Source organism: Acinetobacter sp. NBRC 110496, from assembly GCF_000876115.1.
Classification (GTDB): Bacteria; Pseudomonadota; Gammaproteobacteria; order Pseudomonadales; family Moraxellaceae; genus Acinetobacter.
In genome coordinates this window covers 1-57671 of sequence record NZ_BBTF01000011.1, presented here as the reverse complement: position 1 = coordinate 57671, position 57671 = coordinate 1, and the positions used below count along the sequence as shown (strand labels likewise).

57 protein-coding genes and 1 pseudogene (1 of these 58 running past the window's edge) are annotated in these 57671 nt (G+C 42.6%); 21 read left to right on the top strand and 37 right to left on the bottom strand.

From position 1 onward, the window contains the following. Nucleotides 1-1170, top strand: partial view of an acyl-CoA synthetase gene (locus Aba26S_RS07835; protein WP_005239646.1) — the 3' portion only. Its footprint begins 474 nt before the window's first position; only the last 1170 of its 1644 coding nucleotides appear in the window; its start codon lies beyond the left edge, outside the window; the stop codon is at nucleotides 1168-1170. 53 nt (nucleotides 1171-1223) lie between these two features. Here the strand turns inward: Aba26S_RS07835 and yjgA are convergent, their stop codons facing one another. From yjgA to mazG, 9 genes are all read right to left on the bottom strand, one after another. Continuing rightward, a complete protein-coding gene (gene yjgA / locus Aba26S_RS07830) occupies nucleotides 1224-1757 on the bottom strand; it encodes a ribosome biogenesis factor YjgA (RefSeq protein ID WP_005239647.1) in 534 nt (177 codons plus the stop codon). A 2-nt stretch (nucleotides 1758-1759) separates the two neighbouring features. Next, complete coding sequence (locus Aba26S_RS07825) at nucleotides 1760-2029, bottom strand: HPr family phosphocarrier protein (RefSeq protein WP_004655677.1); 270 nt, start codon at nucleotides 2027-2029, stop codon at nucleotides 1760-1762. After that, nucleotides 2026-2877 carry an RNase adapter RapZ gene (rapZ, locus tag Aba26S_RS07820; protein ID WP_005239648.1) on the bottom strand — a complete coding sequence of 284 codons (852 nt, stop codon included), beginning with the start codon at nucleotides 2875-2877 and terminating at the stop codon, nucleotides 2026-2028. The genes Aba26S_RS07825 and rapZ overlap by 4 nt, the downstream gene beginning before the upstream one ends. Nucleotides 2878-2896: 19 nt before the next feature. Beyond that, nucleotides 2897-3742: a pantoate--beta-alanine ligase gene (panC, locus tag Aba26S_RS07815; protein WP_005239649.1), complete on the bottom strand. Its 846-nt coding sequence runs from the start codon at nucleotides 3740-3742 to the stop codon at nucleotides 2897-2899. A gap of 3 nt (nucleotides 3743-3745) precedes the next feature. Beyond that, nucleotides 3746-4555: a 3-methyl-2-oxobutanoate hydroxymethyltransferase gene (panB, locus tag Aba26S_RS07810; RefSeq protein WP_004655682.1), complete on the bottom strand. Its 810-nt coding sequence runs from the start codon at nucleotides 4553-4555 to the stop codon at nucleotides 3746-3748. Nucleotides 4556-4594: 39 nt separating this feature from the next. Continuing rightward, nucleotides 4595-5083, bottom strand: coding sequence for a 2-amino-4-hydroxy-6-hydroxymethyldihydropteridine diphosphokinase (folK, locus tag Aba26S_RS07805; protein WP_043971180.1), 489 nt, complete (start codon nucleotides 5081-5083; stop codon nucleotides 4595-4597). Beyond that, nucleotides 5080-6534, bottom strand: a complete 1455-nt coding sequence (gene pcnB, locus Aba26S_RS07800; protein ID WP_005239651.1) for a polynucleotide adenylyltransferase PcnB — start codon at nucleotides 6532-6534, stop codon at nucleotides 5080-5082. Before pcnB ends, folK begins: the two co-directional genes overlap by 4 nt. 138 nt (nucleotides 6535-6672) lie before the next feature. Beyond that, nucleotides 6673-7053, bottom strand: coding sequence for a ComEA family DNA-binding protein (locus tag Aba26S_RS07795; RefSeq protein WP_043971178.1), 381 nt, complete (start codon nucleotides 7051-7053; stop codon nucleotides 6673-6675). A 12-nt stretch (nucleotides 7054-7065) separates the two neighbouring features. After that, nucleotides 7066-7872 carry a nucleoside triphosphate pyrophosphohydrolase gene (mazG, locus tag Aba26S_RS07790; protein ID WP_005239653.1) on the bottom strand — a complete coding sequence of 269 codons (807 nt, stop codon included), beginning with the start codon at nucleotides 7870-7872 and terminating at the stop codon, nucleotides 7066-7068. Nucleotides 7873-7974: 102 nt separating this feature from the next. Between mazG and Aba26S_RS07785 the strand changes: the two genes are divergently transcribed. Next, entirely contained in the window at nucleotides 7975-8748 is a 774-nt protein-coding gene (locus tag Aba26S_RS07785) for an SDR family oxidoreductase (protein ID WP_005239654.1), read from the top strand. Nucleotides 8749-8793: 45 nt separating this feature from the next. Here Aba26S_RS07785 and Aba26S_RS07780 read toward each other — a convergent pair whose 3' ends face one another. From Aba26S_RS07780 to cysM, 4 genes are all read right to left on the bottom strand, one after another. Continuing rightward, entirely contained in the window at nucleotides 8794-11100 is a 2307-nt protein-coding gene (locus Aba26S_RS07780; protein ID WP_005239655.1) for a bifunctional (p)ppGpp synthetase/guanosine-3',5'-bis(diphosphate) 3'-pyrophosphohydrolase, read from the bottom strand. Between the two features lie 31 nt (nucleotides 11101-11131). Next, nucleotides 11132-12541 carry a 23S rRNA (uracil(1939)-C(5))-methyltransferase RlmD gene (gene rlmD / locus Aba26S_RS07775; protein ID WP_043971177.1) on the bottom strand — a complete coding sequence of 470 codons (1410 nt, stop codon included), beginning with the start codon at nucleotides 12539-12541 and terminating at the stop codon, nucleotides 11132-11134. A gap of 9 nt (nucleotides 12542-12550) precedes the next feature. Beyond that, nucleotides 12551-13372 (bottom strand): 3'-5' exonuclease, encoded by an 822-nt coding sequence (locus Aba26S_RS07770; protein WP_043971175.1) that lies wholly within the window; start codon nucleotides 13370-13372, stop codon nucleotides 12551-12553. A gap of 89 nt (nucleotides 13373-13461) precedes the next feature. Further along, entirely contained in the window at nucleotides 13462-14385 is a 924-nt protein-coding gene (gene cysM / locus Aba26S_RS07765; protein ID WP_043971173.1) for a cysteine synthase CysM, read from the bottom strand. A gap of 149 nt (nucleotides 14386-14534) precedes the next feature. On the opposite strand from cysM, the gene Aba26S_RS07760 reads away from it, so the two are divergent. The 7 genes from Aba26S_RS07760 (at nucleotide 14535) to Aba26S_RS07730 (ending at nucleotide 22171) form a co-directional block, all read left to right on the top strand. Further along, nucleotides 14535-17342: an ATP-binding protein gene (locus tag Aba26S_RS07760; protein ID WP_043971171.1), complete on the top strand. Its 2808-nt coding sequence runs from the start codon at nucleotides 14535-14537 to the stop codon at nucleotides 17340-17342. A 75-nt stretch (nucleotides 17343-17417) separates the two neighbouring features. Continuing rightward, nucleotides 17418-18206 carry a crotonase/enoyl-CoA hydratase family protein gene (locus tag Aba26S_RS07755; RefSeq protein WP_043971169.1) on the top strand — a complete coding sequence of 263 codons (789 nt, stop codon included), beginning with the start codon at nucleotides 17418-17420 and terminating at the stop codon, nucleotides 18204-18206. A 21-nt stretch (nucleotides 18207-18227) separates the two neighbouring features. Beyond that, nucleotides 18228-19094: an NAD(P)-dependent oxidoreductase gene (locus Aba26S_RS07750; protein ID WP_005239666.1), complete on the top strand. Its 867-nt coding sequence runs from the start codon at nucleotides 18228-18230 to the stop codon at nucleotides 19092-19094. 30 nt (nucleotides 19095-19124) lie between these two features. Beyond that, a complete protein-coding gene (locus tag Aba26S_RS07745) occupies nucleotides 19125-19919 on the top strand; it encodes a hydroxypyruvate isomerase family protein (protein WP_043971167.1) in 795 nt (264 codons plus the stop codon). A gap of 81 nt (nucleotides 19920-20000) precedes the next feature. Then, nucleotides 20001-20399, top strand: coding sequence for a ribosome silencing factor (rsfS, locus tag Aba26S_RS07740; protein ID WP_004655709.1), 399 nt, complete (start codon nucleotides 20001-20003; stop codon nucleotides 20397-20399). 174 nt (nucleotides 20400-20573) lie between these two features. Then, entirely contained in the window at nucleotides 20574-21194 is a 621-nt protein-coding gene (locus Aba26S_RS07735) for an NUDIX hydrolase N-terminal domain-containing protein (RefSeq protein ID WP_043971165.1), read from the top strand. 152 nt (nucleotides 21195-21346) lie between these two features. After that, nucleotides 21347-22171, top strand: coding sequence for an SDR family NAD(P)-dependent oxidoreductase (locus Aba26S_RS07730; protein ID WP_043971164.1), 825 nt, complete (start codon nucleotides 21347-21349; stop codon nucleotides 22169-22171). 60 nt (nucleotides 22172-22231) lie between these two features. On the opposite strand, the gene Aba26S_RS07725 is transcribed toward Aba26S_RS07730, so the two are convergent. From Aba26S_RS07725 to Aba26S_RS07715, 3 genes are read right to left on the bottom strand one after another with little or no spacing between them, the layout of a single operon-like run. Further along, on the bottom strand, nucleotides 22232-23686 hold the full coding sequence (locus Aba26S_RS07725; protein WP_005239674.1) for an NAD(P)(+) transhydrogenase (Re/Si-specific) subunit beta: 1455 nt from the start codon (nucleotides 23684-23686) through the stop codon (nucleotides 22232-22234). A 3-nt stretch (nucleotides 23687-23689) separates the two neighbouring features. Further along, nucleotides 23690-24013 (bottom strand): proton-translocating transhydrogenase family protein, encoded by a 324-nt coding sequence (locus Aba26S_RS07720; protein ID WP_004655717.1) that lies wholly within the window; start codon nucleotides 24011-24013, stop codon nucleotides 23690-23692. 11 nt (nucleotides 24014-24024) lie between these two features. Next, nucleotides 24025-25152: a Re/Si-specific NAD(P)(+) transhydrogenase subunit alpha gene (locus Aba26S_RS07715; protein ID WP_005239676.1), complete on the bottom strand. Its 1128-nt coding sequence runs from the start codon at nucleotides 25150-25152 to the stop codon at nucleotides 24025-24027. A gap of 868 nt (nucleotides 25153-26020) precedes the next feature. Here Aba26S_RS07715 and Aba26S_RS07710 point away from each other — a divergent pair. Together Aba26S_RS07710 and Aba26S_RS07705 are read left to right on the top strand one after the other, a co-directional pair. Then, complete coding sequence (locus tag Aba26S_RS07710; protein ID WP_043971161.1) at nucleotides 26021-26440, top strand: RidA family protein; 420 nt, start codon at nucleotides 26021-26023, stop codon at nucleotides 26438-26440. 19 nt (nucleotides 26441-26459) lie between these two features. Next, nucleotides 26460-27653: an MFS transporter gene (locus tag Aba26S_RS07705; RefSeq protein ID WP_043971159.1), complete on the top strand. Its 1194-nt coding sequence runs from the start codon at nucleotides 26460-26462 to the stop codon at nucleotides 27651-27653. Nucleotides 27654-28425: 772 nt separating this feature from the next. On the opposite strand, the gene Aba26S_RS07700 is transcribed toward Aba26S_RS07705, so the two are convergent. Both Aba26S_RS07700 and Aba26S_RS07695 read right to left on the bottom strand, forming a co-directional pair. Further along, entirely contained in the window at nucleotides 28426-29166 is a 741-nt protein-coding gene (locus Aba26S_RS07700; RefSeq protein WP_005403709.1) for a hypothetical protein, read from the bottom strand. Between the two features lie 2 nt (nucleotides 29167-29168). After that, nucleotides 29169-30104 (bottom strand): AraC family transcriptional regulator, encoded by a 936-nt coding sequence (locus Aba26S_RS07695; protein ID WP_002123001.1) that lies wholly within the window; start codon nucleotides 30102-30104, stop codon nucleotides 29169-29171. 138 nt (nucleotides 30105-30242) lie between these two features. Between Aba26S_RS07695 and msrA the strand changes: the two genes are divergently transcribed. The 5 genes from msrA to Aba26S_RS07670 all read left to right on the top strand — a co-directional run bounded on the left by msrA (nucleotide 30243) and on the right by Aba26S_RS07670 (nucleotide 32620). Then, the gene (gene msrA, locus Aba26S_RS07690; RefSeq protein WP_005403707.1) at nucleotides 30243-30716 is read left to right on the top strand and encodes a peptide-methionine (S)-S-oxide reductase MsrA; all 474 of its coding nucleotides are present in this window, start codon (nucleotides 30243-30245) and stop codon (nucleotides 30714-30716) included. A 3-nt stretch (nucleotides 30717-30719) separates the two neighbouring features. Beyond that, entirely contained in the window at nucleotides 30720-30980 is a 261-nt protein-coding gene (locus tag Aba26S_RS07685) for a glutaredoxin (protein WP_005403706.1), read from the top strand. A 31-nt stretch (nucleotides 30981-31011) separates the two neighbouring features. Then, nucleotides 31012-31452, top strand: coding sequence for a peptide-methionine (R)-S-oxide reductase MsrB (gene msrB, locus Aba26S_RS07680; protein WP_005403705.1), 441 nt, complete (start codon nucleotides 31012-31014; stop codon nucleotides 31450-31452). 54 nt (nucleotides 31453-31506) lie between these two features. After that, nucleotides 31507-31752 carry a glutaredoxin domain-containing protein gene (locus Aba26S_RS07675; RefSeq protein ID WP_011711656.1) on the top strand — a complete coding sequence of 82 codons (246 nt, stop codon included), beginning with the start codon at nucleotides 31507-31509 and terminating at the stop codon, nucleotides 31750-31752. A gap of 205 nt (nucleotides 31753-31957) precedes the next feature. Then, complete coding sequence (locus Aba26S_RS07670; RefSeq protein ID WP_001281573.1) at nucleotides 31958-32620, top strand: peptide-methionine (S)-S-oxide reductase; 663 nt, start codon at nucleotides 31958-31960, stop codon at nucleotides 32618-32620. 219 nt (nucleotides 32621-32839) lie between these two features. On the opposite strand, the gene Aba26S_RS07665 is transcribed toward Aba26S_RS07670, so the two are convergent. Next, complete coding sequence (locus tag Aba26S_RS07665; RefSeq protein ID WP_002119794.1) at nucleotides 32840-33817, bottom strand: sensor domain-containing diguanylate cyclase; 978 nt, start codon at nucleotides 33815-33817, stop codon at nucleotides 32840-32842. Nucleotides 33818-34098: 281 nt separating this feature from the next. Next, entirely contained in the window at nucleotides 34099-34230 is a 132-nt protein-coding gene (locus Aba26S_RS21635; protein ID WP_370538957.1) for a hypothetical protein, read from the bottom strand. Between Aba26S_RS21635 and Aba26S_RS21630 the strand changes: the two genes are divergently transcribed. Beyond that, nucleotides 34189-34365, top strand: a complete 177-nt coding sequence (locus Aba26S_RS21630) for a hypothetical protein (protein ID WP_155770350.1) — start codon at nucleotides 34189-34191, stop codon at nucleotides 34363-34365. The genes Aba26S_RS21635 and Aba26S_RS21630 overlap by 42 nt on opposite strands. A 69-nt stretch (nucleotides 34366-34434) precedes the next feature. Here the strand turns inward: Aba26S_RS21630 and Aba26S_RS07655 are convergent, their stop codons facing one another. After that, nucleotides 34435-35721 carry a GAF domain-containing protein gene (locus Aba26S_RS07655; RefSeq protein ID WP_000257537.1) on the bottom strand — a complete coding sequence of 429 codons (1287 nt, stop codon included), beginning with the start codon at nucleotides 35719-35721 and terminating at the stop codon, nucleotides 34435-34437. Between the two features lie 852 nt (nucleotides 35722-36573). Between Aba26S_RS07655 and Aba26S_RS21370 the strand changes: the two genes are divergently transcribed. The 4 genes and pseudogenes from Aba26S_RS21370 to Aba26S_RS07635 all read left to right on the top strand — a co-directional run. After that, on the top strand, nucleotides 36574-36750 hold the full coding sequence (locus Aba26S_RS21370) for a peptide-methionine (S)-S-oxide reductase (RefSeq protein WP_005006244.1): 177 nt from the start codon (nucleotides 36574-36576) through the stop codon (nucleotides 36748-36750). Between the two features lie 58 nt (nucleotides 36751-36808). Continuing rightward, the gene (locus Aba26S_RS07645) at nucleotides 36809-37363 is read left to right on the top strand and encodes a carboxymuconolactone decarboxylase family protein (protein WP_043971153.1); all 555 of its coding nucleotides are present in this window, start codon (nucleotides 36809-36811) and stop codon (nucleotides 37361-37363) included. 137 nt (nucleotides 37364-37500) lie between these two features. Further along, entirely contained in the window at nucleotides 37501-38016 is a 516-nt protein-coding gene (locus tag Aba26S_RS07640) for a YkgB family protein (RefSeq protein ID WP_004911234.1), read from the top strand. A gap of 239 nt (nucleotides 38017-38255) precedes the next feature. Continuing rightward, nucleotides 38256-38363, top strand: a pseudogene (locus tag Aba26S_RS07635) (transposase); the annotation flags it as partial. Here the strand turns inward: Aba26S_RS07635 and Aba26S_RS07630 are convergent. The 16 genes from Aba26S_RS07630 to Aba26S_RS07555 form a co-directional block, all read right to left on the bottom strand. Beyond that, on the bottom strand, nucleotides 38342-40108 hold the full coding sequence (locus Aba26S_RS07630; RefSeq protein ID WP_002115233.1) for an ATP-dependent endonuclease: 1767 nt from the start codon (nucleotides 40106-40108) through the stop codon (nucleotides 38342-38344). The pseudogene Aba26S_RS07635 and the gene Aba26S_RS07630 overlap by 22 nt on opposite strands. A 113-nt stretch (nucleotides 40109-40221) precedes the next feature. After that, the gene (locus tag Aba26S_RS07625) at nucleotides 40222-43326 is read right to left on the bottom strand and encodes a type I restriction endonuclease subunit R (RefSeq protein WP_043971151.1); all 3105 of its coding nucleotides are present in this window, start codon (nucleotides 43324-43326) and stop codon (nucleotides 40222-40224) included. A gap of 57 nt (nucleotides 43327-43383) precedes the next feature. Beyond that, a complete protein-coding gene (gene kwaB, locus Aba26S_RS07620) occupies nucleotides 43384-44349 on the bottom strand; it encodes an anti-phage protein KwaB (RefSeq protein WP_043971149.1) in 966 nt (321 codons plus the stop codon). Continuing rightward, nucleotides 44339-44935, bottom strand: a complete 597-nt coding sequence (gene kwaA, locus Aba26S_RS07615) for an anti-phage protein KwaA (protein WP_043971147.1) — start codon at nucleotides 44933-44935, stop codon at nucleotides 44339-44341. Before kwaA ends, kwaB begins: the two co-directional genes overlap by 11 nt. A gap of 8 nt (nucleotides 44936-44943) precedes the next feature. Beyond that, nucleotides 44944-46323, bottom strand: coding sequence for a restriction endonuclease subunit S (locus tag Aba26S_RS07610; RefSeq protein WP_043971145.1), 1380 nt, complete (start codon nucleotides 46321-46323; stop codon nucleotides 44944-44946). Then, nucleotides 46320-47735 carry a helix-turn-helix domain-containing protein gene (locus tag Aba26S_RS07605; protein WP_043971143.1) on the bottom strand — a complete coding sequence of 472 codons (1416 nt, stop codon included), beginning with the start codon at nucleotides 47733-47735 and terminating at the stop codon, nucleotides 46320-46322. Before Aba26S_RS07605 ends, Aba26S_RS07610 begins: the two co-directional genes overlap by 4 nt. Continuing rightward, nucleotides 47725-49455, bottom strand: a complete 1731-nt coding sequence (locus Aba26S_RS07600; protein ID WP_043971141.1) for a class I SAM-dependent DNA methyltransferase — start codon at nucleotides 49453-49455, stop codon at nucleotides 47725-47727. Before Aba26S_RS07600 ends, Aba26S_RS07605 begins: the two co-directional genes overlap by 11 nt. 242 nt (nucleotides 49456-49697) lie before the next feature. Then, the gene (locus Aba26S_RS07595) at nucleotides 49698-50600 is read right to left on the bottom strand and encodes a hypothetical protein (RefSeq protein ID WP_043971139.1); all 903 of its coding nucleotides are present in this window, start codon (nucleotides 50598-50600) and stop codon (nucleotides 49698-49700) included. A 139-nt stretch (nucleotides 50601-50739) separates the two neighbouring features. Next, complete coding sequence (locus Aba26S_RS07590; RefSeq protein WP_043971137.1) at nucleotides 50740-51813, bottom strand: YqaJ viral recombinase family protein; 1074 nt, start codon at nucleotides 51811-51813, stop codon at nucleotides 50740-50742. A gap of 144 nt (nucleotides 51814-51957) precedes the next feature. After that, the gene (locus tag Aba26S_RS07585; RefSeq protein ID WP_043971135.1) at nucleotides 51958-52995 is read right to left on the bottom strand and encodes a DUF932 domain-containing protein; all 1038 of its coding nucleotides are present in this window, start codon (nucleotides 52993-52995) and stop codon (nucleotides 51958-51960) included. A gap of 88 nt (nucleotides 52996-53083) precedes the next feature. Further along, nucleotides 53084-53383, bottom strand: coding sequence for a hypothetical protein (locus Aba26S_RS07580; protein ID WP_043971134.1), 300 nt, complete (start codon nucleotides 53381-53383; stop codon nucleotides 53084-53086). Between the two features lie 139 nt (nucleotides 53384-53522). Further along, entirely contained in the window at nucleotides 53523-53903 is a 381-nt protein-coding gene (locus Aba26S_RS07575) for a hypothetical protein (RefSeq protein WP_043971132.1), read from the bottom strand. Between the two features lie 10 nt (nucleotides 53904-53913). Then, nucleotides 53914-54492 carry a hypothetical protein gene (locus Aba26S_RS07570; RefSeq protein ID WP_043971130.1) on the bottom strand — a complete coding sequence of 193 codons (579 nt, stop codon included), beginning with the start codon at nucleotides 54490-54492 and terminating at the stop codon, nucleotides 53914-53916. A gap of 18 nt (nucleotides 54493-54510) precedes the next feature. After that, complete coding sequence (locus Aba26S_RS07565) at nucleotides 54511-54771, bottom strand: hypothetical protein (protein ID WP_002116785.1); 261 nt, start codon at nucleotides 54769-54771, stop codon at nucleotides 54511-54513. A gap of 605 nt (nucleotides 54772-55376) precedes the next feature. Then, a complete protein-coding gene (locus tag Aba26S_RS07560) occupies nucleotides 55377-56339 on the bottom strand; it encodes a hypothetical protein (RefSeq protein WP_043971129.1) in 963 nt (320 codons plus the stop codon). 42 nt (nucleotides 56340-56381) lie between these two features. Further along, on the bottom strand, nucleotides 56382-57383 hold the full coding sequence (locus Aba26S_RS07555; protein WP_043971127.1) for an inovirus-type Gp2 protein: 1002 nt from the start codon (nucleotides 57381-57383) through the stop codon (nucleotides 56382-56384). Between the last annotated feature and the right edge of the window lie 288 nt (nucleotides 57384-57671).

Sequence of the window (57671 nt, the reverse complement as noted above, 5' to 3'; positions counted from 1 at the left end):
CAGTATGAATATGAGTCATGGCTCGCTCAAGGCGACCCTGAATTTGAATGGCTATTACCACAAGATGAATGGGATGCGATTAGTCTCAACTATACGTCTGGTACCACAGGCAATCCTAAAGGTGTGGTTTATCACCATCGTGGCGCTTATCTGAATGCGGCCAGTAATATCTTGGCTTGTGGCATGAAACCTCGTGCTACATACCTTTGGACCTTACCACTATTTCATTGCAATGGTTGGTGCTTTGCCTGGTCAATTGCCGCCAGTGGTGGCACCAATATATGTTTGCGTCGCGTCGATCCAACCCTGATTTTTAAATATATTGCAGCACATAAAGTCGATTATTTCTGTGGTGCGCCGATAGTATTGTCCATGCTGATCAACACGCCAAACGAACAGAGAACTGCTTTTGAGCATCACGTCGAAGTCATGGTGGCTGGTGCTGCACCACCTGTAGCGATCATTGAGGGCATGCACAATATTGGCATTAACGTCAATCATGTCTATGGCTTGACTGAGACCTACGGCCCTTCAGCCTTATGTGCTTCCCAAGCAGGTTGGAGTGATTTATCCATTCAGGAACAGGCGCAACTCCACTCTCGTCAAGGCGTGCCTTATCCGCTACAGGATAGTATGCGGGTACTTGATCCAGAAACCATGCAACCTGTTCCCAATGATGGACAAACCATGGGCGAAATCATGTTCCGCGGCAATATCGTCATGAAAGGCTATTTAAAGAATCCGCAAGCCACAGCAGAGGCCTTTAAAGGAGGATGGTTTCATACAGGTGATTTAGCCGTGAGCCATGCGGATGGTTATGCCAAAATTACTGATCGCTCCAAAGATATTATTATTTCAGGTGGCGAAAATATTTCATCACTCGAAGTCGAAGATGTGCTTTACCGCCACCCAGCAGTACTTACAGCAGCAGTCGTTGCTAAACCGGATGCGCGCTGGCAAGAAGTACCTTGTGCTTTCATTGAACTGAAACAGGGTACATCCGCCTCTGCCGAAGAGCTCATTGCGCATTGCCAGCAAGAACTGGCTCGCTTCAAAGTTCCCAAAGATGTGGTAATTACTGAGATTCCCAAGACTGCGACAGGAAAATTGCAGAAATTTATTTTAAGGGAATGGGCAAAGGAACGGGCGGCAAGTGAGTTTAGAAATTAAGTTCTCCCATAAAAAAAAGAAGTTTCCTAGGAAACTTCTTTTTGACTTGATCTTTACTGCTCAGATAACAACGCCACCTGTTGCACATAGTTTACAAATTTGCGTTTTGACGCCTCTAACTCTTCTTCACTGACTTGCTGTTTGATATCACGATGGATACGCAAAACATGCTGACGCAAGGTATGTCGTTCAGAGGCATTAAATACTTTACTAAATTCATTAATGATTGGATCACCTTGATCAATCATACGATCAACCCAACGCATCAACTGCATTTGTTTTTTCGCGCCTTGCTGCGGAGTGAGATAAGACAAAATTGTGGTTTCATCTTCATTGCGCAATAACTTACCAACACGTTGGAACTGACGACGACGTGCTTCAAATGAACTGATCTTTTGCACTTCAAGCAATGCATCAATTAAACGTTCATCGACAGGAAGTTTTTGAATCTGCTTTGGGTTCAATTGAGCCAATTGCTCTCCCAAAGCGGCCATGCGCTGGACTGCTTTTTTTTGCTCAGTTCGACTCGCACGCCCATCTAATGACTCAAAATCTTCATCGGTATAACGTTGGGGACCACGTGCCACTATTACTCTGCCTCATAAAATTTTGCTGCGAACAGCGTTTGAATTTCTTCCAGTGCCTTGTCTTCATCGGCACCTTCGATCACCAGTCTTAATGTAGTGCCCTTACCCGCACCCAACATCAACAATGACATAATATTTTTTGCATCAACCAACTTATCGCCCTTACCAATTTGAATCGAAGCACGAAACTTGGTCGTCACTTCAATCAGTTTACCAGATGCGCGCGCGTGTAAGCCAAGTTTGTTAATTACATCAATTGTTGTGTCTATCATGACCAGTGCTTCATTTCTCTATGTAAGATTTGGACAGCCCATTTTGCCTCAAGGGCTTGTTTGAGTCTATCCACGATATAAACTGAACGATGCTGACCACCGGTACATCCCACTGAAATGGTCATGTAATGGCGATGCCCTTCTGCAAAAGCAGGTAACCATTTCTCTAGAAAAGCATAAATATCTTCAAACATCTCATTGGTTTGTTGACTGCCTTCCAAAAAGCGGCGCACAGGTTCATCTAAACCTGAAAAACGGCGTAATTCTAAATCCCAATGTGGATTAGGTAAATGTCGTACGTCAAAAACATAATCTGCATCCAGTGGAATGCCATGCTTATAACCAAAGGACTGCAAAATGACGATCAAATTATCGGATTGTCCAAGCTTGGACAATAAAATATGTTTTAAATCATGAACACTTTTATCGGTGGTATCAATATGTACTGTGGAGCGGAATTGTATCGGAATTAAAAGCTGTTTCTCTTCCTGAATACATTGCAGCAGACTATTAAAGCGGTTTGCCAGAGGATGAGGTCGACGAGATGCGCTAAAACGTGCAATCAAATCCTGATCCTGTGTGGTCAGATAAATAATATCGACTATACCATGTCGTTGTAATTGCTGAAAAACATGATCAAACTCTTGCATATCGGCACGGGTACTTCGAATATCGACCCCAAGAGCCAGTTGCTCCAGATTATTTTCATGATCAAGTTTGGCTACAATTTCAGGCAATAACGCCAAAGGTAAATTATCTATACAATAATAGCCCAAGTCTTCAAGCACTTGTAAAGCCGAAGATTTCCCTGAACCAGATTGACCTGTGACGATAAGAATACGCTTCATGGCGTTTTGCCCTTCATTTTTATGTTTTAAAGTCGATTTGTAAGTTATCAATCAACCGGGTTGAACCAAGCTTGGCTGCAATAAATAACACCAAATTCTGGTCAAACTGTTGAATTGGTTGCAAGTTAGTTTGGCGAGCTTCTACATAATCCACAACAAAACCTGCTTGTGTCAATTGAGTAGAGATATTTTCTAACACCTGTGACAACGCCTGCCCTTCATGCAATTGCTGCTCAGCGCCTTTAAGCAATTGGTAAATCGTTGGTGCCACAGCGCGTTGCTGTTCGGTCAGATAACCATTTCGCGAGCTTAAAGCAAGTCCATCTTCAGCACGGACTATCGGCACACCAATCACTTCCAGTGGCATATTCAAATCTTGTACCAACTGGCGAATCACCGCCAATTGCTGATAGTCTTTTTGCCCAAAGAAGGCAAAATCTGGCTGTACAATATTGAATAACTTGGTCACCACAACCGCAACGCCATCAAAATGACCTGGGCGCGATTTTCCACACAGATCATCCGTGATTTGACCGACACTGATATTGGTCAAACGTGGTTGTGTACCATACATTTGCTCAACCGTTGGGGCAAAAATAATATCGCAGCCGACATCCGCCAATAGACGACTATCTTGCTCTAAAGTACGTGGATAACTCTCAAAATCTTCACCAGCACCAAACTGAATTGGATTGACGAAAATACTCACCACCACGACATCGCACAGTTTTTTTGCTTCACGCACCAAAGTCAAATGACCTTCGTGCAAGTTTCCCATAGTTGGTACGAAACCAATCAATTTTTTTGAACTGCGCGCAGGTGCCAATGATGCGGTTAAGCCTTGTATTGTTGTTTCAGTTTTCATGAATTAAAGCTCAACTTGGAAAGTATGTTCCTTGGCTGGGAACGACTGGTCTTGAACTGCAGCATGATACGATTTAAATGCATCCACAATCGCGGTTTCACCAGCCTGTTCTTTCATGAAGTTGCGAACAAAACGTGCCACACGACCAAAAGTCAAACCAAGCATGTCCTGTACCACGAGCACTTGACCATCGGTTTCATTGCCCGCACCAATTCCGATCACTGGCGTATTCGGGAATAATTCAGCAATTTCTTTGCCCAATTGAGCTGGAACACATTCAAGCAATAATACCGCAGCACCTGCATCAACTACTGCTTGGCAATCTGCAATCAACTGATCTGCTGCTTCACGTGTTCTTGCTTGTAGCTTATAACCACCAAACACATGTACAGATTGAGGAGTTAATCCCAAGTGAACGCAGACCGGAATACCATTACGGGTTAACACAGTCACCAATTCGCTGAGCCAAGCTCCACCTTCGATTTTGACCATTTGTGCACCGACTTGCATCACGGTCTTAGCATTTTTCAAGCCATCCTCAAGTGTGGCATAGCTCATAAATGGCAAATCAGTCATAATCAAGGCATGCGCATTTCCACGGCGTACAGCAGCGGTATGATATGCCATATCTTCAACGGTGACAGGAAGCGTAGAGTCTCTGCCTTGAATTGCCATTCCTAGAGAATCACCGATTAAAATCGTATCAATTTCAGCCAATTCCATAGCTTTCGCCATACTTGCATCGTAACAAGTCAGGCATGAGAACTTGCGTCCTTCGGCTTTAAACTTTCTTAAGTCACTTAGACTAATCATGATGATGTCCTCTACAGGCGTTTCCAGAACGAAACAGTCTTAAGCGGTTGCCCAAGACTGATCTGCTATTACAGTCAAGTCAGCTTGCTGCACCAGTTCTAAATCTTTTAATGAATGACCATTCAGTTGTAAATGGGCATCTAAATCCAATAAGGGAAGAATCACAAAATCACGTTGTAATAGACCCGTATGTGGGACAGTTAAACGTTCATTTTGAATCTGTTCCTGACCATAAATCAGTAGATCCAGATCAAGGGTACGCTCTCCCCAACGTCGTAAACGAATACGTCCTGCCTCTTGCTCAAATTGTTGTAATTGATCTAATAAGGCAAGTGGTTCAAGTGTTGTATCCAGTTGAACAACGGCGTTTAAAAAGTTGGGCTGATCCTGTGGTCCCATCGGCGGACTTTGATAGAGCCGCGATATCTGTACAGCCCCCAAAGTGGCGAGCTTTGCAACCGCTTCTCTCAGAATTTGTTGCGAATCGCCTAAGTTACTGCCCAGACCAATATAGCTGCGAATACTCATTGGGTCGGCCCGAAAACCACTTGACTGAGATCACGTTGAACGCGCTTACGCTTGAGAATTGGGTGATCGGCATTGACTTGCCCAGAACCCGCTGTCGCTTTTTCAATAAAACGACTGGATGACTCATCCGCTCTGACACGCTCTTTCTTGGCACGGCGACTTCTTGGCTCAGGCACATTGACCAAAGGCTCAATTTCAGTCGACTTCGGCTCATCCACCTCAACTGCTTTACGACGTGTCTTACTACGTTGACGGTTGTATTGACGAATCACAGCTTCTTTTTGGTCTGTGGTCATTTCTTGGTAGGCTTCCCACCAAATGCCCATACCTTCCGTACTGCTATCACCTGATTTCTCACGTAACAACAAGAAGTCAAAGCCTGCACGGAATCGCGCATGTCCTGCCAAGGCTTCAATCTGCTGAGGTTTAGGATTGAGCAAGCGAGTTTGCATTTCCCATACTTCACGAATAAAAGTTTCGGCAAAACGAGGAATAATGGTACGCGTCGCTTGACGTTTCAGCACATCCAAACCGGCTTGCGCACGTGCTTCCGCAGGCACAACCCCTTTGTTTAAATAGAAGTCACAACGCTCCAAGAAAGGTTTCCATAACAACACAGCATAGAAAAATGCAGGATTGATGGTTTTACCAATTTGGATCCGTTGATCGGTATTGCGCGCCGCACGCTCAATAAAAGCGGTCAAATTCGGTGGAATTTCAGCAAACAATTGTTTCCAGACACCAAACTCAATCAACATTGGTAATACACGGGTCAGGTGTCCCATGGTGAATAGCTTTTGCGACTCATCATATAAACGATGAGGTGAGACATCACGCAATAATTGCGTCATCTCGGCATCAAACACATCAAGAATCGATTGATCAATCTGAAAGTTGAGCTTTGCAGCAAAGCGTAAAGCACGCAACATCCGCACAGGATCTTCTTCAAAACGCTGAGCAGGTTCCCCAAGGAAACGTAAAGTACGGCTATTGATATCATCCACTGCATGGCAGAAATCAAGCACAACCGCTTTACGTGGTTGATAATACAAAGTATTGATCGAAAAATCTCGACGAGCAAAGTCTTGCTCGATCGTTCCCCAGTTATTATCACGAAGAATCATTCCAGATGCACTGGTGACTGCTTTTTTCGGTGGGGCACGGAAGGTCGCAACTTCAATCAGCTCGCGACCGGAATATACATGTGCTAACTCAAAACGCCGTCCGATAATTCGGCAACGTCGACCAAAAACCTCTTTTACTTGGGCTGGTGTAGCATTGGTAACCGCATCAAAATCCTTTGGATTAAGACCTAACATCATGTCTCGAACACCCCCACCCACAATATATGCCTCATAGCCGGCTTTAGTCAGACTATCGATGACATCTAAAATTGAGGAAGGAAGTTGAGCTGTGGACAAACCACATTTTGACGCACGCAAAGTTTGCAAAAGACACTGTCTCCTACGTCAGGACGTAAATAACAATTTGTCGCTAATCATAGCTCTAACACACACAAAGGGCAATTTATTCTGTTGGAAGTTTCAACAGTTCAGTCTGCCTAATCAATCAATTTTACCATTTCAAACTTATAGCATCAGCTTTGACTTATTTTTCTCAAGTAATTTTGGCCCAATGCCTTTGATATTCATCAACTCATCCACGGTTTTAAAGCCGCCATTTTTTTGACGATACTCTACAATGGCTTGGGCTTTTTTCTCGCCCACACCATTTAACATTTGTAGTTGCTGTAAGTTGGCTTGATTTAAGCTAATTTTATCACCCTGAATATTGCCCGATGATGAAACCTGCTTCGGAAGCTGCTGAGTTGGACGAGATAAATAGTAATTATTATCGGCTTGTCTTGCCAATTGCTGATCACGTGCCTGCTGCTGTGCCTTCCACTGTTGATAAGATTGGTCAAACTGCTGTGCCTTGAGATGTGATATACACCCCAGGCACAAGATCATCAATAAAAAAACTTATGTTTGCTGCGTGATTGCGGCAATCTCATGACTGCTCTCCTGAGCTTTTAATTGTCGTTTTGCCTGCTCCCAAAGCTCATCCATCTCGGCCAAGCTCATGTCTTGCAAGTCTTTCTGTTGTCGCTGTGCCTGCTGCTCAATAAAAGCAAAACGGCTTCTAAATTTATGGATGGTTGCCAGCAGCGCGGTCTCACTTGACACGCCCAGCTTCCGTCCCACATTGATTAAAGAAAATAAACAATCACCAAACTCTTCGTGGATATCCTCGGCACACTGGCTTTTCATCGCCTGCTGCAATTCTCCCAGTTCCTCATCCAACTTTGCATAAGCATCTGCAACCGTTTCAAAATCAAAACCGAGCTGAGCTGCTTTTTTTTGAATTTCATGTGCCTGTACCAATGCCGGTGCATGCTTAACTTCATCTAATCGGGATACTACTTTACCCTGTTTTTCTTGTTGTTTGATTTGTTTCCACAATTCACCGACCTGCTCGGAATCCAAATTTTGATATTTTTCAGCCTGAAAGACATGCGGATGACGTCGAATTAATTTTTCACTAATCGCTTCCACCACATCCTGAAAGTTGAATAATCCTTTTTCATCAAACATTTGGGATTGAAAAACTACTTGCAACAGTAAGTCGCCAAGTTCATTGCGGATTTCATCCACTTCGCCCGAGCGAATTGCAGCCTCAACCTCATATGCCTCTTCAATGGCATATCGTGTCAAACTTTCTGGTGTTTGTTGTTGATCCCATGGACACTTCTGTCTTAACTCTTGCATAATTGCCAATAACTTTTCCATGATGATCTCCAAACTAGATATAGCCAAATGGTTGCAGCTTAAACAAGCTTATGTCTAATATAGACGCACGCAAAAAATATCAATATAAAGCAAGGGAACGCAATGCAATATAGTGTTTTTATTAGTGGCGCCGCACAAGGAATTGGCGCTGAAATTGCCCGTCTTTTTCATCAAAAAGGCTTTAAAGTAGGCATCTATGACATCAATGAAGCGCAGGCACAGGCTTTAGCTACAGAACTTGGAGCACATGCCAAAGCAGGTTATCTCGATGTCAGTCATTACGACCAATGGCAAACTGCCTTGCAAGAGTTTAAACGCTGGGCGGGTGAACTGAATGTTTTAGTCAATAATGCAGGCATTCTGTATTCAGGCGCATTTGAAAATACCCCCATCCAATCACATCACCGTACCTTTGATATTAATGTGAAAGGCGTTGCTAACGGCTGCCATGCTGCCCTGATACATCTGCAACAAGCCAGCTTTGCTCGCATTATTAACCTTTCTTCAGCCTCTGCGATTTATGGCCAAGCCGACTTGGCCTCTTATTCTGCTAGCAAATTTGCTGTGCGCGGTTTAACTGAAGCCTTAGATGTAGAATGGCAAAAATACAATATTCGTGTCTTGGATGTGATGCCGCTCTTTGTGCAAACCAATATGGTCAAAGATATGGATGCTGGCAGCATTCAACATATTGGTGTGGATCTCACCCCTGCCGATGTGGCAAAACAGGTACTGCATTTGGCGCAACACAAAGACCATGCCTTGCTTCCAACCCATACCCCTGTCGGGATCAAAACCAAACTCATGTATCAGTTATCCAGCATGAGCCCACAGTTCCTAAACCGACTCACCAATCTCTTTTTAGCGAAGCGCTAAAAATAAAAAAGCTGCATCGAAATGCAGCTTTTTTATTTTTATGATCTAGCTTCCTTGAACCAACCGTCTGGCACTGATAATCCCAGGTTGCTGCTCTAAACGAGCCAACAAACGTGACAACTGTGCCAAACCTTTGACTTCAATCAATAACTTCATGTTGGCAATACCATCTGCCTCAGAAATGGTATTGACCTGACGAATATTGATTTGGTCTGAGAAAATCACCTGTGTCAGATCTTTGAGTAAACCACGACGATCATAGGCTTCCACCACGATCTGCACACTCTGGCCACGTGTCGGTTGCATTTCCCAATCGGCTTCAACCGCACGTTCAGGCTCTTGTGTGGTCATGCGCAAGTAATCCGGACACGCGACCTTATGAATGCTGACCCCACGATTCAAGGTGATATATCCGCCAATCGATTCACCATGGACAGGCTGACAACATTGCGCAATATGCAACTCCACATTGTCCAACCCATCAATCAAGATCCCATGCGCCGATAAGGTATGGCTGGCACGTGGATTCAAGGCTGGCTTTAACACCAGCTCTGGTTCATCCTGATCCAGATGCATCTGACGATTCACTTGATTCATCAGGGCATGCAGACTGATATCACCACTGACCAAAGCCACTAAAATATCATCACCTGATTTCAGGTTAAAATGCGATGAATAGTCTTTTAAATCAATACTTTTTGGGTGAATCGCTAACCGTGCCAGCTCTTTATTGAGTAACTCCCGTCCAACTTCAACGTTCTTGCTGCGATCCTGCTGTCTAAACCAATGCCGCAACTTGTCACGCGCACGCGCGGTCTTGATATAACCCAGCGAGTTCACCAACCAGTCACGGTTCGGCTCACGATCTTTCTTGGTTAAAATTTCAACCTGCTCACCCGTTTTCAGGGTATAGGTTAATGGCACATAACGCTGGTTGACACGTGCTGCATAACACTTGTTCCCCACTTCGGTATGTACATGGTAAGCAAAGTCTAAAACAGTTGAACCACGCGGTAATTCTTTAATATCCCCGTCACGGCTAAACACATAGATCTTTTCAAAATTCTCAAAATCCTGAATCTGATCAATGCCATTCGACTCTTCATCTTCAGCATGGGGTGTGGTTTCCGTCCGCTCTTGATAATGCTCAAGCACCGCACGGAGAGAATGTAAACGATCATTGAAGGAATGATCGGTATTCTTGGCACCTTCTTTATAGTTAAAGTGCGAACACACACCCAACTCTGCTTCGTTATGCATCTCAAAGGTACGAATTTGTACTTCCAGAGATTTATTCTCAGCAATCACTGCGGTATGCAATGAGCGATAACCATTGGCTTTCGGATTAGTAACATAGTCATCAAACTGATTCGGAATGTGACGCCATAACTGATGTACGATGCCTAAGGCGTGATAACAATCTGGAACACTCTTGACCAAGACACGCACAGCACGAATATCATACAGCTGATCGAAGCTGAGGTTTTTGCTTTTCATTTTTCGATAAATCGAATAAATGTGCTTCACCCGCCCCGTGATTTCAGCCTGAATATCATAACTGGCCAATTCCGTTTTCAATTTATCAATTACAAACTGAATATATTGCTCACGCTCTAAACGCTTTTCATTGAGTAGAGAGGCAATTTCTTTATAACGTTCAGGCGCCAAATAGCGGAAGGCAAGATCTTCCAGCTCCCACTTCAGTTGGGCAATCCCCAAACGATGGGCCAGTGGGGAGTAAATCGTAAGAATTTCACGTGCGACACGTTCCTGACGCTCTTTGCTTGCGGTCGCCAACTCACGTAAAGCGTAGGTTCGTTCTGCCAGTTTAATTAATACAACCCGCACGTCTTCCGTCACTGAAATCAGCATTTTATAAATGCCGTTTAAATGTTCCCGCTGGTTATTATTAAAATGATCTTCTAAGCGTTTATTTTTTTCAATCAACTCAGACAGCTTACCCATTGCAAGTGTGCCTTGAACCAGGCTCAAGACTTGCTCGCCAAACTGTTGCTGGATATCTTCTAGAGTAATCAGTCCCTCACGCACGCTACGATATAACACTGCCGCTGAAAGCGTGTCTTCGTCAACATGCAGATGCGCCAGAATATCCGCCATACCAATCCCGGTACTAAAGGTATTGATACGATGATTGTCCGTCGCTTGTAATTCTTTTGCTAAGGTTAGCTCCGCAACTTGTTGAAGTTGTTTTAGCTCTGCCCCATCCAAAATATCACGCACTCGGTCTAGCCAAGACACTAGACTACTTTGCGCTTCAGCGGCATGTTCTCCAGTCGCTTCCTCAGACAACTCTTGGAGTCGTCCAGGTAACTGCTCACGTACTGTGACCATACCATTCTCCTCTGGATATGTAACTCATTTTTTAATCGTTTATCTCTTCGATTTTTTCAAGCCGTTCAACTTTTTCAAACAGGGCAATCGATTCCACATGTTCAGTATGCGTGAACATATCCATTACCGCAGCTTTCTTTAATTGATAGCCATATTGTGCCAGTACACCTGCATCCCTTGCCAGTGTTGATGGGTTACATGAAACATAAACGATTCTTTTCGCTCCAAAATTAGGTACATATTGCATGACTTCAAACGCACCTGATCGTGGAGGATCAATTAATAATGCATCAAATCCCTGTTTCGCCCAAGAATGATGCGAAAAGTCTTTTGTTAAATCTTGTGAAAAGAATATCGCCTGAGACAAATGATTTGCTTGTGCATTTTCAGTTGCCCTTTTGACCATCTCGTCACTCGCCTCAACGCCGACCACTTGACCTGTCTCACCCACACAACGTGCAATCGGGAGAGAAAAATTACCTAACCCACAGAAGAGGTCCAGTACTTTTTCCCCTTTCTGTAACTGAAGCAATTCACATGCCAAGTGAATCATCTGTGCATTTACCCCACTGTTCACTTGAGTAAAATCTAAGGGTGAAAACGCGAATTTGACGGCAAAATCATCCAAACTGTAATGCAAACGCATTGCGGCTTGTGAATCATCCACACGATGTAAGCTATCTCCCCCTTTAGGCTGCAAATACAACTGCCATCCTTTGAGTAACGAAAATTGACGTAATTGGTTGACATCCGACACATTTAATTCATCCAAATGACGAATTAATAAGGCCACCTCACTGTCTCCCATTGCCAATTCTATATGACCAATATGGGCTTTGCCTGTAAGACTTTCGAGTAGTTTTTTTAGTTCTGGTAAACTTTCCGATAAGGTTTGATCAAGCACTTTACACTGCTGAATCGGGGTTAAATGATTACTGTGATGCTCACGAAAGCCCATCACCAAACGGTTTTGCTTGGCAATATAACGCACCCCGATGCGGGCACGACGACGATAATCAGCTTTGACTGAACGAATGGGATCGAGCCATTGTTCAGGCTGCAATCCAGCAAAATGTTCTAGATGGGATTTTAATACATTCTGTTTTAACAAAATTTGCTCATCAGGATGAATGTGCTGCAAGCTACAGCCGCCACACACGCCGAAATGCGGACAAATGGGATCCACTCGGCCCCCGGCTGCATCACTCTCCAGCTTGATCATATCCGCTTCTTCTAAGCGTGAAGTCTGATTGGTAATCTTGGCCTGCACCGTTTCGCCGACAAGGGCATAACGGATAAAAACTTTCTTGCCGTGCTTTTCTTTAGGATGATCTGGATGCGTTCCATAATGCGCAATGCCACGCCCCTCATGAGAAAAAGCCTCGACTTGAAAGGTATAGCTTGGATATTGTGCTGGACGTTGTTTCGCTTTATGTTTCAAAAGATGAACCTAATTGTTTGGCGCAAAAGTATCTGCGGTGAATACAGTATATTGCGATGTTTGCTGCCATACCTGTAAAAAATCTGTTTGTTGCGTTTGCGTTTGTAAATAAGCAATGGTGGATTGAACTAAATGCTGATGATCCTGCTGATTTAATTGGCCTTTAAGCAACAGCCAACGAAGATAAACCAACCAGGTATTCAGTACATCACCTTCACAGTAACTGCACAATTCTAACCATTGTTTGTTCCGTACATATTCTGGCACATGATAGCCCGTCTCACCACGTTTTCCGGGAAAACCGAGCAAACAGGCAATATCATCCAATTTCTGGAAGTTACGACCATTAAACATCGCCATCACATCCATCAAGTCAACATGACGATGATGGTAACGGTTCTGATAGTTGTTAAAACGCTTTTGCTGATCAATTTCGCCTTGATCAAACAGACTCGGTGCAGAAAGCCCATGATACATGGCACGAAACAGAATCACAGGCAAATCAAATTGCGAGCCATTCCAACTGACTAAGGTGGGCTGCTTCTTGTCAAAAATCGATAAGAATTTTGCCAGCATTTCAGCTTCGCTATTTTGTTCCTGACTAAATGAAAACAGACGGTAGCCTTTTTCATCAATCCATAAACCGGAAATACAGACGATTTCATGCAAAGGTAACCGCTGAAAGTCCATCCCCGACTCTTGGCGACGAATTTTAGTGAGCGCCTGCTCCACATCAGCTTCAGGCAAGTCAAGATGATACAGATGTGCGCCTGCCTTTAAATCGGTCAGGGTCTCAATATCAAAAACTAAAATCGGAAAACGTAAATTCATCTTAAAATCTCTTCAAATCCCTCCCAACCTTCCTTTTATAAAGGGAGGAGTTCCCCCTTCTTTTTTAAAGAGGGGGTTAGGGGGAGATTCTAATCTTGTACTGAGAATAATCCCGTTGATAAATAACGATCACCACGGTCACAGATAATGCAGACAATCACCGCATCTGGTTGTTCTTCTGCGATTTTAATTGATGCCCACACTGCGCCACCAGAAGATGTTCCTGCACTGATGCCCTCAGTACGCGCCAGCTTACGCATGGTCTTTTCCGCTTCAATCTGAGGAATATCAATGATGCGGTCGACACGGCTACGGTCAAAAATGGTCGGCAAATATTCTTCTGGCCAGCGACGAATCCCTGCAATGCTGGAACCATCCGAAGGCTGTAAGCCCACAATTTGAATATCAGGATTTTGTTGCTTGAGATATTTGGAAACGCCCATGATGGTTCCAGTGGTCCCCATTGAGCTGACAAAGTGAGTAATTTTCCCACCTGTTTGCTTCCAGATTTCTGGACCTGTGGTCAGGTAATGTGCCTCGACATTATCCGGGTTACCGAACTGGTTCAGCACAAAGCCTTTGCCTTCAGCCTGCATTTGTAAAGCAAGGTCGCGTGCACCTTCCATGCCTTGCTGCTGCGTAACTTCAATCAACTCAGCCCCATAAGCCAACATCGCATCTTTACGCTCTTGGCTCATATTGTTCGGCATGATCAACTTCATTTTATAGCCGCGCATGGCTGCAACCATGGCCAACGCGATCCCGGTATTACCACTGGTCGCTTCGATCAAGGTATCCCCTGGTTGAATCTGGCCCCGTTTTTCCGCCTGAATAATCATGTTATAGGCTGGACGATCTTTCACCGATCCTGCGGGGTTATTACCTTCTAATTTTGCTAATACCGTGGCTTGGGTATGACACGCTAAACGCTGCAAACGCACCAAAGGGGTTTTACCGACATAATCATCCAGTAAAAATTCATCTGCTAAAAAATCAGTTTGCGTATTCGTCATGATCGACACCGATATTAAGGTGGCGACTATTGTATGAAAAAAACGGCAATACTGCACCATTTCACTCTGCTTTTTATTGCCAAGCAGATGTCCTTGATTTTCACAAAGCGTGCTAAGATGTTGCGCAGAATGATAAATCTGACCGCACTATGTCAAATTTCAATAAGACCATATCGAAACGTTTACGCCTCAATCATGCTTATGGGCAGTTGATTGCACTGATTCTTGTGCCAATTGCAATTTTGACCAGTGTAGGGATTCTTTGGGTTTTAGCAGAAACAACCAATTCAGCCAAACAACAACGCTCAGATGCTGCTGCGATTTTGGCACGTTATCACCAAACAGCAAATGATTTATTACGCTTGGTACAAGAACAACCAGATCAATATGATCGCGCTCAAAACATTATGCAAAAAATGTTTGATGAGAAGAACTTACAGCGTGCAGTCTTGATTGACAACAAAGGCCAAACCTATCTCAGTGTCGGGTATCAAAACAACCGGTTTTGGCCCAGTTTTCCAGAAAATCGTAATTTTTTCGGCCCAATTCCGCATAATCACAACAGTATTTATGGTTCAAAATTAGACAGCAGCAATTCAGATTCAGTCTGGTTGATGATTGAACTCGATAACCAACCACTCGAATTAGCACGCTACAAAATTCTGTTATCTCTGGTCGTGACCGGACTGATGACCTTACTGATTTTATTGTTCTGTTTAAACGTTTTCTCACGTCGCTGGCTCGCACCGCTCTATGAAATCCGCATGCAGATGCAACGTCTCAATGCCGACACCCTAGATCAGCATATTGTGGTGAACAGTACCGGTGAACTGCGTTTACTGCAGCGTGATATTGCCAATGTGGTGAAACGTCTGCATTTCAGTTTTTTAGAATTAAAAGAACATACCGAACAAACCGAAGAAGATTTACGCCGAACCCTGGATACCTTAGAAGTTCAGAACATTACCTATCGTCAGGCGCGTGACCAAGCAATTTCATCAAACCAGTCTAAATCGGTGTTCTTGGCCAACATCAGTCATGAACTCAGAACACCGCTAAACAGTATTGATGGCTTTATTCACTTATTACTACGTCAGCAAAACCTCAGCAATGAGCAGAACCTTTACCTGCAAACCATTCGCAAATCTTCTGCTCACTTATTGGCGCTAATCAATGACGTGTTGGATTTCTCGAAAATTGATGCCGGTAAACTCGAACTCGAAACGGCTCCTTTTGACCTTGAGGAAGCCATTTTTGATGTGATGGATATGCTCTCGCCTTTGGCGGCACAAAAGCATATCAATATGGCGTTTTACTATGCAGAGAATATTCCAAAACATGTGGTCGGTGATGCGCTACGCTTTAAGCAAATCCTGACCAATCTGATTTCCAATGCGATCAAGTTCACCCCTGATGGTGAAATCATCGTGCGGGTACGTATGGAAGATGATGAGATCGGGCAATGTTTACTGCATTTTAGTGTTCAAGACAGCGGCATTGGTCTGAGTGGCACTGATCGTAAAAAGCTGTTTGAATCCTTCTCTCAGGGCGATGCATCGGTGACACGTCAATTTGGCGGTACAGGACTGGGCCTCGCCATTTCCAAACAGTTGGTGCATTTGATGCATGGTCAGATTGGCTTTGAAGACAACCAAGAGCGTGCGCCAACCGAAAAAGGCTCGACCTTCTGGTTCACCGCTTCATTTAAAGTTGAAGAGCAGGATGAATTTGTTGAACATCCTCGTTTCGATCATTTACAAGTAGTGTCTTATCTCGCCCATCCTGCAACGGCTAGCGTACTGCGTTCATATTTAGAGAACTACCATGTCTCTCATATTGAAACACAATCGATTCTGGACTTATTCAGCCGTTTGAATCATCTCAATCAACAAGAAAATACTTGGCTGATTGTCGATCATAGTGGTGATACAGAGGCCTTACTCAAAGAAATTCGTCAACGCTATCATGGCAACTTAGCGGTTTATGGCTATCAGATGAGTCTGGAGCCAAACATGCTGAATGAATATCGTGCACGGCCATTATATCAACCGCTGAGTCGTCGTGAATTGGTACAGTTACTGGGTAATCAACCCATTTTTGAACAAGAATCCGAAGACTTTAACGGTCAAGGCTTGCATGTCTTGGCGGTGGATGATCACTTGCCGAACCTGATTGTGCTTGAAGCCTTGCTCGGTGAGCTCAATGTTACTACCACTAAAGCGTTGAGTGGGCAAAAGGCCATCGATATCATTCAGGAACGCATCGAACAAAAATCACCGCCATTTGATCTCGTGTTCATGGACATTCAAATGCCAGTCATGTCCGGGATTGATACCACACGTGCGATTCGCTCTCTCGAGTCAACCTTGGACAACGGTATGCAATTGCCGATCATTGCACTCACCGCCCATGCGCTGGCCGATGAAAAGCAAAAGCTACTCAAAGTTGGCATGAATGATTATGTGACCAAGCCGATTCAGATGGAGCAGATTATTCAAATCCTGACCCATTGGACCAAAAACAATTTCAGTACTCAGCCTGCGACGACTGAGCCGAAGCGCCCAACCGAATCCATTGATCCACAAATCTTAAACTGGCAGCAAAGCGTGCAGCTTGCAGCCAATAAAGAAGATTTGGCGCAAGATTTATTGAATATGCTGGTGGATAGCTTTGATACCGAGCTGGCAGAAATGCAACAATTGATTGAAATGGAAGATTTTCCACAACTGGAACACGTCCTGCATCGCCTCTATGGGGCAACCCGTTATGTCGGCACACCCAACTTGCAGCAAGTCTCTGGTGAGTTTGAACAATTTGTCTCAACCCTGCGTAAAGAACGGCGCAAGGCTGATGATGTGTTTATTCGTGAGACCAATCATCGTTTCAATGAGCTCAGCACAGCCATTGAACAGGTTCGACAGGCGGCTAATTTAATCTTGCATAGCTACGATAATTAACGTGACTGCCCTGTCATGTTTCGACACAGGGACTCATGTTATGCTGCCAAATCAAACACAATAAGAGTTAGGCAGATGACACTTTTACGCGTTGAAAAGAACAATGGAATCGCAACCGTTTCCTTAAACCGTCCAGATAAACGTAATGCAATGAGCTTTGCCTTACTCAAAGAACTGGTGGCAACTGCAAAAAAAATTGAAAAAGATCGTTCCATCCGTTGTGTCATTCTCACAGGTGAAGCACAAGTCTTTAGTGCAGGCATCGATTTATCAGACTTAAACAATCCTAAAAATACCGCTTTTGCAGCATGGGAACTGATAAAGCCTGGACAAAGTCTATTCCAGAAGGCTTTCCTGATCTGGCAAAACCTTCCAATCCCTGTGATTGCAGCAATCGAAGGCTATTGCTTCGGTGCAGGCATGCAACTGGCGCTTGCAGCCGATATCCGGATTGCAACACCAACTACCCAAATGTCGATTATGGAAAGCCGCTGGGGGCTTGTACCAGACATGGGACTGACCCGCTCACTTAAAGGGCTGATTGGGGTTGACCTTGCCAAAGAACTGACACTCACTGCACGTATCTTTGATGCTGAATATGCCAAGCAAATTGGTCTAGTCACTCATTTAGACAATGACCCATTAGCAAAAGCGAACAGCATTGCTGAAGAAATTTTACAACGTTCACCAGATGCCATCATGGCAGCCAAACGTGTCTTGGATGCGATGGAACACCAACCAGAAAAAGCATTGCGTTTAGAAAAACTTTGGCAACTCAAGCTACTCTTGGGTAAAAACAGTAGCTTGGCTCGTAAAAAGGACAAAAACCCAGAGATTCAATTCCTGCCGCGCCAATACAAATAATCCTAACGGGAGCACATTCACATGCATGCGAATCAAAAAACACCAATCGCTTTTTTGGGTATGGGGTTAATGGGCACACGTATGGCAAGCCGACTATTGCATGCAGGTTATTCTGTTGCAGTCTGGAATCGCAGTCCACATGCATGTGAACCGCTCCTTCAACAAGGTGCATCATTATTAGCGATCGATCAGATTGCCCTTTATCCCGTTATTTTGACGTGTTTGGCCGACGATCAGGCGATGCAAAGTGTTTTTGCCCAGATTCAACCGTATTTACAAGCACAGCAAGTTATTGTTGATTTCTCTAGTTTATCGGTGCCTGCAACACAACAACTGGCTCAATCTGCTCAACAGCAGCAGGTCACTTGGATTGACTCCCCTGTATCCGGCGGCACTATTGGTGCAGAGCAAGGCACATTGGTTATTTTTGCTGGCGGTGATGCAGAAACCATCGAGCAGCTCACCCCGATTTACAATGTACTGTCGCAGCGTGTGACTCGGATGGGCACATCGGGTACTGGGCAAGCCACCAAAATTTGTAATCAACTGATTGTTGCAGCCAACAGCACCCTGATCGCAGAAGCAGTCGCCCTTGCCGATCAAGCAGGCGTCGACACCGCATTACTCGCACCCGCACTTGCAGGTGGTTTTGCCGACTCAAAGCCCTTTCAAATCCTTGCACCACGTATGGCAACTCAAACTTTTGAGCCTGTACAGTGGAAAGTGCAAACCTTATCAAAAGACTTAAATAATGCCTTACTTTTGGCACAAAGTTTTAACTTAAAGATACCTGTTGCACAAAAAGCTCTATTACAGTTACAAGCCCACCAAGAAAATGGCTTTGCTGATAAGGATTTAGCGACTATTATCAAAATTACAGAACAATAAATAGGATCTATTGATTCAGGGAGTCCTAACATGAGCCATCTTGCAGTCAATTTATCAATGATCTTCACTGAAGTTCCCTTAATCGAGCGTTTCGCCTTAGCACAAGCCCACGGTTTTCAGCATGTAGAAATTCAGTTCCCCTATGAACTCGACGTGATTGATATTCGAACCCAACTTGAACAATATAATCTTTCACTCTGCCTGATCAATGTCCCTGCTGGCGACTTAATGCAAGGGGGTAATGGTTTGGCTGGTGTACCTGGACGAGAAATTGAATTTCACCAAGCACTGGAACAAGCGATTCGCTATGCCACTGCACTGGATGTGCCCCGTGTCAACATTCTGGCAGGTAAACAGCCGTTGGATGCGGATCTGTTGCCTTGCTTGAATACTCTGGCAAGCAACCTAAAGCTCGCCTGCCATCTGTTGACGGAACAAGGTATTGAACCTGTGTTTGAAATGATCAATGGCACTAATATGCCACGCTTCTTGGTTCAAAATATTGCCCAAGCCCAAGAAATGCTGGAAGCCATCAACCACCCAGCCCTGAAAATGCAATATGACTGTTACCATATGGCGATGATGGGTGAAGATGTTTTAGCAGGACTACAGGAAAATATCGAGCAGATTGGACATATTCAATTTGCTGACTGTCCAGACCGCCATGAACCCGATACTGGCAATATTCCCTATAAACAAATCTTTGACTGGTTACAACAAAGTGACTACCGAGGTCTGATTGCTGCGGAATACAGACCAAAAACGCATTCAGATCAATCTTTTGCATGGAAAAAGAAGTATTTTTCTAATGATGTGAATACATAAACTGTTACTGCTAAAATTTGAACTTTTTAGAGAAAAACGGTATATTTGATGATGAGCAATTGTCAGGAAAATATACCCTCTATGAATTTAGAACCATCGCCCAGCGCTTCTAATTCTCACGATCTAAAAATCAAAACAGCGAACAAAGATGTACAAGCATGCCTAAACGTTGTACATGAAGCTCTCACTGATGTAAAAGCCAAAGATATTCTTGAACTTGACGTAAGTACGATCAGCAATGTTGCCGATGCAATTGTGATTGCAAGCGGTACATCAACGCGTCATGTTAAAGCCCTTGCAGATAATGTTGCTGATGAAGCACGTAAAGCAGGTTTCCGCCCAATCGGTGTCGAAGGTGAACGCGATGCTGAGTGGATCTTAATCGACCTCGGTTTTGTTGTGGTACATGTCATGCTACCAACCGCGCGTAAGTTCTATGATTTAGAAAGCTTATGGCGTGCGCCAGAGTCTGTAGCGTAAAGCTCCTCAAAAAAGCGACCGAATAGGTCGCTTTTTTTATAGCGTATTCAAGTCAAAAGAGATTCTATACACAGATACGCTATAAGCCGATTTAGCTCTAGATTTCCGACCATTCCTTGTAAAATAGAATAGCAATGCTAGTATTAAACCCTCTCCTCAATCACCTAGAATAAAATGAAAGATTCAGCGGCATGGATTGAAACACTCAATAAAATTACAGGATTGGCTCAATCAGGTTTGTACTACAGCAAAGATGTGTACGATAAAGAACGCTATCAACAGCTACTTGATCACGTCCGCACCCTGATGGAATTAGAAGAAATTGACACCACTCTCTTTATTCCCAATGTATTGCAAGATATTGGCTATGCAACACCTAAAATTGATGTTCGCGCTGTTGTATTTAAAGACAATAAACTGCTATTAGCTAAAGAAACACAGGATGGCTTATGGTCGATCCCTGGAGGTTGGGCAGATGTTGGCTATTCCGCCGCTGAAAATGTAGAAAAAGAAGTGCTTGAAGAAACTGGATTACAAGTCAGAGCGACCAAGCTGCTCGCACTCACCGATCGTAGAAAGCATCCTCACCCTGCTATGTTCCTGCATGTCTATAAAGCCTTCTTTTGGTGTGAACTGATTGGTGGTGAACTCAAGCCAAGCATCGAAACTTCTGAAGTTGCTTTCTTTGATAAGGATGAATTACCCCCGATTTCAACGGCGCGTGTTACAGAAGCACAAATCCATCAGTTTTTTGAATTACGACATGGACTCCCAGAGAATACTTACTTCGATTAGCCTCTTACTTAACAGATAGATCTCCCTTCCGCACTGCACTCCAAATGCCAGTCATCTCCCACCTTTAAATTTGACATGACAAATTGTCAAAACTACAGCACTATACAGATTGTTGAAATCCACCAAGAAATAGCATAACTGGAGTACAGGACGTGAAAAAAATACTGATTACAGGCGCCAATACAGGCATTGGTTTTGCCACAGCAGAACAGTTGGTTAAACAAGGGCAACATGTCATTCTGGCCTGCCGCAATCCCCAGAAAGCCCAAGCAGCACAAAACAAATTACGTGCACTCGATCAAGGGCAAGTTGACCTCATCTCCCTCGACCTCAACAGCCTTGAATTGACTCGAAAAGCCGCTGATGAAATCGCAGATCGTTATGGCAATCTGGATGTATTGATCAACAATGCAGGCCTATTTGCCAAAACCAAACAGCTGACTGCTGATGGCTTCGAGCAACAGTTTGGTGTCAATTATCTCGGTCATTTTCTATTGACCCAAAAACTGCTTCCCGTTTTAAAGCAATCTCCTCAAGCACGTATTGTGCATTTGGCCTCAATTGCACATTGGGCAGGCTCAATCAAACCCAACAAATTCCGCGCAGAGGGTTTTTATAATCCGCTATTTTATTATGGACAATCTAAGCTCGCGAATTTACTGTTCAGCAATGCTTTGGCGGAGCAACTGGCAGATAGCTCAATTACCAATAATGCGCTACACCCTGGGGGCGTCGCTTCGGATATTTATCGCGAGCTACCTAAACCTGTTTATGCGGCGATGAAATTAGGTCTAGTTCCGACCTCAGTTCCTGCAAATCTCATTACCCAAATGGCGATTGGCGATGAATGGGAAAAACGCAATGGTGAATATGTCAGTGCACATATGCCTGACTGGAAATCTTCACATGCCAAAAATCAGCCATTGGCACGAGACCTCTATCAACAATCTATGCAATTGGTCGAAAAGTTTCTTTAAAAAATCAGCCAAATCAAAAAGCCACCCGAAGGTGGCTTTTACAATCCTGATTAGGTCAAATTAGTGACCACCACCATTGATTGCTTTGGTCATATCTTCCACAACTTTCTTGGCATCACCAAAGATCATCATGGTTTTTTCATTGTAGAACAAGTCATTGTCTAGGCCAGCATAACCTGTTGCCATAGAACGCTTGATCACCATAATGGTACGCGCTTTATGTGCCTCAAGGATCGGCATACCGTAGATCGGTGAGCTTGGATCATCTTTCGCCGCAGGATTCACCACGTCATTCGCACCAATCACCAGTACCACGTCTGTTGCAGGAAAATCGGAGTTGATCTCATCCATTTCCAAGATGTCTTCATATGCAACATCTGCTTCTGCCAACAATACGTTCATGTGACCCGGCATACGACCAGCAACGGGGTGAATCGCAAAGCGAACTTTTACGCCCTGCTCTTTCAAGATTTCACACAATTCTTTCACCGCATTCTGTGCACGACCTTGCGCCATACCATAACCTGGTACGATCACAACGCTATCTGCATTTGACATCAGGAAGCCTGCGTCATCTGCTGAACCAGAACGATGATTACGTTGAACTTGCTCACCTTTATCTGCCGATGCAACTGCCGCACCACCCATTGCACCACCAAACAATACGTTGATGATTGAACGGTTCATCGCCTTACACATGATGTAAGACAGAATCGCACCCGAAGAACCAACCAGTGAACCCGCAACGATCAACATATTGTTTTCAAGTGTGAAACCAATACCTGCTGCTGCCCAACCAGAGAATGAGTTCAAAAGCGATACCACAACTGGCATATCACCACCACCGACTGGTGCAATCCACACCCAGCCAAATGCAAGTGCAAGTGCTGTCATTGCCCAGAACGCAGTCATGTTACCTGTAGTGAAGAATGTGAACCCACATGCAAGCATCGCAATAAAGATGATCGCTTGAACAGGTTTAACCCATGCACCCGAAATTGTTTTTGCCCATTTCTTTGCCGCCAATTTACCGTAAGCAAAGACAGATGCTGTAAAGGTAATCGCACCCACAAAACAACCGACAAATAATTCAAATAAATGCACGCCACTCATATGTGCATGTTGAACACCCGCAGCCGTTAAAGCAGCTTCATTTTGCTCAAATAATGCAGTGAGTTGGTTGTTGTGTAGAATCGCCGCAATTGCAATCAATACCGCAGCCAAACCCACCAGAGAGTGCATCAACGCAACCGTCTCAGGCATTTGTGTCATTGGCACTGTTTTCGCACGTGCGATACCCACAACCGCACCCAATACCATTGCACCACCGATCATCCAAACAACAGGATGTTCAGCAACAAAGAAAGTGGTGACTACAGCAATCGCCATTGCGATCATACCGTAGCGGTTACCCGCAATCGCAGTCTTAGGACCAGACAAGCCACGTAAAGTTAAGATAAAGAGGACAGCACCAATGAGGTAGAACCAATCCGCATAGTCTCGAATGAATTCCATTGCTTAGCCCTCTTTTTTCTTTTGCTTCGGCTTGAACATTTCAAGCATACGAGCAGTTACAGCAAAGCCACCGAAGATGTTGATACTTGCCAAAAATACAGCAATCGCACCAAGGATACTCACCACGTTTACACTTTGGAATGCAACGTTAGCATCTACACCAATCGCAGGCATACCCACTGTTTGGATCATCGCGCCAACCACAATAATGGAAGACAACGCATTGGTTACCGCCATTAATGGTGTATGTAACGCAGGCGTTACTCCCCACACCACGTAATAACCAACAAAGATGGCAAGGACGAAAATTGTAATCGTTTCAACCATGAGAACTCTCCTTAACCGCGCTTGAGCAGTACTTGACCGCCATGAGTCACGAGTAACGCTTTTTGGATTTCATCTTCCTGATTGATCACAAAGGCTTTGTCTTTGTCGAATAATGTCTCAAGGAAGTTAAAAACGTTACGTGCATACAGTGCAGATGCTTCAGTCGCAACTGTGCCTGGAATATTTGGAATACCCAAAATCTTCACACCATTTTCAGTTGTGACTGTTTCGCCTTCTTTAGAACCTTCAACGTTACCACCCGTCTCAACTGCCATATCTAAAATGACAGAACCCGGTTTCATTTTGGCAACGGTTTCAGCTTTAATTAAACGCGGAGCATTACGACCTGGAATCAATGCAGTGGTGATTACGATGTCAGCATTTGATACAGCTTTATCTACAATCGCAGCTTGATCTTTGATGTATTGCTCACCCGGCTGCCAACCATAACCGCTTTTCGCAGCTTCAGCAGCACGTTGTTTTTCTTCATCGGACATTGGCACGTCTAGCCATTTGCCGCCTAGAGATTCAACCTGCTCTTTTGCTGTTGGGCGCAAATCTGTTGCTTCTACAACCGCACCCAAACGTTTCGCAGTCGCAATCGCTTGAAGACCTGCAACACCAACCCCCATAATCACGACACGTGCAGGTTTTACAGTACCCGCAGCCGTCATTAACATTGGGAACATACGTTGATATTCAGCCGCAGCTAACAATACAGACTTATAGCCCGCCAAGTTTGCTTGAGAAGAAAGTACGTCCATGTTTTGTGCGCGGGATAGCGTACGTGGCAGTAATTCCAACGCAAAAGCAGACACTTGCTGAGTTGCAAACTGGTCTAGTTCTGGATTGCGATAAGGGTCAAACATTGCAATGACAGTCGTATTCGCCGCAAGCTTCTGAATTTCGTCACCTTTAGGGGCGCGAACCTTCAAAATAATTTGGCTACCTGTATATGCATCGTCCGTAATGGTTGCGCCAACTTGTTCATAAGCACTGTCAATGTACGCCGCTTTAATACCAGCACCACGTTCAATAACAATACTATGACCTGCGTTAATCAACTTCTTCACTGTCTCTGGTGTTGCCGCTACGCGACTTTCACCTGCAACAGTTTCGGTTGGGATTCCGATCTGCATGAGCGTTCCTCAAGCTAGTTTTTCTTAAGTAAACATCGCCAAGAGCAATGTTTCCCCCAGGAGTATTCTTTGTAGAAATTTGGATTCTAATGGAAGTTTTTTAAATTTCCACCCAATATTTATTTAATAAATACCTATATTTTGAACTGATGATTCACATTTATATTCAGAGCAGGTATGATCCGCAGGTTTGCCTTTTGATCAGGCAAACCTTACTTTTCATTTCCAGTCCGTATAAAAATGCAATTCTTTTTGCAATCGATCTGTTCATTTTTATGCTTTCTGTCTTCCTGTTTCAGAAGATCAAAGCGATATCTATTGCATAATCCGAATTGTCATTCCCCATCGCAGAAACAGCACCACCTAATCCATTTTAATTAGCTTAGATCGTTTCTTTTTGGCTCTGCTGATGTATGGCTTGAATCGGCATCATAATCATGCAGTTGCTGCAAGGGATTGGCTACTCTGCAATTTCTCATGGTCTGTTTGGCTAGTTTTTAGCAATCTGCCGATGATGATCATTTAAATCGCGGCAATAGAACCATATTTCGCTTTATCAGTAAATCTGAATGAGTTGAAGTAAATTGCTCAGAAAAATTTAAAAGAATGAAAAAAACTTGTATTACCATTTTTTCAAGTGATATTTGTATGGTTTTGTCTAGCAAAAGCTGCTTTATTGCACAGTAATGGTGCAAATATTAAGCAACAGATGATATAACTCATTCAGTTCAAAGATAAAAACTATCAAAATATTTCAAAATCGATTTTTTATCACAGCAAATGCACTTTTTTGATTCAACCCCTTGACCTAAAGTTAACTTGAGCTTTGATACTGAGTCATCTCCATCTTCAATGTGATGTTTTAACGATGAAACAGATCAAGACAGTAACATTTAAAATGATCAACCCAAGTGAGCTTTATGATCCACGCAACAATGGCTATAGCCATCTTGTGATTGTGCCGCCCAACATGCGCTGCATTCATATTGCAGGTCAGGGGGGTGAAAATAAAAATGGTGAGCTTTCTGAAGATTTTGACCAACAGGTACAACAAGTCTTCTATAATATTCAGCACGCTTTAGCATCCGCACAGGCACAACTGTCAGATATTGCTGTTTTACGTATTTTGGTGGTTGAGCATAATGCTGAAAAACATCAGCTCCTGATTCAAGTCATACAAGACCTGTGGAAGAACCATGCTTTTCCTGCATGTACCCTCATTCCAGTCTCACGCTTGGCATTGACAGGCATGCAAATTGAAATTGAAGCCACAGCCTATACCGCATAAACCTTGGATAGAGAAAATTATGTCTGCCCCTCAAGATATTAGTCAAAATAAAACCTTACTTTGGTTTATGGCTGCAGCATGTGGTTTATGTGCGGGTGCCAACTATTATAGTCAGCCTTTAATTCACTCAATTCAGCAGTATTTTGCAGTGACCGAAGGTCAAGCAGCTCTTACGGTAACCTTTGCTCAAGTGTCTTATGCGCTTGGCCTGTTGTTTATTGTGCCAATGCGTGATGTAGTCAATAAGACCAAATTCATTCCTTTACTCATGGTATTTTGCGCTGTTGGCTTATTCATCAGTGCCTTTTCTGTCAACTTACCAATGCTTTGGCTCGGTACCATTATGGCAGGACTGTTCTCTGTCGCAGCACAGGTATTAATCCCACTTGCAACCATGACAGTGAAACCTGAAAAAACAGGTGAAGTCATTGGCTTTTTAATGAGTGGTTTACTGGTCGGTATTTTACTCTCCACCAGTTTGGCAGGTTTGTTTTCTAATCTGTTTCATTGGAAGGTCATTTATGTAGTGAGTGGCGTGCTGATGCTGATCTTGGCCTATGCCTTGAAAAGCCGTTTACCTTATGCCATGCGAATGAAAATGAATTACGGACAAGTCTTTGTCTCCATGGCACAACTGCTCAAACAAGAGAAACGTTTGGTGTTACGTGCACTTGCAGGCGGATTTGCTTTTGCCGCAGTCAGTATTTTGTATTCTACTATCGCGCTACTACTGACCTCTGCCCATCATCTTCAAGATCTATTGATCGGGATGGTGCCTCTGGTCGGGATCTTTGGGGCGCTCTCGACCCAATATATTGGTAAATATGCCGATCAAGGCTTAACCAGCCAACTGACGTGGATAGGTTGTGGCTTGTTTATCTTAAGCTGGATCTGCTTCTATTTTGGGCAAACCTTTTTAATCAGTTATATCCTCGGCTTTGCCTTGATTCAGTTAGCTTTAGCCTTGGTGCATACCAGTAATCAGAGTGTAATTTTCCGTTTACGCCCAGATGCGAAATCACGGATCAATGCCATTTATATGACTGCGTATTTTACTGGGGGGGCCTGTGGTTCAGCCTTGGGTATTTTTGCCTGGAATCATGGTGGCTGGAGCATGACTTGCTTAGCTGGTATCAGTCTGGTGGTTGCCTGTATGCTGTTTAGCTTGCTGGATTATCTTTCGACGAAGAAAAAAAACATGGTCACTTTCTAGATCTTCATTCTATTAGTAAAAATTGAAGTGTTAGGGATCAGCATTGGTGAATTGGACACAAAACTCGTATAATGCTGCCCTTTCTTTGCTTGTCCACATCCGAGATCTGTTTATGCAATCACTTGAATCATTACAGCCACGTATTTCCGTCGCGCCGATGATGGATTGGACAATAAATTTAAAATATATATTAAATATCAATAATTTATAAAAATATTAAAATTCCATGGCGTAAAATTGGTGTAAGTTTAATCTTTTGTATCAAAACTTAATCCCTCAACATTCTCACTCCCAAACAATGATTGACGATCTAACGCTCCAGAACCAAATCAGGGATCTGGCTTTAGCGAGTCGGAGCGAACCGACCGATGGTTGGCGTACCGAAGAGCTTGACCCTAAGTTGTGGAACGGTTGGCGTAAAATGATTCAGGGGGACCGGCTAGAAATCGCTGAATACGATCTGACGGCTAAGGTTAGCCAAGGGGACTCTCCTAGTGACAAGCCCGGAGTGGTTGAAGGTCTAAAACAAAGAATAAGGGCTTACAACTTTAGTAAACAAAGGACGTCATCAATAGCAGTGATATAAAAAGTTATCTTTGCCGCCCCGATAAGGCTTTACGGGGCGACTAAGTCTCACCCAACCGACAATTCCGATAGTTTCAGAATAAGCTTTGAGTTTTCTAAGATTGGAATTACTACACCACAGCACGTACTCGAGATACTACAAATAGCTTTTTGGTAGGACCGATACCGAATAAATATCCATAATACATCAGGAGAAACTTTTTTTAATTTTCTGTAACCGGTCATAAATCAGTGGCGGATAATTTGCATGATATTCACCACACTCTGGGCAATGCTCTTGTTTTAGGTACGCTTGATTGTCGAGATCTTGATAAGGAAAAACGCTGAAGAGAAGTTCGTGCTGCATAAGCGTTTTATAAAAACTCTTATGATAAGGTGCAATCTCGCTGTCTTTGATTTTGTCGAAATATAGGTCAACGCTGTTCAAAATGCTCATAATTTCTTTAACCCCGTCGAACCTTAAAATGTCGTCATCTTTGTGAATATCAACATCTAAGCTCTCTAGATCCTCAATGAAACATTTAATCGCTCGCCGGGAATGCAAAAGGATCATTTGCGACTTGCCATCAATCATCTTTTCCTGATCGTAGCTAAAATTTTTAATGTTTCTTTCGACGAACATATAAAGTTCGTGAAGCTGATTCAACTCGTGCCTCAGTTGCTCCTTCGTATATTCCTTTTCGATTTGCTGATGGAGGATGCCATTAGCGTCAATCTGAGCTTTTAACACCAGAAAGAGAAGCACTGAACCCAGAATTTGTAGAAATGGGCTTGAAATACCTCCAAGAACATCTCCTATTTCGCCATAACCTTTCAAATATTGCAGCGGAAGAAGAGGTGCAAACAAAGGGATAAGCAGGCAAGCCGCACCACCAATGACTATGACCCAGAAAGCTATTTTGGTAACAGGAGAGTTATAGATATTCATTTTTACACCTTTTCAGAATTTTCTTTTCTGTACGCGCTAGGAGTTTTGCCAATTTTTTTCTTAAACAACTTTTGAAAGTGTTCATGTGCCGGATACCCAATGGCTTCACTCACTTCGGGAACAGACTTACCGGATTCTTTAAGCAGCTGCTTTGCTTTTTCAAGCCGACAATAGGTTAAATAATCAAGAGGTGTCATGCCTGACAGCTCCTTAAATTTGACGCTGTAGTTCGTACGCGACATCCCCGCAATCCCGGCGAGATCGTCAAGACCCCATTTTTTATCGAGACTATGATGAATAGCTTCCAAGGTTTTGCTGAGTTGCGGATTTTCGATCAGTTTGAAGAATCCAGCATTTTTATTGGATTTGTACATGTGGATTCTTAACGCTTGCACGAAGATAATTTCGGTCAGCTTTCTGACTAACGTGTTGCTTCCAGGAAGCCCTGATTTTGCTTCCTGCTCTATAATACTTAAAAGCATGGCAAGCCAAGGCGAGTGGGAGTTATCAGCACTCTTGATATGCACGACATTTGGCAGCGAATTTAAGAATGGATGATCGGGTCCGCCATTAAAACAAAAATGTCCGCAAACGACGTTGGCTTTGAGCTTGCTCTGATCACCGTATTCCAAAACTTGAGCTTCGGTGAGGTTGGCTTTAGCTCTAAATTCGACCGCAGGCTCGGCCTTGATTTTTGGTGCACTGGCCATGGTGTGCTCCATCCCTTTGAAAAAGATCAAAATATCGCCCTGCTCCGCCAATGCTTTAAGTTTAAGTTTTGGCACCTCATACCAAAACTCGCCATGAGTCACGATGTGAAATCTCGCTAGATTCTCTTCCTGCGGGAGGCTGATGCCCCAGTCTCCCGCAAATGAGGTTCTATACCAGTAGCTGCTAGTAAGCTCTACCTTATCTAAAATTTCACTGAGAACATCCATATATAGCTCCTACGTAAACTGTCTAATAAGTCACATTATACGAACTATTGAGCATGTTATATCTATTTTACATGCTGTAAATTCAGTTCCATTAGTAAATAGATAAAAACCAAGGAGGCTTTATGAAAAATAAATAATGTGATCGTTGCCGGAGGGTGTTTTTGGAGTCTCGAAGACCTCCTTAGGAGTCTGGACGGTGTGACGTCAACGAAGGTGGGCTACTCTGGCGGAGATTTTGATGATCCTACCTACGCCGATATTATAACAGGGAAAACGGGGCACGCCGAAGCGGTTCGCGTGGAATACGACCAAGACGAAATATCTCTCGAAGAGATTCTACATTACTTTTTCAAAATCCATGATCCGACTACGAAGAATCGCCAAGGAAATGATGTTGGCACTTCGTATCGCTCGGCAGCGTTCTATCGTGACGATGCACAGAAAGCGATTATCGAAAACGTGATTGATGAGGTCAATGAGATCGGTCGCTTCGAGAATGAAGTGGTCACGACCGTCACCCTGGAAAAAGAATTCTACGACGCTGAGGCATATCACCAAAACTATTTGCAGAGGAATCCCAGCGGATACTCTTGCCATTTTGAAAGAGACTAAATCATGAACCAAATGAACGAGGAAAAAATGAAAGCACTTAAGAATGTTGTTATTTATACGAAAGACCATTGTCCATTTTGCGCACGCGTGAAGAATTACCTAACTGCTGAAAAGGTCGATTTCAAACAAATTCGCGTAGACGACGATCCGAAGACTTACCTGGAGTTGAAGGAAAGAACAAATCTCCAAACTGTACCGCAAGTTTTTGTGGATGGAGAATTCATTGGTAGTGCTACAGACTTCTTCTCGTGGATTGATAGCTAAAGAGTGAACCCTAAAATAAAGGAGCAAATATATGTTCAATTGGAAAAGCATTTACAACTACCTGGATAACGGCACTCCCGCGCCTCCCAAAAAAGTAGAAAAGAGCGAGGAAGAGTGGAAAGAAATTCTGACGCCAGCGCAATTTCGGGTCATGCGGATGAAAGGCACCGAACGCGCGCACACCGGAGAACTCTGTTCATTTTATGAAGCTGGAAGGTACGCCTGTGTGGGCTGCGACACCGAACTCTTTGACTCGAACCTAAAGTTCGATTCGGGAACGGGATGGCCGAGTTTTTCTGAGCCAGTCGCAGACAACGTAATTCAATATGAACTGGATACGACCTTCGGGCGCAGAATCGAAGTGCTATGCAATGTGTGCGAAGCCCATCTGGGGCACGCTTTTCCAGACGGTCCTGAGCCATCAGGGGTCCGATTCTGTATTAACTCGGAGTCATTGAAGTTTGTAGAATAATTTTTAAATCGAGGGGGTTTATGAAAGTGAACCTTTTGAAAAAAGGAGCCGTTCGTGTTGATTAAGCTGTTCGGTCATAAAGACTGCCATAAAACCAAGATTTACCATTCGTACTTGCAAGAAAAAGGGAGCCAGTTTGTTTTTTTGGATGTTCATGAAGACGACGCGGCTGCTGATGAACTGTGCTCCCTCTATTCGAACGGAAAGCTGAATTTCCCGACAATAGTGGTTGGGACAAAGAAGCTGAGAAACCCCAAGTTCAAGGACCTTGACAGGTGGTTGGAAGCTTCAATGAAATAATGAGTTTTTTAGAATTATTAATAACTTAATAAGCAGTAAGATCAATGATTACAGCAATTTTCCGCAGTTGTGTTACCAAGAAACATGCTGCGGAGTTTTAGCAAAGATACTTCATCAAGCTGGTGTTGGAAAACGTGGTCTTATCGTCGTTTGCACGGCGTGAGGAATGGGAGTGGCTTCAATTTTTGAAAGTTAGGTGAAAAATATGTCGGATCTAAAAATGAATAAAGAAGACGGTGTTGAAAGCTATGAATTTGCAACCCCTGAAGCAATCGAAGAAGCATTGAAAATCGGGAAGCTTAGTCAAACGGTTTTCGGCATGGGTTGCTTTTGGGGACCGGATTCTAATTTTGGAGGGACGCAGGGAGTAGTGCAAACACGTGTTGGCTACGCTGGAGCATCAACTCTGGATCCGAGTTACCGCAACATCAACGGACACGCCGAAGTCGTCAGAGTGATCTACGATAAAGACCAAATCAGCTACAGGGAACTTCTTGGAAGTTTTGAATCATGGTCTGTTCATGGTAGAAAGCAGGGCCAGTATCGCCAGATACTTTTTGTTTTTGATCTGGAGCAAAAACAAGTAGCTGAAGAACTGATTCAAGCGATTGGAAAGGAGAAATCTCCCGAGGTGATTGAGGCCGGAGAACAAAATGGTTATTTTTGGCCCGCCGAAGATTACCATCAAAAGCATCGTCTTCGCAGAAACAAACAGCTTGTAAGTCTTGCAGAAGTAGATTTCGGTCCTCGCTGGGATGAACATCTGTATTTTACTAAATTAAATAGTACCGATAGAAAAGGCTTCAGTCTCTCAAGCTGGCTAAAAAAGTTGTCTCCGGAAATGCAGAAAGCTTACCGAATCGGTTAATCTGAAATTGCAGCTGGCTAAAGAACTCTATTTTCTATATGTAAAGAATGTGACGATCTCCTTCACATGGAGTCCAAGAGAGCATAAAAAATCTGTGTAAGTCGCATTACCCATGTATTTGAAAGGAATAAATAATGCCAATATCAGACCAGCTTATCGACCGAAGCAAGACCTCAGTTTTTATGAGGTCTTGAGATCAGCGCAGCATGAACAGATCTCTTACAGTGTGGCGAACACACTGGTTTGATTGCGGCCTTGGGTTTTAGCTTTGTATAACATCTGATCGGCGACTTCGAGCAACTGCTTTTTGTCGTCAAATAAATCAGCGCTGGCCAAACCTATGCTGACCGTTAATTGTCGTAATAACCACTCATGGTTAGCCACTACCAGCCTTAACTTTTCCAGTGTTTTATTTGCGGACGCTGTGTCTGTGCCTGGCAGGATCAGCACAAACTCTTCACCACCATAACGGGCGAAAAAGTCATAGTTCCTGCTATGGCGCTGAAACAGAGCCGCGACTTGACTCAGTGCCTCATCTCCTGCGGCATGACCATAGCTGTCGTTAAAACTCTTAAAGTGATCAATATCAATCAATGCCAGTACAAAAGATTGTCCTGTTCTTTGCCAGCGAGCAAATTCAGCTTCAAACTTGAGGTCAAAAGCTCTTCTGTTGTTCACCCCTGTCAGCGCATCCGTCATGCTGGTATTATGTAATTGTTCGCCGACTTTTTTCAGCTCCAGTATGGCGATCACTTGTCTGGACAGAGCCTGCAAAGAGCTTATCTGCCGCTGGTTCAGCTGCTTAGGAACATGATCATAGACACAAATAGTACCAATCACTGCACCTTCGGGATCAATCAGCGGCGAGCCAGCATAAAATCGGTAGCCAGGTCCTGAAATCACCATAGCATTGGTACTGAATCTGTGATCTAAAGTAGCGTCAGGGACCACCATTACCGCATCAGGTGTTTCCATTGCATACACGCAAAAGGACTCTTTAATTAATACAGAGGTACGCGAAATACCAACTTTTGCAATTAGATTCAGCTTTGTGTCATCGGTTCGCGTCACCATAGCCACTGGTGCATCACAGATATAACACGCCAGTTCAGTGATATCCCGCAGGTTCTGATCTGCTTCAGCAGGTGCTTTTAGTGTGGTTTCTGCACTAGCTGTTTGAGCTAAACTAAAGGTCATGTACTTCTCCGTTTTTCTACTGCATTTTTCAAAGATCCTGCATAGAAAAATGAATTAAATCGTTGATTTAACTCTAGCATAGATCTGTCAGACTTGAAGTTATCTCTGTAGCAATGGTATTGTTTTGTACAATATTCGCCTGCTTGATTTGAGTTTTAGCTGTATTTATAAACTTTTGGCTTTTCCGGTCGCAGGCTCTATAATTTGCTCGTTTAAATCCAACTCTTCGTCTAACGTCATCTATTTAGTGTGCATGCGGCCTCCGGAGCATTTTCCGTGGCTTATTTTACCGAAGCATCGGGATTGCTAAATAGAGCTGAACGCTGTAATGCGCTTTCGAACTGAGCTTTCCGTAACTTCGGCATTAGTTCATGTACCTTGCTTACTGGATGTTGGTTGACGCGCAGCAGCACGTCCGTCAGATAATCGTAAACGTTAATAGCAGTGTTGACCTTGCTTTGAATGACACCAACATGCTTAGCACCAAGCTCCGTTCAGCAGAATCACAGCCAGTTTTTCAGTTATCCCAAGTGTCACTCTCAGATTAAAGGCCGCCATACCGGATGTAGTGCCAACAAGAAAACTAAAACACAACTTCGCTGATCATCGCTGAGTGTTTATAAATCGTCTCCCATCACCGGTATCGATAAGCAGATAAGCCTGGTTATGCCATTAGCAGTTCTTGAAGCATTCCTGCTTTCAATGTCGTCAACGTGATCACGATTTGAGTTGAGATAACGACTCTGTTGCTGAAGACTCTCAGTTAATTGCCACTCACCAGATTCAAGAACAGCACCCGCTAACTCGGCACATACTGTTGCAAAACCATAAAGCGCTTGATTATCGCGGGTAAAACGCAGCGGCATCGTCTGGCCTTTTACAAGAAGGGACCATTCCAAAACTCTGTACTTACCTTTTAATCGGTTACTGACAAAAATAGTTATACTTGTACCGCTGGCGCCAACAACTAAAAAGCTCGTGATAGCTAGTCCTATCAGAGACCATAACTCTGGTTTCCCACTTAGTAACAGTGGATTAGGCAAATGACTCCTCAAAACGAGATCAGCACCAAGGGTCAGCGCTGTTTTATACACTGCTTGTTCTAATAATGGAGTTGCATTGACCAGTGACGCAACAGCATCACAACTATAAGGTTCTAGAACTGCCGTAGCTCTCAACCATTCTGTTTCATGGGCAATCGCCAACAAATTTGACCAAATTCGAACCAGTGCCGCTATATGAATGGAGTTTTCATCAGTCAGGACGGTTTGATTAAGCTGCTTATCCAGTTCCTGATGCCAGTATTGGTATTGGCTTGTCAAAAGTACAAACAACTCAGATTGAAGCAACTTATTATTAGTTACCGGTCTTATCCTATTTGACATCTCATTGAATAGTTGTATAAATTTTTTGTCTGCTTGTTGCTCACGCTTTAGCAGATCTTGCTGTTGTTGAAGCATCTGTAAATCGTATTCAATGGCCTGCTTAAAAAGTGTGAGTAAGGAACAGTGTTGTGATGCCCGATCTGGGCTTGAAAAGTCCAACATACACAAAGTACCGAAAGTTTTTCCGCTAGGCCAAAGCAATGGCAGGCCATAGTAATAACTAAAGCCTGCTGCAAATGTTGGGTTATTGTTTTCATATCGGGTACCGATTGCATTTTCAACTAGTAATGGCTGGTTACTGGAAATGACTTGGGAACAATAAGTGTTAAGTGCCAATGGAACAGGTTCACCGCAATAAAAAGTTGGTACTGACACACTGCCAACAGCCTGACAAATTTCGTTTTTATCTAATCGATTAATCAGCACACAAGGCACTTCCGCGACTTGAGCCATCGAGTTTACAATGCCTTGCCAGCGCTCTAGGAGCAGAGCGGTTTCTATGCTCAAATCTACTGCCATTTGTTCCCTCAGTATTTAAATAGTCCCCTTTTGCATCATTCGATCTTGTTTATCTCAGAGTATCAAACAGGAAACAAAGTGATTGATGTCAATCAGGGAATTAGCAGCATTGATGCATTAAGCGGCGCACATACACTCTAAGTAAAGTGCTTAAGTCTGATTATGGCAAGAAATTGTTACTTTGTCAGGGATAGTCAACACTTTATTAGCGAGAGACTTGCTTGGCTGACATTTAAGACAAATCGCGAGATTCCAAATCTGCCACCAACAGTCGGAACTGAGTAACTCACTTGAGCTTTAAAAAGTAAAGCATTGAAATATTTATGGTATTTATACATCCTACCTAGCTCACAGCAGAGTTTAGCATCGTGCATTAATATGACCTTACACTAAAAATACGTACTAGTTGACGTCTATCAAACTCGTTTACGAGATAGTGTAGTGGTCGACAAATTTTGGCCACATCGTTATTGCCTAATAACCGATGCTCTCTTTAAATGCGAAATGAGTAGTGCACGCATTTTTAGCCTTTTGGCAAAACGTTGATGTCTCGAAATTTTCAAGCGCTGTGCCTTGTTTATTTTCAGAAACGTCTGCTTTCAGTGAGTTCCTGATGCTCGGGCGCTCTAAATTATGGGTATAGACAATCTGATTTGCCCTATATTTGCAGTTTTTCGTGAACCCTTAATTTCACAACTCTTTTAATCTGATATCCAAAGTCTGCATCCATACATAGCCCCTACGTAAACTGTCCAATAGGTCATGTTATACGAACTATTGAACATATTATATCTATTTTACATGCTGTAAAGTCAGTCTAATCAGTAAGTGGATGAAAACTAAGGAGGCTTTATGAAACTAGATTATGTGATCGTTGCCGGAGGGTGTTTTTGGGGTCTCGAAGACCTCCTTAGAAATCAGGACGGCGTGACGTCAACGAAGGTGTGTAGTGGCACTGAAATGGCGACTGCGCAAGACGTGAAGATGAGCTGTCTGATAGCAACGGATTATCAAGCAGAACCTTCTTAAATACAATTTATTCCACGCCAATACAGCGTGCTGTCTTTCAAATCACTAGGAGAAATTTATGTCACGTTTGAACACCCCTACCACAATCGACGCCGCGCCTACTGCTACCCATACCTCACTCAAGGCTGTGGAAAAACAACTGGGCCGCGTTCCTAACATGTTCCGCGTCGTTGCCAACAGCCCTGCTGCGCTGACTGGCTTCCTGCAATTGAGCGCAGCATCAGCACAGGGCGGCTTGGGTACAGCGACTCTTGAGCGTATTGCCCTAGCCGTCGCTGAGATCAACGGCTGCGATTATTGCCTTGCTGCCCATTCCTTCCTAGGCCGTAAGGTGGCCAAGCTTGATGATGCTGAACTCACTGCCAACCGCAGCGGTGCATCAAATGACCCTAAGGCCGACGCAGCCGTGCGTTTTGCTGCCGCCGTAGTCCGCCAGCGCGGGCAAGTCAGCAATGACCAGGTCCAAGCGGTGCTGAACGCTGGCTACAGTGATGCACATGTAGTGGATATTCTGTTGGCTGTTGCCCTGAACACTTTCACTAACTACGTTAACGAAGTGACACAGACCGAGGTCGACTTCCCGGCCGTTCAACCACTAGGCATTGATGTCTAATCCATTGGTGCTCAACTACAGCAATTACCTAAGTTAGGTTCGACTCGAGTAAACATATAGTTTTTCTCAAGAGTCATATCATTTTAGTGGGCTACATAGAGTGAGTCCACATGGCTAAAAATAATTGGAGATATAAGATGACTATTCCCGAAATTGAAAATGGTGTCCAGACTACCAATACCCTTAGTAATAATCTCGGTGCAAAAATCACTAAGTTTGGTATAGGTGGCATCTACGTTGCCATGACGATAATATATTTGTGGTTTGGTGGCATGAAATTCACTAGCTACGAAGCAAACGGTATACATGGTTTTGTTAGTAATAGCCCTCTGCTTTCGTGGATGTATAGCTTCCTCAGCATTCAAGGATTCTCAAATTTTCTGGGTGTGCTTGAAATTTCAGTTGGCCTGTTAATCGCTGCACGAGTTTTCTCCCCTAAGCTCGCAATCTTGGGCGGTGTACTTTCAACCGGACTCTTTTTTACGACATTGTCGTTCATGCTGACTACACCCGGTGTTTTTGAGGCATCTCTTGGGTTTCCTGCGATCTCTGTGGTTCCTGGCCAGTTTTTGCTAAAAGATTTAGGCTTGTTTGTCGTGTCTATATTTATCGTAGGTACATCACTTACAGCACTGGAGCACAAAAACAAATAAGCCTCACCCGAAACAACTATAAGTTAGATGGCTCCTAAACACATTAGAGAGCCTTTATTTTTATCTTTTAAGTGCTTCAAGTACGTGCCTTACTAGAGGCTGTTGATCTTTGAGTGAAAAATGAACGGCATAGCAACAAGGTATAATGGTTTCGCCAAAAATCAAAAATACCACCGAGAACGGACGTTGCTATGCCAAGGACAATGCTAACAGATAACGCCTAGGAAGCCCTAAAGCAAATACTTAAAGAGACAGGGCGTGTTTACAATAAATATGAACACCGAAATACACTGGAAGGCATACTTTATCGTATGCGCACAGGCATTCAGTGGCGAGATTTGCCTGAAAGTTCTACTGGGGATAAATGAAAATCCTCTATCTTTTTAATATCCTTAGGAGCAAACCAATATCTTATTGCGGTATTACAGGTTCGCGTACCTTCCGCTACTGGGCATTTTTCCCATACGTTAATTTTCTTTTTTTTATTATTTTCTTTTTCCACCTTTTTGATTGAATCTAAATCAGTAACTACCAAAGTCTTAAGTTCAAGAAAGTCGAGGAGTGGATAAAAAAGATGAGCATGAGCTCCTCCAGCTTCAATACAAGTTACATACTGGCTTGCTAATTTTTGATGTTCTGGTAAGGATTTATCAACTAATTCTCTGAGGCGAGGCATTAATAACCGTTCAGTTGTCCCCTCAACCATAATCACTTTATCTGCAAAATAAAGATCACACTTAGTCAGAGTCATGTATTTATGCAAGAACTCTTTATCAGTAACAGATATTGTTTGCATACCCTTTTTAAAATCTTTAACTTTAGTATTTCTAATACTTTTCACTGCATCTTTTTGGTTATAGAAATATCTTACTGCATCAAAACATGCCGCATTAGCAACATGAGAAGAATGTGTAGTAATAATAAACTGAACATTCCAAACGTCTTCTGCTGGATAGGCACTCGAAAGCTTTTGAATAGCAACATTTAATTGATTAATAAAAACTTCCTGCATCTGTGGATGCAAATGAGCTTCAGGTTCTTCAATGAATATCAAATGGGCTGAAGGGCGAGTAATTTGAGATCGGTAAATTTTGTGATAGCTTTCAAGTTGTAGCAGCATATAGATTAAATTTCGCGTACCAAGACCATTATATCCCTCAGGTAAATGCACACCATCTGTACCACTATAAACAACTTTTGTATGCCCAGACAAAAGTGCCTCTACATTTAATGAAGTTTCAGGCCTTAATTCAGTATCATTAAGACTTGGAAAACCCATCACCCCCATAACAGGTAATAACTTTTTGAGCATTTTGTCAAAATCACTTTGAACATTAAGCTCAATATCTTCAACAGATTTCTTTAATTTCGCAGCTAACTCTTGATCAGATTCTGTAGCCGTTGGTGCAGCAGCTGTTTTAAACAATTCACTAAGTAATTTTCCGATAACATCAGCCTCACCAAGCTTTGTCTTATCAAGAGTTCTTTGTGCTTGAACAAAGTTACATTGTAATAATGCTGCGAATGCTGAAGTATCCTCGAAATTTCTCTTATTAGACTTATCCGTCGGATCTATTGCACTAACATGCACTTCGTAAATTTTTGATAAGTTATTACGTAAACACTTAAAAAAATGTATTTGAGGTTCCATACCTACTGGTGGTTGAGGTATATCAAACAACAAATGCATTTTTGCTAAGACAGGCCTATATTCAATACAAGCAATCGCTGTTGTAGAGTCCATATCTAAATCAATGATAAATGGTGAAAGAGGCCCTAAAGTCGGGGCATCACTATCGTATCGAAATGTCAAAGAAAGAGTGATTATAGGCAGTGTATTATATATCTGCTCTGGACTTGCCCCCTCTTCTTTCAATTTTCTTGCATTTAAAAACTTCTCACGAGACAAACTAGAAAAATCTTCCAACCTAAAACGGGCTCCTGACTCACCACAAAAACAATCAAATATGCTAGTAAAAGATGTTTTTCCGCTATTATTTCGCCCTACAATCACAGTTGAATTCTTTTCTAATACAATCTCAATATCTTCAAGAAGTCTATACCCCTCAACTCTAACTTTTTCGATACGCATTGTTCCCCCCAAAATACATTGGTTATTGTAACTTTATCTATTTTTTCAAAGGTTTCGCCCAAGAAGAGCATGTAAATTATTTTGTGTACATTACGTTCTTTATAAATGATTTTTTAGCTAGTCGTCCACGCATTCGACAACTGCTCAGCTTGCTTCATCACAAGCTCAATCGCTTCAGCCGCTTTATCAGGCGGGTATTTCCATCGCTGCAAAGTACGACGTACTAATATTTTCAGCTGAGCACGCACACTATCCCTAACCTGCCAATCCACTGTCGTTGACTTCCTAAGCTTCTCTGTAATCTCTCGTGCGATCTGTTTCAGCGTATCGTCTCCAAGCTCTCTGACAGCACTTTCATTGTTTGCCAAAGCATCATAGAAAGCGATTTCATCAGGATTCAAACCAAGTGCAGCTTCACGCTGCATCTCTGCCTGAAATTCTTTTGCCATTTGAATGAGTTCTTCAATGACCTGAGAAGTTTCAATCGCTCGGTTATTGTATTTCCTCAAGGTTTCCTGCAAACGGTCAGAGAAGCGTTTTTCCTGTACCACATTGTTTCGCGTCTTTGCCTTAATGCCATCATTGAGTAACTTTTCCAGAAGTTCAACTGCCAAGTTACGGTATGGCATCTGCCGTACATCTTCCAAGAACTCATCTGAAAGCAAGCCAATATTAGGTTTATCCAAACCACACATTGCAAAGACATCTGTTACGCCATCAGCAATGACAGCATTGTCCAGAATCTGTTTTAGCGTACTGTCCTTTTCCGCTTGCGACAGTTTACGATCTACAGAGGTATGCTTGCTAATGACCGCTTTAATGGCTGAGTAAAAGGCAATTTCTTTGTGCAGGTTCTTCGCTTCATCCAAGGTGCTGCATAAAGAGAAGGCTTTATTGATTGCCAGAACTAAATCAAGAAAACGCTTTTTACCATCCTTTAAGCTCAGCACATAGTTAGCTGCGGGGATAATCAGTCGGTGTGCCTGAGTTTCATAAGCACCCAAATCCATACCTGCCTGCTCGTTGGTTTTGGTGAACATTCCTCGTATTGCATCCATCTTTTCAGCAAGCACTGCATAGGCTTCTTCTGCACGTAAAGTCGGCTCACCTTTCCCTTTGGCATCGGTATAGGTTTTTAAGGCCAGCTTCAATTCATTAGCAATGCCGATATAGTCAACAACTAGTCCACCCTGCTTATCTTTAAAGACACGGTTCACACGTGCAATTGCCTGCATGAGGCTATGCCCCTTCATCGGTTTGTCGATATACATGGTGTGCGTACACGGTGCATCAAAACCTGTAAGCCACATATCGCGTACAATCACCAGTTGTAAAGGATCGTTTACGTCCTTAAAGCGTTTCTCAAGGCGTTTTTTAGTTTGCTTATTGTAGATATGCGGCTGCAATAATGGTTTATCTGAAGCTGAACCCGTCATCACAATTTTGATTTTGCCTTTTTCAGGATCAGGGTCATGCCAATCTGGACGTAAGGCAATAATCTCATTGTAAAGGTGGACACAGATCTCGCGGCTCATGGTCACAATCATGCCTTTACCCGCCGTGGCTTCTGTACGGGCTTCAAAGTGTGCGACTAAATCCGCAGCAATCTGTTTCAGCCGTGGTGTGGCACCCACCAGCTTTTCTAGTCGGCTCCATTCGCTCTTAGTCTTTTCTCTGTTACCAACATCTTCTTCATCTTCTACAACCTCATCGACTTGTTCAGATAGCTCTTCGATTTCAGCCTGATTAATATCTAGCTTTGCCAAACGTGATTCGTAATAGATGGGTACAGTTGCACCATCATCAACGGCATCCTGAATGTCATAGATGGAAACATAATCACCAAAGACAGCTCGAGTGTCTTTATCTTCACTTGAGATCGGAGTTCCAGTAAAGCCAATAAAAGCCGCATTCCTCAAGGCATCACGCATGTGCTTGGCATAACCGAACTTGTACGTGCCATCGTTACCTAGTTTTGCTTTCAAACCATATTGGCTACGATGTGCTTCATCTGACATGACCACAATATTGTGGCGTCCATTCAATAATGGATGCTCACTCTCACCATCTAATAATGCAAACTTTTGTACCGTGGTAAAAATGATCCCGCCAGACTCACGCTCAGCTAAAAGCTGTCTCAGCTCATCGCGGTTATTGGCTTGTACTGGGGTTTGCTTTAATAATTCTTGGGCATTGCTAAAGGTTTCAAAGAGCTGTCCATCCAAGTCATTACGGTCAGTCACGATCAACAAAGTTGGGTTGTGCATGGCAGGCTGCTGTAATAGTTTACCTGCATAACAACACATGGAAATACTTTTACCCGAGCCTTGGGTATGCCAAACAACGCCTGCTTTCTTATCCCCATTCGGATTGGCTGCTGCAATGGTCGCTTGTACCGCTTCCCTAACCGCATGGAACTGATGGTAGCCTGCAATTTTCTTAATGGTCTTTTCGCCATCTGTTTCAAATAACACAAAGAATCGGATGTAATCTAAAAACAATTCTCGATCAAAGAAGCCACGAACAACTGTTTCTAGCTCCCACTCTAAAGCAGGTTTGTCATCTTCATTCTTAATCGTACGCCACGGCAAAAAGCGTTCCTGATTCGCTGTCAGTGAACCAATACGAGCTGTTACGCCATCACTTACAACTAAAGCTTCATTAAAGATAAATAGATCAGAGACTTCTTCTTTGTATGTCTGCAATTGGTTAAAAGCATCCCAAATATCCGTATTTTCATCAGTTGGGCTTTTCAGCTCAAGGACTGCAAATGGAATACCATTAATAAAACAGATGATGTCAGGACGTCGAGGTTGTTTAGCACCTAGAACAGTAAATTGATTAATCGCCACAAATCGGTTTTGATGCACATGGTTGAAATCCACCAAGAAGGCATGGTCATGTACCCAATCGTCCTGTTTCTTATAGGTGACAGGCACACCCTCCAACAACATACGATGGAAGGCACGGTTATTGGTGACTAGATCCAGACTTTCAGGTTTACTCAATTTCAATAACACTTGCTCAAAACAACCAGCAGGCAAATGTGGATTCAAACGTTCAAAAGCTGCCTTTAAATCAGCTTCCAATAAGATCTGTTTATAGTCTTTGCGTAAAGGATTACTGCTATCAAGTGCAATATCAATACCATGAACGACTTCCCAACCATTTTCGGTGAACCAATCAAGGCAAAGGTTTTCTAGTTGTGTTTCGTTCATGATTCCCCCCAATTAATATTAATTAAAAATTTCTATAATGTTAGATATGTCTAATGACTAATTATTAGCAACACCTTTATCCAGACTATCTTTTGCTACACTTGAATAATAAGATTTAGTCAACTCTGAAGTAAGGAAATTATCCATAAGCAATTGAATAAATAAATCTTTGGAAACTTTAGTATCTAATATGATCTTATCAGCGGCTTCATTAAAGCGAATTTTTCCTGTTAGAGTAGGAAAGTTTTGGCAAAATTGAATAATTTCATTATTAGGAATTCCTGATTTCAATACAGGAGAGGATTTTGCAATTTTTGTAAATCTTCTTGCATATTTTATATCATCAAGTAATTCTAATAGAACTTCCTGATTCTGAACTAACTGAATTTTTTCAACTGCTGCAACTCCTAAGGCAGCTTCTTTTTTAATTACATCATGAAATCCAAAACTCTTTTCTATAGTTTGCAAGTCCACAACCAATAAAGCACCATCCACTTGAAACATTTGAAACCCTGAGCTTATACGTAAGAACTCATCATCTATCTTTTCAAGTCGTGATTTCGATTTTTTAAGAAATAAACCTGAACGTTTAAATATATTAACCTGTGCTAAAGTTTTATACAGAACAATTTGTTTTTCATCATTACCTAACTCTATCAACAAAGCTTTTATTGAGGAAAGATCATGCTGATTCAAATTTAATTTAGGCAAATCATCAGTCGATATTACAGTATTTATTGTGGCCAACTCACTTGGAATTTCAAGATCATAAATATAAAGAGCATTTAATCTCTCATCTGAACTAGAAAGATTTAATACTGTTAGATCATCATTATCAAATACACATTCTTTTATACTTTGAACGAATATTTTTTTTAATCCATTTAACGCTTCTGATTCAATATCTATTTTAACTGGATCACTATCACCTCTATTTTTCAAAATAGCGTAAACTGAAACACCTACATCATCATAATTATCAATAAAGTAATTAACTGATTTTTTAAGATTATCAAGATTCATCTCTCAAGCCTTTTACAAAATAAATTCTATCATCTAGTTTTATGTATGAAACTTTAGCCCCCACTTTCATTTTTGTTCTACTTATCAAAATTATTCCATCTCTTGCTCCAGTTTTAAAACCACCATTTGCTCGGTATATACGAAACCCCAAAAGTGCTAATGATGGGTTAGCATAAAAGAGATCCGTTTTAACATATATGGCACCCATAACCACCAATAAAAGTACGAGTACGACAATTTGTCTTCCTTCACTAAAATCAAAACTAATTAAAGGAACTACATATGTTGCCAAAAATGTTAAATGCTCATAATTAGCATCATCAATTTTTTTTATCTCAAAAGGAATTTCTGTTGTTCCTTTCAAATCAAAATCAAATTTCTTGTATGCATAAAAACAATAAAGCAATGCCAAGAATGAAATTATGGTCAAAATATTTTTTAATATTAACTCACACCATGATTCGAAATCTTTTATAAAAAAATACTCACCTGGAAACTGAATCGACATAATAATAAAAAATAAAAATAACAATCCTAAAGATAGAATGTATAAATCAACTTTCCTACGTGTATTTGTTCTTGCCATGACTTATCCTAGCCTTTTAACAAAGCAGCATCTAACTCACCCGACAATAATTTGGGTAATAAGGTATCCCTTAAAGCTATTAAGCTATTATTTTCATATAAATTATTTTTTATATGCCCCATAATTTTTTCAACTTTAGACTCAAACAAGTCCATCATTTCTATGCTTGGTTTAATAGAAGTAACAGTATCAAATGTTGATTGAGTAATGGTATCAAATACAGCACCATGAGTATTTTTCTTTAAAACCTCTACTGCATTTTTTATCAAATAGTAGGTCATAAATTGCCTTACACCATTTATTCCTTGAACACCATAACAAGATTGGTTCATAGCCATTTCATAACCAACCAATGCTATTTTTCCTACAGTGCCTCTAGCAGTTATAATTGTAGTTCCTACAGGGAGTAATTTCGTTGAACTTTTATTTAAACCAAGTTCTGAAATTTTTTCTTGTGTAGTAATAACAAAAACTTCACCTTCATTTGGAACATCTTTTACAGAGAACCAGAAAATATCACCATTCCAATAATTTGGCTCAGATCTTTTAGGCGTTCCCCCACCAATTAGTGTGATCATTTTTGATAGCGAATATTTATCCCACCCCTTCGGCACTTCCCCTAGCTCAGTCTCTACTAATTCATCAGGAAACAGCGCAGCACTCGCTTGTAACTCAGCAAAGTCATCTTTAGACATTTGCTTCAGCTCTTCTTGGCTTTTACCGCTAATAACACACATAGCAGCAAGTTCAGTGTCTTTGCCTTCCCGCTTAGCTGTTATTTTGGCACGCACAGGGTCAAAGTCGATAAACCAGCTTTTAAAAATGGCTTGAGCAATGGATTCTAAGGTTTGGTTAATTTGGTTGTTGAGGTGGATTTTGTCATCTAAGTCGGAAAGAATTTTTCCAATACATTTTTGCTCTACAATTGGAGGAATAGGTAAAATAATTTTTCTAAGCTCTGACTGCTTAATTCCCTTAACAGTTGAACCAGTCGCTCTTGCTTCTAATTGATTTTGTACAAAATCAGATTGCATTAAAAATAATAAAAAATCGTTCTCTAAGAAATCAACTTTGCCTCGTAAAGTAACTATTCTCTGTGCTAAAGCAACATTTGCATTCTTAATTTGTGCAACTTCACCTAATGGTGCTTCTGTCGTTACAACAATATCACTTATTTGAGGAATGCCTCTGACCATCCAGCTTTCATAATCCTCATCAGCAATAAATTCATCCATTGGCAATATTCGACCAGATTTGACAACCTTAGCTGTAATCAAGGGAATGCCCTTATCCACTTTTTTGGGCGTCTTTCCCCTGTAATCGATTAAGGCATCTAAAGCATCTTCTAAAACTACTTGCTTCCAATTTTTAGGAAAATCAATGCTCACACACCACCCCCAAATTCTTTCTTAATCACCCAATAACCACGTGTTCCACCTACACGCTCAAGCCAGCCTGCATCTTTTAAGTTATTCAAATGCTTTTTCACTGCTGACTCATTAATAGCAAGTTGCTCCGCCATAGCACGATAGGAAATTTTCGGGTTCTGCTGAATTAAATCTAAAATCTCTTTTTGCCGATCTGTCAGCATATCTTCTTGGATTGAGCCACCTATTGAGCCACCTATTGAGCCACCTATTGAGCCACCTAATTGCTCAATCGAAGGACGGTAAAATTCCCAATCGACAAAATCACCTTGTGCTTTCAATTGAGGTTCGGCATTACCTGCCTCCAAACATAGATCTTTAATACGGGCAATCCCACTGCCCCACTGCTCGATATAACCCAATTCTTTAAACACACGAGCCAAAACACGGTTACGGATCTCAGAACGACCTTGAGCCAAATCTTCTTCAGTCAGACCATTGGGCAAGCCACCCGGGGATACAATATTCAGGATGTCATCATAAATGCCAACCTTAATATCACGCCCTGCATTGCTATAGTCACGGTGCAGCACTGCATTCACCAAGGCTTCACGAATAGCAGGAATGGGGATTTCATAACTTTCTGTACGTTGTAACCCTAAAATTTCTGCCCGTAGATGCAGATGATTCTTGATGAATTGCTCTGTTTGCTTCAACTGGCTAAACAAGTCTCCACGGTATTCTTTTTTATCTAAAAATACGGTCATGGTGGTGCCTTTAAAGCGGCTGCATTTGATTTCAACCTGCTCATAAAGCCCCAACAAAATGAGTAACCCATGACTAGGATAATCCTGTCCATTCTGCTGAATGATCAATTTAAGATTCCGCATCTTTTGCAAAGACAGCTCTTTACCCACCTCAGCAAAGGCTTGCTTTAAAGGCTGTAAATCTATGTCGTCTAAACTGTATTGCGGATTCGGCTGCTCATCAAAAGTCTGGTTCAGACGCTGCAATTCGAGTTGCTGGATATACTCAGGCGATGCTACACGATTACTTGCACCCAAACGGATATAGGTTCCCTGTGCCTTGCCTTGTGGTTTGAGATAATAAGGCAATAACGAACCACGGCTGACTTCAATCACCAGCAACTCTATGCCTTGGATATTCTCGATATAGATATACGGCAGAATGTTTGGCATACACAATTCATTGATCATTGAGGTGATCTGATCTTGCAGCTCAAAAATATCATCTTGAATACCTACGAGTTGGCGATCATCACTTACACCCACTACCAATTTACCACCACTGGTATTGGCAAAAGCAATCAGGGTCTTTGCCACCTGTTGCCCTTTCGGTAACTGCTCTTTAAATTCAAGGGTTTGACTTTCACCCTTCTGAATTTCCAGCAATAAAGGATGATCAGAACTCATAGCCCAAGCCCTTTAGGTTCTTTTTAATCTCACTTTCCAAGACCGCACTTTCAGCAAATTGTTCTTTGAGCTGAGCGGTCAAACGCAGCATTTTCTCAGCGAATGGCTCGCCATCATCTTCCTGCTCGACTGCACCCACATAACGCCCTGGAGTCAATACATAGTCGTGCTTCTGAATATCTTTTAACTCAGCAGAGAAGCAGAAACCTTTCTCATCTTGATACTTTTCACCCTCAAAATTATCTCCCTGTTGCCATGCGTGCAGGGTCTGGGTGATTTTGGCAATATCAGCATCGGTAAAGTCACGCAGTACGCGATCTCTCATATAGCCCAAATTACGGGCATCGATGAACAGCGTCTTACCTTCACGGTTAGCTTTCTTTTTATCTAAAGACAATCCGTTCTTTTTGTCCTTGGTTAGAAACCAGATACAGGCTGGAATTTGCGTGTTGGTGAACAATTGTCCTGGTAATGCAACAATGCATTCCACCAGATCGGCTTCGATCAGGTTTTTACGGATCTCACCTTCATTGTTGGTATTGGAACTCATCGAACCATTGGCAAGTAATAATGCCATACTGCCCGTAGGTGATAGATGGTGCAGCATGTGCTGCATCCAAGCAAAGTTGGCATTACCTTGTGGCGGTGTACCGTATTTCCAGCGTACATCACTTTCTAGCGAAGCATGCCACCAATCTTTGATATTAAAAGGTGGGTTAGCCATAACAAAGTCAGCACGTAAGTCTGGATGCTGATCCTCTAAAAAGCTGTCTGCATTTTTCTTACCGAAATTAAAATCAATCCCGCGAATCGCCATGTTCATGGCGGCCAGTTTCCATGTGGTCGGGTTACTTTCCTGACCATAAATGGAAATATGCTTTTTCTGCTCTGAGGCTTTGTAATGCTTTTCCTGCGCATGTTGTTCAATGAACTTTTCACTAGAAACAAAGAATCCGCCTGACCCCATTGCAGGGTCGTACACGCGACCTTTATAAGGTTGTAGCATTTCAACAATTAAGGTGACAATGCTTTTAGGCGTATAATACTGTCCACCCTGCTTGCCTTCAGCCAAGGCAAACTGTCCTAAAAAATATTCATAAACATGCCCGAGAATATCTTTACTGTGCAGACTGAGTTTTTCGCCATTATATTCAGGCTTGGTAAAACTGGTGTCAGAGAAGGTGTTGATCAGATCAAGCAGCTTGTCATTGTCCAGCTGATACTGTCCAATACGATTCAGAATACCCTTAAGCTTTGGATTGGCTTTTTCAATTTCATCAAAGGCATTGTCAATCAGCCAGGATACAGAGCGTAGTTTGACATCTTGCCCTTGTTCATCCTGCCAAATGATAGAGCCAATCGCTTGTGCTGCTGCATTACGGATACTTAACCAACGTGCTGCTTTTGGCACCCAAAATACGTTTTTTTCTTGGTAGTAATCCAATATTTCTAGTTCTTCAGCAATAGCCTGCTGGTATTCTTCATCGCTGTCGTACTGATCACGCGGCATGTAATAGATGTTGTGATCACCTTCCTGAGCAAATAAATCCTTGAGTTCAGACTGACGCTCATCGAAAGCATCCGAGACGTACTTTAAGAAAATCAGCCCGAGAACAATATGCTTATAGTTAGCAGCATCCAGACTACTGCGTAATTTATCGGCGGCTTTCCAAAGCTTGTCATCTAAGTCATTTAGAAACTTTTGTTCCAATGAATGCATTTTATTTCCTCAATCCAAGATCAACCGCTTTGGTTTTATACTTAATGTTAAACAATGTTGCTAAGTTAGCATATCTACGACCTATTAAAAGTCATGCACTTAACAAAAAAATAGAGATTAATGAAGTCTTGTCATTTTAACGAGATAACCATAGCGAATATAGTCCTTTAACAACTGCTACGTCTTATAATGTCGTAAAAAAAAAGAGCAACCTAGAAAGTTGCTCTTTTCCAACCAATCGATTAATTGACGGGTCTGACTGATCGCTGCAACCCTTGCTGAATATCCTGCACAAACCCTTCAGGCGAAGCTTGTTGCTCCACCGTACGGTTTTGTTCTTGTTCAGGGTAGTATTCCTCCAGCACATCTAACCCTTCCTCTATATCCGTTTCAAACCGTGCATTGGCAAAACCCTTCCTTGCGGTAAAGTCTAAAGCTTCCTGATCAAACCCCGCTTGCTTGCTCTGTTCATCAATTTGCTTCGCCTGAATAATCGCCTCATTCAAGCTAATCCCTTCTCTTAAAGTCAGATCCACGTAATAGACTGGCTGACGATAGCTCTGTGTCGTACTCTTACCACGCAATATCAACTGCAATGGGAGGCAAGATAACAAACCATTAGACGCTGCATGGTAATAACTCAGTCGCGCAGCCAAAGTCCGAATACTGTTAAAGCCTGCGGTTCTAAAGATAAAGGTGCCAAATTCATCAGAATCATCCAAATTCACATGCAGGCGACCGTAGGGCTTGCAGTTCCCTCCTTGAGCCAATGGGCATAAATCAGGGGATGGACAGGGATGTTGCTCTACGCCTTGACTGGTTAAACGCTGGCATGTTTCACCGTTACCGACACAGACTGGCCGTCCAGTCTGACGGTCAAATAGGCTGTATTCTGCACGTAGGTTTAAGTCAGGATCATTGAAGATCATTCTGACCGGGATTAAGCGTAACTTTTGATTGAGAATATTCGCTCGAAGCTGATCATCCAGTGGATGTTTTATCCAACCACTCTCTTTGCTTTGGATTTGGCTGGTAATGGTGAATTGGTCATCCTTTTCAGGGATGCGTTTCCCATTCTTTTCGACAACCTTGCCGATACTGATCCGCCCAAGAATTGGCGGTGTAATGGCTAGACCTTTAATCATGTTGAAATTCCTCTGTAGTTGATATGTTTAGATGTGTTGCACTGTTTGCTTAAATTAAAATCGGCATAAAAAAATCCCATGCAGGGCTGCACGGGATTTCAGATTGCTTCTTGCTGAGTGATTAACTCTAAACTTTGAGCTAATCGTGATAAATGTTGAAACGACGGCTGCCTGCTTTCTGCAATGGGTATTGTTGGATGAGTTCAGGTTGGTGCTGAAGTAAGGACTTGGTATCCAGACTGATACTGTCCTTGCTCTTCTTCCATGTCACCGAACCTTGCTGAAATACAGCACGTTCATGTTCCTGCATCAGTGCCTGAACTCGGTGTTTGAGTAGATCAAACTGGCTTTGGTGCTGTTCAAGCTGCTGTTTCTCCTGTATCAGCTGATCAAACAGTTCATTAGCAAGTTTCACCTCCGTTAGATCAACACAGCTCAGTGGGGTATGTTCAGGATAGAGCTGTTGTAAAGCTTTGGCTGCCGATTCACTGGCATCAACAGCAGGCGGAACGTCATTTTCAACACATTCCCAAAATAATCGTTCTGCCTGAATGATTTGTTCAATCAGGGCTTCGTTACGACTGACTTTGTAGATTTTGGTTTCCTGTCCACACAGCAAGACACAAATATGTGCCGCTTGTTTACCTGTCACCGCCAGTTGGTGTTGTACCTGACACAACACGTATAACGGCACACCATCTCGCCACAGTTTAGCGCCATATTCTCCTGCGGTTTTGCATTCCAGTATTTGCACGTCTTCATTGCCCACCACGGCATAATCCAAGTTCGCCAACATAAAGGCTTTATCAGGATCAGGATGCTGTAACACCGCATTGACCCGACGGACTTTATTATTGGTGTGCATGCTGTAGTATTCTGCGACCAAGGGTTCTAACTGTTTACCCCAATATAAAGGTGCATGCCCTGAGCTTTCATCTTCGATGTTTTGCTGTACCCGTCCTGTTTTAATCATCCACAGTTCTAGCATCGACATATAGGGATTCAAGCCACAGGCAGCTGCGGCATCACTGCTGCCTATTCCCTGTTTACGCACTTCCAGCCATGCCTGATAGTCCAATTGTTTGGTGTTGATCAGACGTTTGGCATTTAAACTACGTTTTGAACCTGATTGACTTTGTTTAAGCTTGTCATTGGCTACAGTTGGTAAATACTGAGATTGAGACGTTACTGTTGGGTTTATAATCTGATTCATGGGTTTATCCTTCTATCATTGATTTTAAAACGGCATAAAAAAAGCCACATCCGAAGATGTGGCAAAGAGGGATCGTTAATCAGGAGGACACATGATCGTGCTGATCAGATGCTCTAATGATAAAGTCTAAAGATTAAATCAAGCTTAAGCGGCTAAATGTAAAGCCTGCTCCAATCCCCGTTGTTTCAATGCTGCCCCTGCACCAAACCAAGCAGAGTCAAGGCGATGATCGGTACTCATCGCACGACGTTCATGGTCGACAAATTCTGTGATCGCGCAAAGCAATCCATAAGCGGTGTCTTTGGCTGAAGATAAGTCTGCTCCACGTCCCTGCCCATTAAACATATTCATGACTTTGGTCATGGCACGTCCATTCGGTTCAGTTTTATTGGGTTGTGGATTGGCTTGAGACGCGACATTACGGTAGTACTGAATAATGTTATCCTCCTGTTCCATCGCACTTAGGCTATTGTTGTTAAATACCGCATCAAAATAAGCCGCTGCTTCTTTCTGGGTGACTTTACGTTGGGTGAGTTGTTTCATTTCATACATGTGGTCATACCATGTTTTCACTGAAATACCGAGTTGATCTTTGACTTTGTCGGCATCGAATTTGGTACTGTGCGGTACTTTGACCACGCCTGCATTGGAACTCTGTCCACGTAAGGCAATGGCCAAAGTGTTGTTACACACCACACGGATATTGGTGAATTGTGCGGTGGTGGCTAAAGTACCATCACATGCGGTTGCTAGCAGAATATAGCCATTGCTGACATCACCACCTTTCAATTCTGCAGTTTGTCCTGTACGTGCCAAAGCCCAGAACTTTTTCCCACCTTTTAGGACACCTGCGGTTTCCAGTTCAAAGCCTGATTGCTCAGTCAGATCACGGTAGAACTCCAGAATTTCCATCGGTTGGACTTCTTGATAACGCTGACTCACCACCGATAAAGGAGCATACGTATCTGAACGGTACAGTACCCGTTGTTCTTCATACGGCATAATGATGCTTTGTCCACGATCATTTTTAGCCATGTAGCTGACATTGGATGATTCAATACGCCAATCCATACCTGCTTGCTTGGCCCAGACTTCAATCGGTTGGTTTGGGCTAAGTTGATTGCCTAGACCATGCCAAGGGGTTTGTCCGACATACGCCATTTGTTCAATTTGATGTGCCATTTTGATTATTCCTAAAAAGAATGTGTAATGTGATGTTTTAAAGAATCGATTTATTCAACGATGTACCAGTGCAATGGCTGAGAAGTGATTACCTCGCCCATGCAAACTGTTGTTGGCAATCCAAGCAGACATACTGCTCGGCATTGCTGTAATATTTTTCATAGCAGTACTGACTGACAATAACCAATACACCACCCACCACAACACCGATGGCTGCGCCTGTAAAAGGCGGGAATCCTGCCTTTTTGGCAAGCTGCATGCCGAACAGCGCCATCTGTGTTGGTGAGATACAACGTTGTAGTTGCTCAAAATAATTGGCATGCGCATTGCCTGAATCGGTTTGTCTGACCTGGGTAGACTGACAGTAGGGACATCGAATAAAAGACATGGGTATTCCTTGCGAAATGAATTCAGTGCGAAGAGCGAATTGAGGACATAAAAAAAACCGTGCCCATTGAGGACACGGTTTGATTTGGTGTTTCATCTAAATTTAAATGCTGTGTTTTAACATTTAGAATGCAAGACGGTTATTGAAAGCTATAGCTTGCAGTGCCTTTATCTGTTTCGACATCAACCTGCACCACATTACTGTAGCTACAGTCTGTTAATTTTAGTCTTAAACGTTGCCCCATCTTAAAATGCTGCGGATATTCCAATGATCGACGATAGCCTTCATAACGACATTGTCCATGATTGACAGAAACATGGCTGACATCGATAGGCTCTGCAATATTGGAACGGATGGTCAATACCGTAGCGGATTGATTTTGGGCATACCAGTTACTGGTATCAATTACATCGAGTTCTACCGTAAATATATTTGGATCAAGGCCAGAGTTACAGCCAGTCAACAACATTCCTGTCGTTATAGTCACTGCGAGTAGGATCGGTTTAAAAAATTGCTTCATAAATTCATCCTCAGCAGTAGTTATAGCTCACGCCATAATCGCCTGTATTTAAATCAATGCTGGCCAGATGGATTTCACAGTCTGTGCCGTTATCAAATTTATAGACGTAGTAGCGATTACCCGCTTGCTCCGACTCCAGTGCGCCATGTTCTTGCAAGCTAAAGTCTTGCACTGATTTGCCTGTATCTTTTGCGGCTTTGGCGAAGATATAGCCTTGATACTTGTCTATATTGTCCCGCTCAAATTCAGGCAGTTCATCATAAGGCAGCATCGACAGTAAGGTATCCACCGCCTTAAGGTTTTGATCAAACTCAAAACTCAGCAATTCAGGTTCATGGTCTGCTGGACTCAGACTTTTGCTTCCCGTGGTCAATTCTTTGACATCAATCCCATCCACTTCCGCTGCGGGAATCTCGGTTGATGCGGCAGAAGTGGCGGATTCTAAAGGCTGTGCAGAGCTGGTCTCAGAAGTACTGGCTGGAACCATTTTTTCAGTTACATGTTTGGGGCTAAAGAAATAGATGCCTGCGATGCTGATCAGGGACAGGGCTAAGATTGCCGCCAAGCCCAATATGGTTTTTTGGTTCATCTTAAATGCTCCCCATTTTTAGTTGGGTACAGTGACTTGACCATTCTGCGCATTAAAGTGAACAAAGCGTGGACAACCACCTTGAAAGTTCACCGTGAAATTACGCCAACCACGGTTGCCAGGATTAGTTTTATAAAGACATTGATAAACCCCACCACCTGTATGACGTGCTTGAACAAGGTAGGATTCACTGGCTTGTGCAAACCAGCCTGCCTGCACCAATGATGCGCCTGCAAGTAGTGATGAAATCAGGGTCGTTTTTAGGAAGGTTTTAAACATCATCATTTTCTCTTTTTTATAGGCATCACTGGTCTTGGTCTTAATCAGACGCAGTGCTCCCCATGCATGAATGTTGGATTGAATATCTATGTTTTTTTGAAGTGTTATAGACGATAAAGCACACGGATCTATGACCCTCAAAACAGCATGAGAGATTCATCTTCATATCGGTAATATGTACTTGAAAAAGTTTTATTCTTAGAAAGTTATCGACACAGCTATGCATTGACTGCACAGCATCAGGTCTAATCGCCAATCGGCACAAACATGAAAAAAGAGAAATATAAAAGACGGTATTGATGTAAGCGCATGGCGTACTCCTTTGTTTTAAAAGAATCCTGCCAAATCACTGCTAATATGATGGTGGCAGAACGAAGGAGGGTTAGCAGACTGGTAACAAAGAAACCAGCACGCGCAAGCGCGTCCCCCCTCCGCCCTACCGCAAAGAAAGGGGGACGAACGGGTCCACAACATGCAAAATGAGATTTCACATATTGTCTTTGTTAATGGGTCTGCTAAAACCCGCTGACGATGTAGGTCAGCAGGCTAAGGATAATCTGCACGCTGTAGAGCGTCAAGCAAGTGCAGGACTCTGATATAAATTTTCAGCGCCGTACAGGTGCTCCATCAAACCATTTAAATCCTTTAGGGTAAATGCAGATTCTATTCGGAAGCCCAAACTGCCCCGTTTGATTCTCTGGCATGCTATTTAATGCACCCAAAGGACAGCCCGCTTCTTCTTGAGTGATCCGATCAATCCTCAGCGCTTTTTGTGCATCAGCATCGGAAAGCTGATGATGCATTTCTGGATAAACGCATGTGCCTAGATATCCAGTCGCTCTCATCCAGTGCTCTCTGCTATCATTGCAATATCCCAAAGGATCAGAATAGAGTGATCGGTTAAAGCTCAGATAAAAGTGGATCACATAACGCTGCTGAACATCATCCCGTACAATTTGATAAAAGCGGTAAATGGCTTGTGTTCTATACCAATACTCAGCCGCTAGACTTTTTTGGAAATTTGATAAAAATCGCTCTAACTGTCGCAAATCGATAATTTCATTTCCCCCCTCATTTAGACTTAGTTCCAGTTTTAAATCCGCTGCATCGGGATAGATCTGGCTTGTATTACGGTAGGATTCTCTCAGCTTTTCAATCCGCTTCTCGTAGCGCTCATTCAGCTTATGCATTTCTTCAGTTAAGCTGGTGCTTTCAAACAGCACTCTCAGCCGCTTTACGATCTTATCGATATAAAAACCAGCGCTTCTTTGCGCCGTGACCTCAAAGAACCGAATCTGCTCTTCCTGTAATACACTGCAGTAAGCCTGAAAGAACTTGTCTGCCCAAAAGGAAAAAGACAAATGCTCATGAATGCCAACGGCCATCATTCTGCGCCATGCTGAAAAATAACCCGACAGTTTCCGCTTGAACTCCTGATCTATATTTTTTTGATGAGCATCGTAATCAGTACCTTCTGGAATTGGAGCAAAGCGAATCGTTTGGTAATGCTCTAAAACGTCTTGTTCTAATCGGGGTGCTGTAACAAACTCTAACTCTGAATGGCTCATGTGTTGTCCTACGAATTAATTAACTTCATAGAACTGGCATCTTCATAATTTTTTAAACCAAATCTCCTCTTCCAGCTTTGCTAAAGCGGTCTGCGCATCCCATTCTTTGATTCTTCTATTTTCTTCTGTATCAGGTATTGGGCGACCATGATGCCGATAATCCCCCTTATAAAACGTTTTAAGCCCTCGCGGTTTAACCAATAACGTCTGCTCGTATTTATCAGGGTCACTGAGATACGCAACTGCACCCAAAGCATTATCGCCTTGTTCGGGTATTGTTCGACGAATCTCTCCAATGCCTAAACGACCCTGCTTCTCGTAGTTGTCTTTATTCGCTGTCGTGTTGATGTTCCATCCAACACCTTTGCTTAAAGTAATCTCATTCCACTTCTCAATTACCCCTTCAGCAATTTTATAATCGCTCTGGTGCTCAGACCGATTAATCACTAATGCCAAGTGAGCATGAAAGCCTTTGGTTATACCCTGCTCCAGTGCGATCGCATAGGTCAAAAGTGCATCAAAATATCCATTCTTATCAGTGATCAAATCACGCAGTTTTCCGATATGCTGATAGAAGTCATTTACAGTAATTTCACTCATGCTGTCCTTGCTATAGCTCAAATCCACTCTGATCACTAGAACCGAATAATACCCCTTGATTGCGCCTTCGAACTCCTCAAGTAATGCCACTCGATTCAATTCTTTCCGTCTCGCAAAGCTTTTGATCTCATCACGTATCAGCCCTCGATGCGCATGCAGGATTCGTCTTAATGCCTTAATTTCCCCTATTGAAAGCCCTGTCAGATATTCAGCAAAGCTGAGCATGCCACGCTGACTATTGACGTATTCAGTGACTGCAATAAAGGCCCGAATTGATGCTGCATACTCAAGCCCTTCTTGTTTAAACGCTTCAAATGCGCAATACAAGCGTTCTAAGTTAAAAATGAATGCTTCGTCTGAAATATCAAAATTAAGACATACATCTACAAAGCGATGAATGGTATACATCACCCCTGCTTGATGATCCAGATCTAATGGAAACACGTTGAACTTCCTTAACTATGATTCACGTCATAGTTAAGCAATCGACTTATTTTTTTAAATGGAGTCCTTATCTCAAGTAAGGAAAAGTCATCCATATATCGAATAGTGATCTCATTCTGCATAGACCATTGATCAATAACGTCATACATATGGGGTATCTATTCAGATCTGTATGACATGTCTCGTGGTTCTTGTTATCTGTATGAGTAATTGTATTGATATATCTAGTATTTATAGTTCTATACTCTATAGTCATTAATCTATTATTAGTATTAATCTCTATATTAA

Excerpts from the sequence above, each read along its gene's own strand:
- folK (WP_043971180.1), bottom strand. The coding sequence starts at position 5,083 with ATGAGTATTCGCAGCTATATTGGTCTGGGCAGTAACTTAGGCGATTCG.
- rapZ (WP_005239648.1), bottom strand. The coding sequence starts at position 2,877 with ATGAAGCGTATTCTTATCGTCACAGGTCAATCTGGTTCAGGGAAATCT.
- Aba26S_RS07795 (WP_043971178.1), bottom strand. The coding sequence starts at position 7,053 with ATGATCTTGTGCCTGGGGTGTATATCACATCTCAAGGCACAGCAGTTT.
- Aba26S_RS07700 (WP_005403709.1), bottom strand. The coding sequence starts at position 29,166 with ATGAATATCTATAACTCTCCTGTTACCAAAATAGCTTTCTGGGTCATA.
- rsfS (WP_004655709.1), top strand. The coding sequence starts at position 20,001 with ATGAATTTAGAACCATCGCCCAGCGCTTCTAATTCTCACGATCTAAAA.
- Aba26S_RS07600 (WP_043971141.1), bottom strand. The coding sequence starts at position 49,455 with ATGCATTCATTGGAACAAAAGTTTCTAAATGACTTAGATGACAAGCTT.
- Aba26S_RS07640 (WP_004911234.1), top strand. The coding sequence starts at position 37,501 with ATGACTATTCCCGAAATTGAAAATGGTGTCCAGACTACCAATACCCTT.
- Aba26S_RS07710 (WP_043971161.1), top strand. The coding sequence starts at position 26,021 with ATGAAACAGATCAAGACAGTAACATTTAAAATGATCAACCCAAGTGAG.
- Aba26S_RS07750 (WP_005239666.1), top strand. The coding sequence starts at position 18,228 with ATGCATGCGAATCAAAAAACACCAATCGCTTTTTTGGGTATGGGGTTA.
- Aba26S_RS07735 (WP_043971165.1), top strand. The coding sequence starts at position 20,574 with ATGAAAGATTCAGCGGCATGGATTGAAACACTCAATAAAATTACAGGA.
- kwaA (WP_043971147.1), bottom strand. The coding sequence starts at position 44,935 with ATGGCAAGAACAAATACACGTAGGAAAGTTGATTTATACATTCTATCT.
- Aba26S_RS07720 (WP_004655717.1), bottom strand. The coding sequence starts at position 24,013 with ATGGTTGAAACGATTACAATTTTCGTCCTTGCCATCTTTGTTGGTTAT.
- Aba26S_RS07630 (WP_002115233.1), bottom strand. The coding sequence starts at position 40,108 with ATGCGTATCGAAAAAGTTAGAGTTGAGGGGTATAGACTTCTTGAAGAT.
- Aba26S_RS07755 (WP_043971169.1), top strand. The coding sequence starts at position 17,418 with ATGACACTTTTACGCGTTGAAAAGAACAATGGAATCGCAACCGTTTCC.
- Aba26S_RS07685 (WP_005403706.1), top strand. The coding sequence starts at position 30,720 with ATGAACCAAATGAACGAGGAAAAAATGAAAGCACTTAAGAATGTTGTT.
- Aba26S_RS07705 (WP_043971159.1), top strand. The coding sequence starts at position 26,460 with ATGTCTGCCCCTCAAGATATTAGTCAAAATAAAACCTTACTTTGGTTT.
- Aba26S_RS07570 (WP_043971130.1), bottom strand. The coding sequence starts at position 54,492 with ATGAACCAAAAAACCATATTGGGCTTGGCGGCAATCTTAGCCCTGTCC.
- Aba26S_RS07655 (WP_000257537.1), bottom strand. The coding sequence starts at position 35,721 with ATGGCAGTAGATTTGAGCATAGAAACCGCTCTGCTCCTAGAGCGCTGG.
- panB (WP_004655682.1), bottom strand. The coding sequence starts at position 4,555 with ATGATTAGTCTAAGTGACTTAAGAAAGTTTAAAGCCGAAGGACGCAAG.
- Aba26S_RS07590 (WP_043971137.1), bottom strand. The coding sequence starts at position 51,813 with ATGAATCAGATTATAAACCCAACAGTAACGTCTCAATCTCAGTATTTA.
- Aba26S_RS07785 (WP_005239654.1), top strand. The coding sequence starts at position 7,975 with ATGCAATATAGTGTTTTTATTAGTGGCGCCGCACAAGGAATTGGCGCT.
- Aba26S_RS07605 (WP_043971143.1), bottom strand. The coding sequence starts at position 47,735 with ATGAGTTCTGATCATCCTTTATTGCTGGAAATTCAGAAGGGTGAAAGT.
- Aba26S_RS07575 (WP_043971132.1), bottom strand. The coding sequence starts at position 53,903 with ATGAAGCAATTTTTTAAACCGATCCTACTCGCAGTGACTATAACGACA.
- Aba26S_RS07565 (WP_002116785.1), bottom strand. The coding sequence starts at position 54,771 with ATGTTTAAAACCTTCCTAAAAACGACCCTGATTTCATCACTACTTGCA.
- msrB (WP_005403705.1), top strand. The coding sequence starts at position 31,012 with ATGTTCAATTGGAAAAGCATTTACAACTACCTGGATAACGGCACTCCC.
- Aba26S_RS07760 (WP_043971171.1), top strand. The coding sequence starts at position 14,535 with ATGTCAAATTTCAATAAGACCATATCGAAACGTTTACGCCTCAATCAT.
- kwaB (WP_043971149.1), bottom strand. The coding sequence starts at position 44,349 with ATGAATCTTGATAATCTTAAAAAATCAGTTAATTACTTTATTGATAAT.
- Aba26S_RS07585 (WP_043971135.1), bottom strand. The coding sequence starts at position 52,995 with ATGGCACATCAAATTGAACAAATGGCGTATGTCGGACAAACCCCTTGG.
- Aba26S_RS07715 (WP_005239676.1), bottom strand. The coding sequence starts at position 25,152 with ATGCAGATCGGAATCCCAACCGAAACTGTTGCAGGTGAAAGTCGCGTA.
- Aba26S_RS21370 (WP_005006244.1), top strand. The coding sequence starts at position 36,574 with ATGAAACTAGATTATGTGATCGTTGCCGGAGGGTGTTTTTGGGGTCTC.
- cysM (WP_043971173.1), bottom strand. The coding sequence starts at position 14,385 with ATGACGAATACGCAAACTGATTTTTTAGCAGATGAATTTTTACTGGAT.
- Aba26S_RS07780 (WP_005239655.1), bottom strand. The coding sequence starts at position 11,100 with ATGGTCACAGTACGTGAGCAGTTACCTGGACGACTCCAAGAGTTGTCT.
- Aba26S_RS07645 (WP_043971153.1), top strand. The coding sequence starts at position 36,809 with ATGTCACGTTTGAACACCCCTACCACAATCGACGCCGCGCCTACTGCT.
- Aba26S_RS07770 (WP_043971175.1), bottom strand. The coding sequence starts at position 13,372 with ATGAATTTACGTTTTCCGATTTTAGTTTTTGATATTGAGACCCTGACC.
- Aba26S_RS07695 (WP_002123001.1), bottom strand. The coding sequence starts at position 30,104 with ATGGATGTTCTCAGTGAAATTTTAGATAAGGTAGAGCTTACTAGCAGC.
- Aba26S_RS07725 (WP_005239674.1), bottom strand. The coding sequence starts at position 23,686 with ATGGAATTCATTCGAGACTATGCGGATTGGTTCTACCTCATTGGTGCT.
- Aba26S_RS07665 (WP_002119794.1), bottom strand. The coding sequence starts at position 33,817 with ATGACCTTTAGTTTAGCTCAAACAGCTAGTGCAGAAACCACACTAAAA.
- Aba26S_RS07595 (WP_043971139.1), bottom strand. The coding sequence starts at position 50,600 with ATGATTAAAGGTCTAGCCATTACACCGCCAATTCTTGGGCGGATCAGT.
- Aba26S_RS07670 (WP_001281573.1), top strand. The coding sequence starts at position 31,958 with ATGTCGGATCTAAAAATGAATAAAGAAGACGGTGTTGAAAGCTATGAA.
- Aba26S_RS07825 (WP_004655677.1), bottom strand. The coding sequence starts at position 2,029 with ATGATAGACACAACAATTGATGTAATTAACAAACTTGGCTTACACGCG.
- panC (WP_005239649.1), bottom strand. The coding sequence starts at position 3,742 with ATGAAAACTGAAACAACAATACAAGGCTTAACCGCATCATTGGCACCT.
- Aba26S_RS21630 (WP_155770350.1), top strand. The coding sequence starts at position 34,189 with ATGTACCTTGCTTACTGGATGTTGGTTGACGCGCAGCAGCACGTCCGT.
- mazG (WP_005239653.1), bottom strand. The coding sequence starts at position 7,872 with ATGGAAAAGTTATTGGCAATTATGCAAGAGTTAAGACAGAAGTGTCCA.
- Aba26S_RS07625 (WP_043971151.1), bottom strand. The coding sequence starts at position 43,326 with ATGAACGAAACACAACTAGAAAACCTTTGCCTTGATTGGTTCACCGAA.
- Aba26S_RS07745 (WP_043971167.1), top strand. The coding sequence starts at position 19,125 with ATGAGCCATCTTGCAGTCAATTTATCAATGATCTTCACTGAAGTTCCC.
- Aba26S_RS07580 (WP_043971134.1), bottom strand. The coding sequence starts at position 53,383 with ATGTCTTTTATTCGATGTCCCTACTGTCAGTCTACCCAGGTCAGACAA.
- Aba26S_RS07560 (WP_043971129.1), bottom strand. The coding sequence starts at position 56,339 with ATGAGCCATTCAGAGTTAGAGTTTGTTACAGCACCCCGATTAGAACAA.